Below are 55045 nucleotides of genomic sequence, written 5' to 3'. Positions count from 1 at the left end.
CGACCAGGACGGTGGCGAGACAGGGGGCCTTGCCGGTGCGCTCGGTGAGCGCCTTGGCGCGGGCCGCGGTGCGCTCGGTGATCTCGCGGGCGAGTGCGGTGCCGTCCATGAAGCGGGCGGTCTTGGGGGCGCTGGTCACAGGGTCCTCCTGAGCGTCGGCAGTGGTCTCGATCGCCCAGGCGCGCGGCAGGTGTGCGGTGCTGCGGCGCCAGGTGTGCGCCGGGCCGCTCCCCGGTGGTGCTCCACCTTTTTGCGCCAGTCGCGGCCGTGTTTCAGGGTACGGGACGGGGCGCGGCGGTGGGGCGGGCGGGGTGCGGGGGCCCGTCCCGCCCGCACCCCCGGGCGCGCTCAGAGTCCGAAGCGCCCCGGATCCTTCGCCAGCGAGCGGACCCGGTCCGCCGGATCCGCGATCAGACGGCGCTCGCGCAGGTCCAGGATCCCGCCCACGGCGGACACCTCCGCAGCCACCGTCCCGTCCGTCTTCCGGATCACCTGCCGGAGCCGGAAGGTCTTGCCCGTGCCCCACTCGAACGCGCAGGTCACCTCGACCTTGTCGCCCGCCCGCAGCTCCCGCTTGTAGCGGATCGTGGTCTCCAGGACGACCGGACCGACGCCCTGCGCCTGGAGGTCCTGCTGCCGGATGCCCGCCGCCTCGAACAGCTCCCAGCGCGCATGCTCCGCGTACTGCAGGTACACGGCCTGGTTGAGGTGCCCCTGCACATCGGTCTCATAGCCGCGCACGGTCACCGGCGCGAAGAACTCGTCTGCCACGTCCATCCCTTCCACGGGTACGTCGTCCCCTTGCTCCAACTGCCGTGTCCCGCACGGCATTCCGGCCGGCCGCCCGGCTCACACCCGGCGCGGCGAGGCCAGCAGCACCCGTCCGCGGCCGCGCGTCCCGTGTTCGCCGACCTGCCAGCCCGCCTCCGTCAGGACCTCGGCGTACGAGGACAGCGCGGCCGGCTCCCCGCCCCGTATCTCCACCGCCTCCGGCTGCTGCGTAGCGGACACCACGTAACCGCCGCTGCCGTCCACGCCCGGCCGGCAGCCGCCGGCCTCCAGGGCGAGGGCCGCCGCCTGCACCAGGTGCGCGCGCTCCCAGCCGCAGGGCCGGTCCACGGCACCGTCCGGATTGGTCATACGGCGCAGCTCGACCAGGCCCTGCCAGGCGCTGTGCACCTCACGGACCCGCGCCGGGCCCTCCGGCCCAGGGTCGCTCTCCGCGCCGGTGCGCGCCGCGAACACCCCGCGCGGCGACTCGGCGGCGCGCGCGGTCGGCGGCGGTGCCGCGGTCAGCACCTCCTGGCGCAGCCGGTGCCCGGCCGGCGTCAGGAAGTACGCACGCGGCGGCCGCGCGTGCCGGAACGCGAGACCGTGTTTGACCAGCGCCTCCAGCTGCGTCTCGGTCCCGCTGATCCGGCCCGTCACCTCCTCGGCATCCGCAATCACCCGGCGCAGCGGTGCCGTCAGCCGGCCTGTGGTCACGTGGGCCCCCTTTCCCTGCCGTGCCGCCTTTCCCCTCACCGCCATGGTGCCGCCCGGCACTGACAACCGCCCCCGGGCTCCCGGTGCGCGCGGGCCGCCGCCGGGACACAGTGGCCGGAGAGGGGGGTCGCATCCCCAGGAGGAAGCATGGGAATCTTCGACGCGTTCAAGGGCGCCAGGGACAAGGCCGAGAGTGCCGGCGAGGCCGTGAAGGAGCAGCTCCAGGAGCAGGCCTCGGCGGGTGCGAGCGCGCCCGAGTCGCCCGTCAGGAGCAGCGGCCCGGCCGGATCGAAGTTCACCGAGGACGCGGCCTCCGCCACCCAGGCCGCCGCGGACCGGCTGCTGGCGGACGCGAAGGGCAAGACGGACGCGAAGAGCGAGCAGGGCACCAAGAGCGAGCAGGACGCGAAGAGCCGGCCGGACGCCACCGGGAAGACCGAGCCCGCGCACGCCGAGCCGGAAGCCGCCGCGCCGAAGCCCGCAGCCGCACCCGCCGCCGGGGCCCGCACGTACACCGTCCGTCCCGGCGACTCCCTCTCCGCGATCGCCGGCCGCGAGCTCGGCGACCAGGGCCGCTGGCAGGAGCTCTACGCGCTCAACCGGCAGACGATCGGCGCCGACCCGGACCTGATCCGGCCGGGCATGGAGCTCGAGCTCCCGTGATCAGACGCTCCTAGCCACCGTCGCCCCCGAGGGCACCAGCGACATCCCCCGCCCAGCGAAGTACGGCTCGAACACCTCCACCGGCAGCTCCGCCGTCCGCGTGGCCGCGTCCGTCCCCGACGGGTTGTGGAAGTGGAAGCCGCCGCCGTCCGCCGTCCGTCCCGTGACGAGCACCAAGTGCCCGCCACGGCGCGGCGGTGGCTCGGGGGCCCGCCGGATCGCGAAGTGCACGGAGGCGATCACGACCCGGCCCGCGTCGAGCAGCCCGCCGAGCTCCGGGACGGTGAGTGACCGGTGCACCTCGGCCTCGACCCCGTACACCTCCCGTACGAAATCCACCGCGGGCGCGTAGATCATTCCGCGGATCGCGCCCTCGGCGTCCACGGTGTACGCGCCGAACTTGACTGCGCCGTCCCGCAGTTCGAAGAGCGAGGGGGCCGCCGGGCCGAGCGCCATGCGCAGGCAGGTGGCCCCGCACAGGTGCCCGCACCACCGCGCGTAGTCCTCGGCGTCGGCCGCGCCCGAGTCCCGCCACGCCGGATCGAGTCGCGCGTCGAGCTCCCCGGACACGATCGCCTGTACCAGGCCGGGCGAGGCGAACTGCGTATAACTGGGGAAGGCGCAGGTGGAGCAGCTGGTGCTGGTGGTGCTGGTGGTGCTGGTGGTGCAGAAGTCCTCTGCCGGTACGGAGTTCACTGCCGGTATCCGCTCAGGAACCGCCCGATCCGGCTGATCGCGGCGTCGAGATCGTCAGCGTAGGGGAGGGTGAGGATGCGGAAGTGGTCGGGGCGCGGCCAGTTGAAGCCCGTGCCCTGCACCACCTGGATCTTCTCGCGCAGGAGCAGGTCGAGGACGAACTTCTCGTCGTCGACGATCTTGTGCACCTTGGGGTCGAGCCGCGGGAAGGCGTACAGGGACCCCTTGGGCTTCACGCAGCTCACGCCCGGGATCTCGTTCAGCCGCTCCCAGGCCACGTCGCGCTGCTCGCGCAGCCGCCCGCCGGGCGCGGTCAGTTCGTGGATGGACTGCCGGCCGCCGAGCGCGGCCTGGATGGCGTACTGGGCGGGCGCGTTGGGGCACAGGCGCATGGAGGCCAGCATGGTCAGGCCCTCCAAGTAGTCCTTCGCGTGCTGCTTCGGGCCGGTGACCACCAGCCACCCGGAGCGGAAGCCCGCCACGCGGTACGTCTTGGAGAGCCCGCAGAAGGTGAGGACGACCAGGTCGGGGGCGAGGGCGGCGGCCGAGTGGTGGACGGCGTCGTCGTACAGGATCTGGTCGTAGATCTCGTCGGCCAGCACCATCAGGCTGTGCCGCCGGGCGAGGTCGAGCATCCCCTCGACGATCTCCTTCGGGTAGACCGCGCCCGTGGGGTTGTTGGGGTTGATGATCACCAGGGCCTTGGTGCGGTCGGTGATCTTCGACTCGATGTCCGCGAGGTCCGGGTTCCAGTCCGCCTGCTCGTCGCAGAGGTAGTGCACCGCCTTGCCGCCGGAGAGTGTGGTGACGGCGGTCCAGAGCGGGAAGTCCGGGGCGGGGATGAGGATTTCGTCCCCGTCCTCGACCAGCGCCTGTACGGCCATCGACACCAGCTCGGAGACGCCGTTGCCCAGGTAGACGTCGTCGACGTCCACGTCGAGGCCCAGGGTCTGGTAGCGCTGGGCCACCGCGCGCCGGGCCGACAGGATGCCGCGCGAGTCGGTGTAGCCGTGGGCCTGCGGGAGCATCCGGATCATGTCCTGGACGATCTCCTCGGGGGCCTCGAACCCGAAGAGCGCGGGATTGCCGGTGTTCAGGCGCAGCACGCTGTGGCCCGCCTCCTCGAGCGCGTTGGCCTGCTCGATGACCGGGCCGCGGATCTCGTAACAGACCTCGCTCAGCTTGCTCGACTGCCGGAACTCCATCGCGTGCCTCCAGGGACTCAAGGGTTACTTGGTTTTACCAAGTTCCCGCTTGGAAAGTCCAACAACTTACGTATGCTGAGACACATGAGCAGGCCTTCGTCACGCCGGAGAAGCTATGACCAGTACTGCGCCGTCGCCCGTTCCCTCGACGTCGTCGGGGACCGCTGGGCGCTCCTGATCGTCCGCGAACTCCTGGCGGGCCCGCGCCGCTACACCGATCTGCACGCCGACCTGCCGGGGGTCAGCACGGACATGCTGGCCACGCGCCTGAAGGACCTTGAGCAGTCCGGCGTCACCCTGCGCCGCAAGCTGCCCGCCCCCTCGTCCGCGTACGTCTACGAACTCACCTCCCGGGGCCGGGAGGTGCTCCCGGTCCTGCAAGCCCTGGGCGAGTGGGGCGCCGCGGAGCTCGGCGAGCGCCGCCCCACCGACGCCGTGCGCGCCCACTGGCTGGCCCTGCCCCTGCTGCGCGGGCTGTCGGCGCTCGGGGAGCCGGGCACCGTGGAAGTCCGGCTCGACGAAGGGCAGTTCCATGTACGGGTCGACGCGGGGGAGCCGGTGTACGGCGAAGGGCCGTGGCCGGGCCCGGACGCACCGGACGTACGGCTCACCCTCGACGCGGCCGCGGGGGACGCGCTCGCGCGCGGCGAGCTGAGCGTCGCCGACGCGGTGCGCGGCGGGAACGTCCAGGTCACAGGGGATGGACCGCTGGCAAAAGCGCTCGGCCGCTGAGATCGCCCGCGGTTACAGTGGCCGGGTGCTCCGAGAAGTCACCGCCACCCGCTACCTCAATCCGCTGCGCACCGGAGGCTCCGTGCCCGGGGTCGTCGAGGCGGACGACCTCGGGACGTACGTCCTCAAGTTCACCGGGGCGGCCCAAGGCGTGAAGGCGCTCGTCGCCGAGATCCTGGTGGGGGAGCTGGCGCGGCGGCTCGGGTTGCGCTTCCCGGAGCTGGTGCTCGCGCACTTCGACCCGGCGCTCGGGGCGGACGAGCCGCATCAGGAGGTGCAGGACCTCCTGAAGGCCAGCCCCGGGCTCAACCTCGGCATGGACTTCCTGCCGGGCGCGGTCGACTTCACGCCGGAGGTCGCGGCCTCGTTCGAGGTCGGTCCGCTGGAGGCCGGGCGGATCGTGTGGCTGGACGCCCTGACGGTCAACGTGGACCGCACGGTGCACAGTTCGAACCTGATGGTGTGGCCGACCTTCGGCACCGCACCGCCGAAGCTGTGGCTGATCGACCACGGAGCGGCGCTCGTCTTCCACCACCGCTGGGAGGGGGCGGCGCCCGACAAGGCGTACGACTTCAGGCACCACGCGCTGGGCGGCTACGGCCCGGACACCCGCGCGGCCGACGCGGAGCTCGCGCCGAAGGTGACGGAGGAGCTGCTGCGGGAGGTCGTCGCGCTGATCCCCGATGCCTGGCTGGCCGAGGAGCCCGGCTTCGCGTCGCCCGACGCCGTACGGGACGCGTACGTCACGTATCTCCTTGCGCGCGCGAGGAGTTCGGCGTCCTGGCTGCCGACCGACTTCCCCTCGCGGGACGAGCTGGCGGCGGCGGACGCCCGCCGGGCCGCACACACCCAGGCGGGCCGCCCGGCCTGGCTCAAGCAGGTCCCGAACCTGCACGGCAAGCCGGCGGCCGAGCGGGACTGGTCCGCATTCAGCCCCTCCGGCGATTGAGGAGATCCGCGCGAAGCGCGGATGCGGGACTGACGGCGGGACAGCCGAAAACGCCGCTTGGCCCCGGGCGGAACCCGGGGCCAAGCGCACGGAAGCGGTGCGGCTCAGCCCTTGAGCTGCTCGTACGCCGGCAGCGTCAGGAAGTCCGCGTAGTCCGCGTCCAGCGAGACCTGGAGCAGCAGGTCGTGCGCCTGCTGCCAGTGGCCGGCCGCGAAGGCCTCCTCGCCGATCTCGGCCTTGATGTTCGCCAGCTCCTCGGCCGCGACCTCGCGAGCCAGCTCGGCCGTGGCGGTCTTGCCGTTCTCGAAGACCACACCGGCGTTGATCCACTGCCAGATCTGCGAGCGCGAGATCTCGGCGGTGGCCGCGTCCTCCATCAGGTTGAAGATGGCGACGGCGCCCAGGCCGCGCAGCCAGGCCTCGATGTAGCGGATGCCGACCTGGACGGCGTTCTGCAGACCCGCGTACGTGGGACGCGCGTCAAGGGAGTCGATGGCGATCAGGTCGCCCGGCGCCACCGCGACGTCCTCGCGCAGCCGGTCCTTCTGGTTCGGCTTCTCGCCGAGGACCTTGTCGAAGGACTCCATGGCGATCGGCACCAGGTCGGGGTGCGCGACCCAGGAACCGTCGAAGCCGTCGCCGGCCTCGCGGTCCTTGTCGGCGCGGACCTTCTCGAACGCGACCTTGTTGACCTCGGCGTCGCGGCGCGAGGGGATGAAGGCCGCCATGCCGCCGATCGCGTGCGCGCCGCGCTTGTGGCACGTACGGACGAGGAGCTCGGTGTACGCGCGCATGAACGGCGCGGTCATCGTCACCGCGTTGCGGTCCGGCAGGACGAACTTCTCGCCGCCGTCACGGAAGTTCTTGACGATGGAGAACAGGTAGTCCCAGCGGCCCGCGTTCAGGCCGGCGGCGTGGTCGCGCAGCTCGTAGAGGATCTCCTCCATCTCGTACGCGGCCGTGATCGTCTCGATGAGGACGGTGGCGCGGACGGTGCCCTGCGGGATGCCGACGTAGTCCTGGGCGAAGACGAAGATCTCGTTCCAGAGCCGGGCCTCGAGGTGCGACTCGGTCTTCGGCAGGTAGAAGTACGGTCCCTTGCCGAGCTCGATGAGGCGCTTGGCGTTGTGGAAGAAGTACAGGCCGAAGTCGACCAGGGCGCCGGGGACCGGCTTGCCCGACTCGTCCACCAGGTGGCGCTCGTTGAGGTGCCAGCCGCGCGGGCGCATCACGACGGTGGCGAGCTGGTCGGCCGGCTTCAGGGCGTACGACTTGCCGGACTTCGCGTCGGTGAAGTCGATGTTGCGGGTGTAGGCGTCCACCAGGTTGACCTGGCCGAGGACCACGTTCTCCCAGGTCGGGGCCGAGGCGTCCTCGAAGTCCGCGAGCCAGACCTTGGCGCCCGAGTTCAGCGCGTTGATGGTCATCTTGCGGTCGGTCGGGCCGGTGATCTCGACGCGGCGGTCGTTCAGCGCAGCCGGAGCGGGGGCCACCCGCCACGAGTCGTCGGCACGGATGTGCGCGGTCTCGGTCAGGAAGTCGAGGGTGGAGGTGCGGGCGATCTCGGCGCGGCGCTCGGCGCGGCGGGCGAGGAGCTCGTCACGCCGGGGCGTGAACAGGCGGTGCAGCTCGGCCACAAAGGCGAGGGCCGCATCCGTGAGGACCTCTTCCTGCCGGGGCAGGGGCTCGGCGTCGACGATGGCCAGCGGGGACGGCGCTGGTGCGGACATGAGCTGTCACTTCCTTCAGCGGGGGAGCCGTGCGCGGCACTGAGTGCCGTCAGGTCCTGTTCGGGTCCAAGGGGCCGCCGGCCGCCGGATGTGCGGGGCGGGCTTCTGACCAGTGGATAGTAGTTTCCTCATGGTGGAAGTTCAATGGTTTGTTGATATCGAGATTCTCCGGGTCGAGCGACCATGGCGCTGAGTGCCAGCGCCGTCACGGGACGTTCACGCCCCGCGGCTCCTATGGCTCAAGGTGCGCCAGATCCGCCTCGGTGTCGATGTCGTACGGCTGCGCCACGTCCCCGCACTCGACCGGCGTGATCCCGTCCGCGTGCTCCTTGAGATAGGCCCGCGCCCCTCGGTCGCCGGTCGCACTGCGGGTGATGCCCGCCCAGTGCTCCCGTCCGAAGAGCGTGGGATGTCCGCGTACCCCGTCGTACGTCGCTGTCACCAACGAGGTCCCGTCGCGATACCCGGCGAGCACCCGTGCCACCGCCTCCGGGCCGATCCCCGGCTGGTCCACCAGGCAGACGAGCACCGCCCGCGCGTCCGTCCGCACGAGTGAGGCGAGCCCCGCCCGCAGCGAAGAACCCATCCCGTCCGCCCAGTCCGGGTTGTCGACGAGCACACAGCCGGGCAGCGAGGCCCGCTCCCGTACGTCGTCGGCCTGCGCGCCGAGCACCACGTGCACCCGCTCCACGCCGCCCGCCCGCAGCACGCCCACCGCGTGCTCCACCAGGGGCCGGCCGCGGTGGGTGAGCAGGGCCTTCGGGCGGCCGCCCAGGCGCCGTCCGCCGCCCGCCGCGAGCAGCAGGCCCGCGACCGGGGCGTTGTTACGTGTATGTGCCATACCAAAGGCATACAGCATGGCCCCTGCGACGGCCGGTTCCGATAAGGTTCCCGACGTCTCGGGTGGGTCAAGTGCACGGTGGGGAACGGGAATTGATGCACAAGCACGAAGGCGAAGGCGTGTTCAAGCCGCTGGAGGACGACGACCCGAAGGCCGTCGCGGGCTACCGGCTCAGCGCCAAACTCGGGTCCGGCGGCATGGGCAAGGTCTATCTCTCCTATACGCCGGGCGGCCGGCCGGTCGCGATCAAGGTGATCCGGCCCGAGCTGAGCGAGGACGCGGAGTTCCGCCGGCGCTTCCGCCAGGAGGTGCAGTCCGCCCAGCGTGTGCAGGGTCTGTACACCGCGCCCGTGATCGACAGCGACGCCGACGGGCACAACCCCTGGCTCGCCACCGCCTACGTGCCGGGACCCGCGCTGTCCGCCGCCGTCGTGGAGCACGGCAAGCTCCCGGTCGAGACGGTGCTGCTGCTCGTCGCCGGCATCGCCGAGGCACTCCATGTCATTCATGGCGCGGGCATCGTGCACCGCGACCTCAAGCCGTCGAACGTGCTGCTCGCCGCCGACGGTCCGCGCGTCATCGATTTCGGTATCGCCCGCGCCGCCGACGCCACCTCGCTCACCGGCAGCGGGGTCACCATCGGCACGCCCTCGTTCATGGCGCCCGAGCAGGCCGCGGGCCGGCCGTGCACCCCGGCCACGGACGTGTTCGCGCTCGGCCAGGTCGCCGCGTACGCCGCGATCGGCAAGCCCGCCTTCGGCGAGGGCACCTCGCACGGCGTCCTCTACCGCATCGTGCACGAGGAGCCGGATCTCACCGGACTGCCCGAGGCCCTGCGGGAGTTGGTGACCCGCTGCCTGGCCAAGGACCCCGAGGCCCGGCCCTCCGTGATGGAGGTCATCGCGCTGTGCCAGGCGGCCAACGCGGAGACCGTGCTGCGCCGGCCCGAGGACTGGCTGCCGACGGCGGTCGCGGCCGACATCACCCAGCGCGCCGCCGCGCCCGCGCCCGCGCAGACCCCGCCGCCCGAGCCGCAGGCCGCGGCTCCGCAGCCGCCCGCGGCGCCGCCCGCCCCCGTGCAGCAGCCCGCGCAGCCGCCCGTTCCCGCTTCCGCGCCGCAGGACGCCGTGCCCGCTCCGCCGCTGCCGACCGCGGGCCTGCCGGCCGCGGCGCCGACGCCGCCCCAGGGCACCGCACCCGCGACCCACCCGCCGACCGCCCCGGCGACCCAGGCCCAGGGCCCGGCCACCCCGCCGCCCGGCTTCGGGCCGTCCCCGTACGACACGGCGGCTCTGCAGCAGCCGGCGCCCGTGACGCAGGGGGGTACGCCGCCCGGTGGCACAGCTCCGTTGCAGCAGTCGGCGGTGTCGTACGGGCACAGCCCCGCCGCAGGGGCGCAGGCGTCGCGGCCGCCCAGGAAGAGCCGGACGCTGCTGGCGGTGACGATCGCGGCCCTCGTCTTCGGGGCGGGCGGCGCCGCCGGGTCGTATGCGCTGCTCAAGGACGACGGCAGCAAGGGCAAGCAGGAGCAGCAGGCCGACGACGGACGCAACGAGCCGGCCCAGGACCCCGGCTCCCAGGACCCCGGCTCCCAGGACCCGGCGGTCCAGGAGCCGTCGGGCGAGGCGAGCCCCGGCGAGAGTCCGGAGGGCGGGGGCAAGGCTGTGCCGGATCCGCAGCCCGTGGACTACAAGGACATCGAGGTTCCCTTCGGATACGAGCTGTACTTCTCCGACGACCAGCTCAAGCCGCAGAACCTGGACGAGGACAAGTCCGACTTCGCGTACGCCGGCTCCGACAGCGACCGGGGCTTCGAGGTGGGCGAGTACACGGGCAACAAGCTGATCCTGCTCAACAATGCCCAGGAAGGGACATTGCAGACGTGCCGCGACGAGACGCGGTACGCGGACCGCATCGGCTTCGACCGCATCACCAAGGGTTCCCGCATCTGCGTCCGGTCCTCCTCCGGCCACATCGCGCTGGTCACGTACAAGGGACGCTCTCCGCAATCCGATCCCAGCGACTACGTCACCATCGACGTCACCCTGTGGCGCAACGCGCTCGACGCCCAGCCCACGGACTGATCCGGAATCCACACGGCCGGAGTGGCGCCCGGTGCGCCCGGTGGCGTTTACTGGCGGCTCGCGCCGGGCGGCTGACCACCGCCGGGAAGCGCAGGGACCTGCCTGGGGGGATGAAACGGTGTTGCGAAGCGTGGGGCAGCGGCGGCCGGTGACGGACAGCGGCGAGGATCCACTGGGCGCGCTGCGCTCGGCCGTGTCCCGGCTGCGCCGTGAACTGGCCGCGCATCCGGGCGAGTTCCCGGACCGGGGGATCGCCGAGGAGGAGCTGGCGGCGCTGGAGGAGACGGCCGCCGGCGGCGCGGCCGAGCCCGCCCGGCTGCGCCGCTCGCTGCTCCTGGTGGCCGGGGCGATCGGCTCGGTGAGTGCCCTGGCCCCCGCCCTGGCCGCGGTGCGGGACGCCGTGGACCGGGTCAGTTCATCTGGATGATCTGGATCAGGTTCCCGCAGGTGTCGTCCAGGACCGCGGTGGTGATGTCGCCCATCTCCGCGGGCTCCTGGGTGAACTCCACGCCCAGCTCGCGCAGCCGCTTGAACTCGGCGTGCACGTCCTCGACGAGGAACTGGGCGGCCGGGATCCCGTCCGCGACGAGAGCGCTCTTGTACGGTCCGACGGCCGGGTGGCTGCTCGGCTCGAGCAGCAGCTCGGTGCCCTCGGGCGCCTCCGGCGACACCACGGTGAGCCAGCGGTCCTCGCCGAGCGGGATGTCGTGCTTCTTCACGAAGCCGAGCTTGTCGACGTAGAACCGCTCGGCCTTGGCCTGGTCGTCGACGAAGACGCTGGTGATGTGGATCTTCATGGGGTGCTCTCCGGTGCTTCGGGGGTCGGGTGCGTCCCGGGTGCCGGGGACGCGGGGGTCGCTTGCGGCGCTCGGGGCGTCAGCCAGCGCGTGACGATCTGATCGAGGGGCCGGGTGTCGAGGTCGTGGAACTTGTAGCGGCCTTCGCGCCGCGGGACCACGAGGCCCGCCGCCTCCAGGACGGCCAGATGCTGGCTGACCGCCTGGCGGCTGAGCGCGAGCCCGTGCTTCATCGCCAGCCGCGAGCAGATCTCGAACAGGCTCTGGCCGTCCCGGTCCACCAGCTCGTCGAGGATCGTGCGACGGGTGGGGTCGGCCAGCGCCTTGAAAACATCTTCCGACATGACCCCACGATAGGCAAGCCGATGCTTGCATGTCGATTCGGGGCGGTCGCTCCGCCGGGCGGTGGCCGTGGCGGTGCGTTGGCGGTGGCGTTGGGGTGGGCGGGGCCGCCTGATAGAAAGACCCGCCCGGTGCGGCGAGCGCCGGCCGGGGAGTCGGGCGCCAAGGTGGGGGACATGTTCGTCGCGTGGAGAGACATCGGATTCGCCAAAGGGCGGTTCGCGCTGATGGGCGCGGTGGTCGTGCTGATCACGCTGCTCGTCGGCCTGCTCTCGGGTCTGACGGCCGGGCTCGCGCGCGAGAACACCTCCGCGATCACGGAACTCCCCGCCGACCGGCTCGCCTTCGCGGAGCCGACCGGCGGCCAGTCGCTGTCCTTCGCCAACTCGACGGTGGCGGAGCGGAGTTGGCGCATCTGGGCGGAGCGGCCCGGCGTCCGCTGGGCGACCCCGATCGGCATCCGCACCCTCGGCGGCGCGGCCGGCGACCGCAGCACCGGGGTCTCGGCCTTCGGGGTCGAGCCCGGTTCGGGTGTCGCGCCGGAGGGTGTCGGGGCGGGGCGGGCGGTGCTCGCCGCGAAGGCGGCCGACGAGCTGGACGTGCGGCCCGGGGAGAAGCTCCGCGTCGGTCCGGTCGAGCTGACCGTCGCCGCCGTCGCGGGCGAGGCCTCGTACAGCCATACGCCCGTGGTCTGGATGGCGCTCGACGACTGGCAGCGCATCGGGCACGACGGCACGGGCGTGGACGAGCAGGCCACCGTGATCGCGCTGCGCACCGACGGCGCCGACCTCGCGGCGGGTGACGCGGCCGCGGGCACCACCACGCGCAGCCTCGACGACGCGCTGGGCGCCATCGGCTCCTACCGGGCGGAGAACGGTTCGCTGCAGCTGATGCGCGGCTTCCTCTTCGTGATCTCGGCGCTGGTCATCGGGGCGTTCTTCACGGTGTGGACGATCCAGCGCGGCCCCGAGATCGCGGTCCTGAAGGCGCTGGGCGCCGGCACTCCGTATCTGCTCAGGGACGCGCTCGGGCAGGCGGTGGTGATGCTGGCCGCGGGGTGCGGGCTCGGTACGGCGCTCGCGGTCGGGGCCGGTGCGTTCATCGAAGGAGGTGACGTGCCGTTCGTCCTGGACGCCCCGACCGTCCTGCTGCCCGCGGGTGTCCTGATCGTGCTCGGGTTGCTCGGTGCGGCGCTCTCCGTGCGCCGGATCACCGCGGTCGACCCGCTGACCGCGCTCGGCAGCGCGCGCTGACCGGAGCGGGACGGGCGGCCGGTCCCGTACAGGGGGCGCAGCCCGGCCTCGCACACGGGCGCGGCCCGAAAGGGCGGCCGGCCTCGCACACGGGACGCTGCCCGACCTCGCATACGGGAAGCAGCCCGAAAAGAAAGGGGCCCGAGGGCCTCGGCCCTCGAACCCCTCACCGCCGCGGGGCGGCACCCTGCCCCGAGGGGTCAGGAACCGCTCGTGTTGGCCAGCGCCACCGACAGCTCCGCGGCGACCTGCTGGAGGATCGGCACGATCTTGTCGGTCGCCGCCTCCGTCACACGCCCCGCGGGCCCCGAGATGGAAATCGCCGCCGCGGTCGGGGAGTTGGGCACCGAGACCGCCAGGCAGCGGACCCCGATCTCCTGCTCGTTGTCGTCCACCGCGTATCCCGTACGCCGCACCTCTTCCAGTGCGTCCAGGAAACCGTCGGGCGTCGTGATGGTCTTCTCCGTCGCGGCCGGCATCCCGGTGCGCGCGAGCAGTGCCCGCACCTCGTCGGCCGGCGTGTGCGCGAGCAGTGCCTTGCCCACACCGGTCGAGTGCGGCAGGACGCGGCGGCCGACCTCGGTGAACATGCGCATCGAGTGCTTGGACGGCACCTGCGCCACGTACACGATCTCGTCGCCGTCGAGCAGCGCCATGTTCGCGGTCTCGCCGGTCTCCTCGACCAGGCGCGCGAGGTAGGGCCGCGCCCAGGTGCCGAGCAGCCGCGAGGCGGATTCGCCGAGGCGGATCAGGCGGGGGCCGAGCGAGTACCGACGGTTGGGCTGCTGGCGGACGTAGCCGCAGGCCACCAGGGTGCGCATCAGGCGGTGGATGGTGGGCAGCGGCAGTCCGCTGGCGGCGGAGAGCTCGCTGAGTCCGACCTCTCCGCCCGCGTCCGCCATCCGCTCGAGCAGATCGAAGGCGCGCTCGAGGGACTGGACACCGCCGCTCGCTGCGGCGGCCTTGGAGTCGGTGGTGCTGGCGCTGGACGTCGGCACGGCGCGGTCCTTTCGTGCAGGCAGGAAGGAGCAGCTTATCGCCGGTGCTGCGGCCGCCGGCCACTGCGTGGGGTGGGAGCGGGGCCGGTCGGTGGCTGTTTGTCCGGCTCCGGGCGATGCCTTTCCACAATCGGGCCCTCCCTTGATTGTGCCATGATCCATTCTGTAGTCTGAAATTCAGTTTCCGCTCTATGGAAACCTCCAATTGGCCTGCGGTCCGCTCCGGGTCCCGGCAGGAGGGGGTTGACGGGCCGCAGTCCCGGGGCGAGACTCCGTTCAACAGACCGTTGAATTCCGCACAGTGGAAGTCCGACCGCGGAGCGGAGACGGCAGGCGCTACGGAAGTGAGGGTGAGGGTGTCCGACGTGGATCTGGTGGTGCGCTCGACGCGGGTGGTCACACCCGAGGGGACGAAGGCCGCATCGGTCTCGGTCGCCGACGGGAAGATCGTCGCGGTGGCGGCCCACGACGCCGAGGTGCCCGCGGGCGCCCGCCTCGAGGACTTCGGGGACCTCGTCGTCCTGCCCGGCATCGTCGACACCCACGTCCACGTGAACGACCCGGGCCGCACCGAGTGGGAGGGCTTCTGGACCGCCACCCGCGCGGCCGCGGCCGGCGGCATCACCACCCTCGTGGACATGCCGCTCAACTCCCTGCCGCCGACCACCACGGTCGACAACCTCCGTACGAAGCAGGAAGTCGCCGCCGCCAAGGCGCACATCGACGTCGGCTTCTGGGGCGGCGCGCTCCCGGACAACGTCCAGGACCTCAAGCCCCTGCACGACGCCGGCGTCTACGGGTTCAAGTGCTTCCTGTCCCCGTCCGGCGTGGACGAGTTCCCGCACCTGAACGGTGAGCAGCTCGCCGCCTCCATGGGCGAGATCGCCGGCTTCGGCGGCCTGCTCATCGTGCACGCCGAGGACCCGGGCGAGCTGGACGCCGCCCCGCACAAGTCCGGTCCCAAGTACGAGGACTACCTGCAGACCCGTCCCCGTATCTCCGAGGACGTGGCCATCAAGGGCCTGATCGACACCGCGAAGCGCCTGAACGCACGCGTCCACATCCTGCACCTCTCCTCGTCCGACGCCCTGCCGCTCATCGCCGCCGCCAAGGCCGAGGGCGTGCAGCTCACCGTCGAGACCTGCCCGCACTACCTCACGCTCACCGCCGAGGAAGTCCCCGACGGCGCGAGCGAGTTCAAGTGCTGCCCGCCGATCCGCGAAGGCGCCAACCAGGACCTCCTGTGGCAGGCCCTCGCCGACGGCACCATCGACTGCATCGTCACCGACCACTCGCCGTCCACCGCCGATCTCAAGACGGACGACTTCGCCACCGCATGGGGCGGGATCTCCGGTCTCCAGCTGAGCCTCGCGGCCATCTGGACCGAGGCGAAGAAGCGCGGCCACAGCCTCGACGACGTGGTGCGCTGGATGTCCGCGCGCACCTCCGCCCTGGTCGGACTCGACCAGAAGGGCGCGATCGAGGCAGGCCGCGACGCCGACTTCGCGATCCTCGCGCCCGAGGAGACCTTCACGGTCGACGCGGCCGAGCTGCAGCACCGCAACAAGGTCACCGCATACGCGGGCAAGACCCTGAGCGGTGTCGTCAAGTCGACCTGGCTGCGCGGCGAGCGCATCTACGCGGACGGCGCGTTCACCGAGCCCGTCGGCCGCCTTCTCGAAAGGAACAACTGACACCGTGGCGTCTGAGATAGCTTCGTTCACCGGCAACGCGAACCCGTACGGCGGCGGCGACCCCTGGGCCGACTACCGCACCGCGGAGTTCCCGTTCACCCACTACGCCAACCTCGCCGACCGCACCCTCGGCGCCGGTGTCATCGCGGCCAACGACGAGTTCTTCGCCATGCGCGAGAACCTGCTCGTCCCCGAGGCCGCCGAGTTCGACCCCGAGCACTTCGGCCACAAGGGCAAGGTCATGGACGGCTGGGAGACCCGCCGCCGCCGCGGTGTCTCGGCCGAGCAGCCCTGGCCGACCGCCGAGGACCACGACTGGGCCCTCGTCCGCCTCGGCGCCCCCGGCGTCATCCGCGGCGTCGTCGTGGACACCGCCCACTTCCGCGGCAACATGCCGCAGGCCGTCTCCATCGAGGGCGTCAACTGGGAGGGCTCGCTCGCGCCCACCCCGGAGGAGCTGCTCGCGGACGACGTGAAGTGGACGACGATCGTTCCCCGTACGGCCGTCGGCGGTCACGCCGCGAACGGCTTCGAGGTGACGGCCGAGCAGCGCTTCACGCACCTGCGCGTCAACCAGCACCCCGACGGCGGCATCGCCCGCCTCCGTGTCTACGGCGAGGTCGTGCCGGACCCGAAGTGGCTCGCCGCGCTCGGCTCCTTCGACGTGGTCGCCCTGGAGAACGGCGGCCAGGTGCTCGACGCCTCCAACCGCTTCTACTCCTCGCCCGTCAACACCATCAACCCGGGCCGCTCCCGCAAGATGGACGACGGCTGGGAGACCGCACGCCGCCGCGACAACGGCAACGACTGGATCAACTACCAGCTCGTCGCCGAGTCCTCGATCCGCGCGATCGAGATCGACACCGCGTACCTGAAGGGCAACTCGGCCGGCTGGGCGTCGCTCTCGGTGCGGTCGAGCGAGGACGCCGAGTGGCAGGAGTTCCTGCCGCGCACGCGCCTGCAGCCCGACACCAACCACCGCTTCGTCCTCGACGCCCCGGTGGTCGGCTCGCAGGTCCGCATCGACATCTACCCCGACGGCGGCTTCTCCCGCCTGCGCCTGTTCGGTTCGCTGACCGAGGACGGCGCGGCGAAGCTGGCGGCCCGCCACCAGGAGCTCGGCGGCTGACGGCCTGCTCCTGACCACGCTTGAGGCGCACCGGGTGGACAGCCCCGGTGCGCCTCAACTGCATGCCCCCACACGCCCTTTGGCGCTACGAGGGGAACGCGGCCGCGCCCGCACGCCGGCGCGGGTGCACCGCCCCGTGACCGTCAGGCCGCGTGCCCGCCGTCCACCGACAGCTCCGCGCCCGTCACATACGAGGCCTCCTCGCTCGCCAAGTAGCGCACCATGGAGGCGATCTCCGCCGTCGTGGCGAACCGTCCGAGTGCCGTCATCGCGGCCTGCGGCTCCGCGAAGGGGCCGTCGGCCGGGTTCATGTCCGTGTCGACCGGGCCCGGGTGCACGATGTTCGCGGTGATGCCGCGCCCGCCCAGCTCCCTGGCCAGCGCCTTGGTCAGCCCGATCAGCGCGGCCTTGCTCATCGCGTACAGCGTCCCGCCCGGGCCCGGCACGCGCTGGGCCATGCAGCTGCCGATCGTGACGATCCGCCCGCCCCGGCCGAGCCGCACCGCGGCCGCCTGCGTGGTCAGGAACACCGACCGCACGTTGACGTCCATCACCTGCTGCACGGTCTCGGCCGCGAAGTCCTCCAGCGGGCCGAGCGCACCGACGCCGACGTTGTTCACGAGGATGTCGAGCCGCCCGAAGGCGTTCACCGTCTCCTCGACGACGCCCACCGCGGCCGCGGGATCCGCCGCGTCGGCCCGGACCGCATGTCCGCGCCGCCCGGTCGCCTCGATCTTGGCGACCACCTCGCGGGCGGCCTCCTCTCCCTGTACGTACGTGATCACGACGTCGGCGCCCGCCTGCGCGAGCTCCACGGCGATCGCCGCACCGATCCCACGGCTGCCGCCGGTCACCAGGGCCACCTTGCCGTTCATGGGTTCTCCTCCCGACTGTCCGGGGCGCGGCTCTCCGCGGCGCCTCCGGCCCGACTGGTTACGCCGTCCATCACAGCCGCCGCGCGGGCCGGACGCTGGCGGGCATCGGACACGGAGATCGGCCGCGGAGATCGGTCGCGGAGGCGGGTGCCGGGGCGCGCTGATGCGCTCGCCCGGACGGCTGCGATGCCGGTCCGCGACCGAAGCGTGAGATCCCCCTACCCGAGGTGATCACCTGCGGCTACCGTGACTCCGCCCAGGTGAGAGCCGCCGAAGTCTCCACACCCTCCGCTCGGTTGGAGACCCGCCCTTGTCAACGCTCGCCGCCGCGCCCGCCGTGCGCACACCCCGCCCTGCCTGGCTCACCGATCTGCCCGTGCTGCTCGTGGCGGTCGTGTGGGGTGCCAGCTATCTCGCCGCCAAGGGCATCACGACCACGCACACCGTCATCGCCGTGCTCGTGCTGCGGTTCGCGCTCGTGCTGCCCGTGCTCGTCCTCGCCGGATGGCGCCGGCTGCGCGCCTTGGAGAGGGCGCAGTGGCGCGGGGCCGCCCTGCTCGGGGTGATCCTCGGCGGGATCTTCCTCCTGGAGACCTACGGCGTCGTGCACACGTCGGCCACGAACGCGGGCCTGATCATCAGCCTCACCATGATCTTCACGCCGCTCGCGGAGGCGGCGCTGGGCCGGCGCAGGCCCTCGCCCGCGTTCGTGGCGGCCGCCGGCCTCTCGGTGCTCGGCGTCGTCCTGCTCACGCAGGGCGGCGGCTTCACCACGCCCTCGCTCGGCGACCTCCTGATCCTGCTCGCCGCCCTGGCCCGTACGGTGCACGTGCTCGCGATGGCCCGGATCAAGGCGGTCCAGGACGCGGACTCCCTGTCCCTGACCACCGTCCAACTCGGCACGGCGGTCCTCCTGTTCGCCCTCCTGGCCGCCGCGGGCACGGGCGGGACGCCCTGGTCGGCGGCCGCGGACTTCGGCCCGGCGGAGTGGGCCGGCCTGGTCTTCCTGTCGGTGTTCTGCACCCTGTTCGCGTTCTTCGTGCAGATGTGGGCGGTCCGCAGGACCTCGCCCTCGCGCGTCAGCCTGCTCCTGGGCACCGAGCCCCTGTGGGCGGCGGCGGTCGGGATCGCCCTGGGCGGCGAGCAGTTGGGCGCGCTCGGGTTCGCGGGCGCGGCGCTCGTACTGGTGGGGACGGGGTGGGGGCGGCGGGCGGCGTGACGCGGTGCCTGGGAGCCCGCTGGGAACCGTGTCGCCCGGGCCGTGCATCCCCATGGGGGAGCCGTGTACGGGGAGGACGCTATGGATGCCGATGTCGCGTACGACCAGAAGTTCCGCGCCAAGGCGCGTGAGCACCGCGGCTGGGGCCTTGCGGTGCTTGTCGCGGCTGCGGGGCTGTGGATCTGGGCGGGAGCCCTCCTGGTCATCCCGGTGGAGTCGCCGTACACCGAATGCGAGGCCCCGGGCCTCGCCGACCGCCAGTACACGGGCGAGTTGTGCCACAGCGGTGCCGCTCTCGGCCTGCCCGTCCTGCTGATCGCCCTGGCGCTGCCGCTCGCGGTGCTCGGCGCCGCGCTGTACACCGCCGCCGCCACCCGGCTCCGCATGGCCGAGCACCAGGCGGCGAAACAGGGCCTCGCCCGCTCCCAGCGCCTGGAGGACGAACGCCGCGGCAGGGCCGGCCGGACCGGCGAGGACGCCTGAACCCGTCTGCGAGGATCAGGCCTCAGACGGAGGCGCCCCTCACCCCGAAGCCGACACCAGCCCCGTCTCGTACGCGAGGATCACCAGCTGGACGCGGTCCCGCGCCCCCAGCTTCGCGAGCAGCCGCGCCACATGGGCCTTCGCCGTGGCGACGCTGATGAACAGCTCCGTGGCGATCTCGGCGTTGGTCAGGCCTCGCCCGACCAGGGTGAGGACCTCCCGCTCGCGCCCCGTGATCCCCGTCAACTCCCGCTTCGGGCGCCCCTGTTCGGGTCGCGCGGCGAACTCCGCGATGAGCCGGCCCGTCACGCTCGGGGCGATCAGACCGTCCCCGCCCGCGACGACCCGGATCGCGTCGAGGATCGCGTCCAGCTCCATGTCCTTGACGAGGAATCCGGACGCGCCGGCGCGCAGGGAGCCGTACACGTACTCGTCGTCGTCGAAGGTCGTGAGCATCAGGACGCGCGTGTCCGGGTGCGCGGCCGTGATGCGGCCCGTCGCCTCGATGCCGTCCATGCCCGGCATGCGGATGTCCATGACCACCACGTCGGGCCGCGCCTCCGCGGTCAGACGCACCGCCTCCGCACCCGTGCCCGCCTCGCCCACGACCTCGATGCCGGGGTCGTCCGCGATCAGGACGCGCAGCCCGCTGCGCACCAGCGGCTGGTCGTCGGCGAGCACGACCCGTACGGGCCCCACGGCACCTCCGGCGCCCGCTGCGCTCATCGCTCCTCCTCCGGCACCGGCAGCCGGGCCGCCACCCGGAAGCCGCCCTCGGGGCGCGGCCCCGCCTCGAACACCCCGTGCAGCAGCGCGACCCGCTCCCGCATCCCGACGATTCCGTACCCCTCGGCGCCCACCGCCGCGCCGCGGCCCCCGTCGGTCACCTCGACGGAGAGCTCCGCCTCGCCGTGGCCGACGGTCACCTCGCAGTCCGGCACCCCCGCATGCCGGACCACATTGGTGAGGGCCTCCTGGACGACGCGGTACGCCGCGAGTTCGAGGTCCGGGGGCAGCGGCCGCGGCCGGCCCGTCGTCCGCAGCTTCACGCGTACGCCCGCGTCCCCCGCGGCCGTCACGAGGCGGTCCAAGTCCGCGAGGCCCGGTGCCGGATCCAGCGGGGCGCCCTCCGACTGCCGCAGCGCCCCCAGCATCCGGCGCAGCCCGGACAGGGTCTCGCGGCTGGTGGACTCGATCGCGGCCAGCGCGTTCCCCGCCTCCTGCGGCTGGGTCCCGATGACCCGGCGGCCCATCCCCGCCTGGATCGCGATGATGCCGATGCTGTGGGCCACCATGTCGTGCAACTCCCGTGCGATCCGCAGCCGTTCCGCGGTGACGGCCTGGGCGGCGGCCTGGTCGCGCAGCGTACGGGCGTACCGGCTGCGCTCGGCCACCGAGTTGCCCACCAGCCACGCCGTGGCCAGGGCGAGCAGCAGGGTGAGGACGGTGGTCACGGTGACGTCGGCGCCCGAGCGGTAGTACGGCACGGCCGCGACCTGCGTGACCCCGGCGAGCGCGGCGGCCGCGAGACCGGTGCGCCGGGCACGCGTCGCCGCGGTGAACCCCACCGCCACGTCGGTGAACAGCGCCTGAAGATAGGCGATCTGCCAGCCCTGCGCCGCCTGCGGGTAACGCTCCGGGGCGAGCACCGTCGCCGCGAACGACCCGGCCACGAGCAGCACGAGCGCCGGCAGCGGACGGCGCAGCAGCAGCGGCACCAGGAGCACCCCGAGCAGCGCGGACGGGATCAGCCGCGCACCGGTCGGCTCGGGTTCGTGGAGCGCGGCGACGGCGAGCAGCACGGGATAGGCGAGCCCCGCGCACCAGACCGCCGCCTCGACGACCGCCGCGCGCCGGGGCCGCACGGCCGCGGGGCGCGGCGGCGGGACGCCGCTCATGCGGCGTCGGACGGGGCGGGACGGGCGCTCATGCCGCGATCATAGGCAGGCCGCACCCGGCCCGACATCGGCCCGCGGGCTTACGCCCGTGGGCTACTTCGGCCCGCCGGATGTGCCCGCCGGCCCGATGCCGGACCGGCCCCGCACGGGCCACCGTGGTTCACGTGATCGAAGTCAGCGAGCTCACGAAGCGGTACGGGGACACCACCGCCGTACGCGCCCTCACCTTCACCGTCCGCCCGGGCCGGGTCACCGGCTTCCTGGGCCCCAACGGCGCGGGCAAGACCACCACCCTGCGCCTCCTCCTCGGCCTCGACACCCCGACCGGGGGCACCGCCACCGTCGACGGGCAGGCCTTCGCCGGGCGCCCGCGCGGCCTGCGCCGGGTCGGCGCGCTGCTCGACGCCCAGGACGTGCACGGCGGCCGCTCCGCCCGCGCCCACCTGGCCGCACTCGCCGCGAGCAACGGGATCCCGCGCCGGCGGGTGGCCGAGGTACTCGCCGAAGTGGGGCTCGCCGACGTGGCCGGCCGGCGGATCGGCGGCTACTCGCTCGGCATGAAGCAGCGGCTCGGCATCGCCGCCGCCCTGCTCGGCGACCCGCCCGTGCTCGTCTTCGACGAGCCCCTGAACGGCCTCGACCCCGAGGGCGTGCAGTGGCTGCGCGCGCTGCTGCGCCGGCTCGCCGCCGAGGGCCGCACCGTCTTCGTCTCCAGCCACCAGATGTCCGAGATGGAGCTGTGCGCCCAGGACCTCGTCGTCATCGGCCGGGGCGAACTGATCGCCGCGGAGAGCCTCGGCGCGTTCGCGGCCCGCGGCACACGGCGGGGTGTACGGGTCGCGGCGCGCGATCCCGAGCGCCTGGCGGCCGCGCTGCGCGCCGAGGGCGCCGGCGTGGTCGCGGGGGAGCAGGGCCTGACCGTGACCGGCGCCGACCCCGCACGGATCGGCGAGCTCGCCCTGCGCGAGGCCGTCGTCCTGACCGAACTCACCCCGCTGGGCTCCTCGTTGGAGCAGGCCTTCATGGAACTGACCGCCGACAGCGTCGACTACCTCGCGGGAGAGCCCCGATGACCGCCACCACCGTACGCAGCCCCTCGGGCGCCACCGCCGTGCCGCACGCGCCCGCCCGCTTCCGCCAGCTCCTGACCGCCGAGTGGATCAAGCTCTGGTCGCTGCGCTCCACCTACTGGGTGCTCGGCGCCGGCGCGCTCACCGTGATCGGCATCAACGTCAACTCGGCCTGGTCCAACGCCGACCGCCTCGCGCGCCTGCCCGCGGAGCCGCCGGCCCCGCCGCCGGGAACGCCCGAGAAGCCGGTGCTGACCTTCGACGCGATGCACACCGCGTTCCTCGACCCCGCCTGGCAGATCTTCATGGTCGTGGCGTGCAGCGTCGGCGCCATCGCCGTGTTCGGCGAGTACACCAGCGGTCTCATCCGTACGACCCTGACCGCCGTGCCCGACCGGCGCGCGGTCGTCCTCGCCAAGGCCGCGGTGGTCACCGGCGTGATGACCGCGCTCGGCGCGGCCGTGGCGTGCACGGCGCTCCTGTGCACGCAGTACCTGCTGCGCGACCACGGAGGCGTCTCGCTCGCCGACCCCGACGCCCTCCGAGCCGTCGCGGGTTCCGCCCTGCTCGCCCCGCTGTGCGCCCTGGTGGGCATGGCGATCGGCGCCGTGGTGCGGCATGCCGCGGGCGCGGTCGTCGGCTCGATCCTCACGCTGCTGCTCCTGCCGGTGCTGTTCCAAGGGGAGACCTACCGCTGGGTCGCCGAAATCGGCAACGCGATGCCGCTCAGCGCCTGGGAGACGCTGAGCGGCAACCACTGGGGCGCGGGCAGGTACCCCGTCACCGTCACGGAGGCCTGGCTGGTGTACGCCGCCTGGGCGGCGGGTGCGCTGCTCGTGGCGGTCGAAGCGGTACGGCGGCGGGACGCGTGAGGCGCACCGGCCCGCCGCAATGCGGCGAACTCCCTTGAGGCACAGGCGCGTTCACCGCGCGCCTCACGTGCCGAGCCGCAGCTCCCGCCCCGCCCAGCGCCGCCGCAGCCACCGGTCGTGGCTCGCCACCACGATCGCGCCCGGACCGGGACCCAGGGCCTCCTCCAGCTCGTCGCACAGGGCGGGGGAGAGGTGGTTGGTCGGCTCGTCGAGGAGCAGCACCTGCGGGGGCCGGGCCACCAGGAGCGCCAGCGCGAGCCGCCGGCGCTGACCCACCGACAGCTGCCCGACCGGCTTGTCCAGGTCCCGCCCGGCCAGCAGACCGAGCGAGTCCAACGGCACCTTCCCGGCGGTCACCGGGCCGAGCGTCTGCTCGTACGTGTCCCGCACCGTGCGGCCCGGCCGCGCGAACACCGTGTCCTGTGCGAGGAGACCGACGGTGAGCCCGGGCCGCCGTGTCACCGGCCCCTCGGCGGCCAGGCGTCCCGCGAGCACGGCGAGCAGGGTCGACTTCCCCGTCCCGTTCCCGCCGGTGACCAACAGCCGGTCGCCCTCCGCCAGTTCGAGGGCGACCGGCGCGAGCCGGCCGGGGACGCCGACGTCCCGCAGCGCCAGAAGCGGCTCCTCGGCGGCGGGGTGCCCCTGCTCCGACGTTCCCGCCGCGAGTTCGGCCGCCGCGAACCGCAACGGGCGCGGCGGCGCGGCGACCTGGGTGCGCTCCAGCTCGTCGAGGCGGCGCGTGGCGTTGCGCACGCGGCGCGCGATCTGGCTCTGCACCCGGCCCGCCCGGTGCCCGTAGCCCATCTTCTCGTTGTCGGTGCGGCCGCGGTCCGGTGCGACCCGGCGCGCGGTCATCCCGGCCGCATGCCGCAGCTGCGCCAACTCCTCCTGCTCCTCGGCGTATTGCCGCTCCCAGCGCTCCCGCGCCGCCCGCCGCACGGCCGCATACGCGCTGTACGTGCCGCCGAAGCGCACCGGACCGTCCGCCGCCGGATCGAGGTCGAGGAGATCGGTGCAGACCGCGTCCAGGAACGCGCGGTCGTGACTGGCGAGCACCACGGTCCCGGGCAGTTCCCGCACCCGCTCCTCCAGGAACGCGGCCGCGGAGTCGTCGAGATGGTTGGTCGGTTCGTCGAGCAGCAGCGCCGAGGGGCGCCGTACGAGCAGAGCCGCGAGCGCGAGCCGGCCGCGCTGCCCGCCGGAGAGCGAACCGAGGGTGCGCGCGGGGGCGACCGCGCCCAGGCCCAGACCGTCGAGGACCAGGGCGGCGCGGCGGTCGGCGTCCCAGGACGCGCGCTCCTCGGCCTGTGCGAGACGCCGGCCGTACGCGTCGAGGAGCTCCGCGTGCGCGGGGTCGTCCTCGGGCATCCGGGCCAACTCCTCGCCGAGCCGGGCCAGTTCGGCGAGGTCCACACGGGCCTCGCGCAGCGCCTCGTCGAGGACGGCGGCGACGGTGTCGCCGGGCTCGAACGGCAGCTCCTGGTGGAGGAAGCCGAGATCGGCGGGGCGTGTGACACTCCCCGAATCCGGGGTGTCCACGCCCGCGAGCAGGCGCAGGAGCGTGGACTTGCCGACGCCGTTCTCGCCGATCAGGCCGATCCGGCGGCCGGGCGCCGCGGTCAGCGAGACGCCGTCGAGGACACGCCGGCCGCCGAGGACGCGCACGACCTCGTGGGCGAGCAGGGCGGGGCGGGGTGCGGGATGGGGCATGGGGAACCGTCCGACGTGAGAGGGGAACGGCCCGCCGGGCACGGAGCCTCGGACGCGGGCCACTGCACACGCCGGCGGCTCACACGCCGGGAGCCCCCGTCTCCGTGAGCGTTCCCTCGGCCAGCCGCAGCCGGCGGTTGACGCCGATCTCGGTGAGGAACCGCTCGTCGTGGCTGATCACGATGAAGGCGCCCTCGTACGCGTTCAGCGCGCTCTCCAGCTGGGCCGCGCTGACCAGGTCGAGGTTGTTCGTCGGCTCGTCGAGCAGGAGCAGCTGGGGCGCCGGTTCGGCGCACAGCACACAGGCCAGCGTGGCCCGCAGCCGCTCACCGCCGGACAGCACCCCGGCCGGCAGATGGGCCCGGGCGCCCCGGAACAGGAACCGGGCGAGCAGGTTCATCCGCTCCGCCTCGGGCCGCTCGGGCGCGAAGGCGGCGAAGTTCTCCGCCACCGTCCGGTCCAGGTCGAGCAGGTCAAGGCGCTGCGACAGATAGGCCATCCGCCCCTCGCTCCGCCTGATCTCCCCGCTCTCCGGGGCGAGTTCCCCGGTGATCAGCCGCATCAGCGTGGTCTTGCCCGCGCCGTTGGGCCCGGTCAGGGCGATCCGCTCCGGGCCGCGGATGCTCAGATCGACGCCTCCCGGCGCGAACACCTCCCGGTCCCCGAGGCGGACCTGCATCCCCGTGCCGACGAACAGGTCACGGCCCGCGGGCACCTTCGTGCCCGGCAGGTCGAGGACGAGGCGCTGCTCGTCGCGCAGGGCGCGCCCGGCTTCGTCGAGGCGGGCCTTGGCCTCGCCGACACGTGAGGCGTGCATCTGCCCGGCCCGGCCCGCGGACTCCTGCGCCCCGCGCTTCATGTTGCCGGCGAAGATCCGGGGCAGCCCCGCGTTCTTGAGGTTCTTCGCGGCGTTGCTCGCCCGCCGCTCGGCCCGTTCGCGGGCCTGCTGCAACTCGCGCTTCTCGCGCTTGAGCTCCTGCTCGGCGTTGCGCACATTCTTCTCGGCGACCTCCTGCTCCGCCCGTACGGCCTCCTCGTACGCGGTGAAGTCGCCCCCGTACAGGCGCAGTTCGCCCGCGCCGAGTTCGGCGATGCGCTCCATCCGGTCGAGCAGCGCGCGGTCGTGGCTGACCACGAGCAGCGTGCCGGAGAAGTCCTCGAGCACGTCGTACAGCTTGTGCCGGGCCTCGGCGTCGAGGTTGTTGGTGGGTTCGTCGAGCAGCAGCACATCGGGCCGCCGCAGCAGCTGCGCGGCGAGCCCGAGCGACACGACCTGGCCGCCGCTCAGGGTGTGCAGTCTGCGGCCGAGGTCCAGGGCGCCGAGGCCGAGGCGGTCGAGCTGGGCGCGGGTGCGCTCCTCGATGTCCCAGTCGTCGCCGATGACGGTGAAGTGCTTCTCGTCGACGTCGCCGGACTCGACGGCGTCGAGCGCGCGGATCACCTCGGCCACGCCGAGCACCTCGGCGACGGTCAGCTCGCCCGTGAGCGGCAGGCTCTGCGGCAGGTAGCCGAGGACGCCCTCGGTGGTCAAGGTGCCCTTGGCGGGGCGGAGTTCACCGGCGATCAGCTTGAGCAGGGTGCTCTTGCCCGAACCGTTGGGGGCGACCAGGCCGGTGCGGCCCGGCGAGACGGTGAACGACAGATCGTCGAAGACGGGGGTGTCGTCGGGCCAGGCGAAGGACAGGTGGGAGCCGACGATCGAAGCGTGGGACATGAAGGGCCTCGTGTGGGATGAGGGCAGAGGCCGGCGGTCCAGGCGGCGGGGGAGCGGCGCGGCGGTCGCGTACGAGACGGGCTCGGCGGCGGTTGCGTGCGCGGGGTGCTCGGTGGCCGTGACCGGCGGACGGACTTCTGCCCGGGGCAGACGGGAAAAGGGGTACGGCGAAACGGACCCGCCTCGGCGGCGCTCCTGTGCGCCGGCCGGGGGCCGTCAGCTCCGGATCTCACCCGGAGATGTCGTCGTCACCCGCCACGTCTGCATCTCCTCGTCACACGGTCAACTTCTCCCTCAGGGTAACAGCTCGCCGCGCCGGGCCGGGATGTGGACGGACGGTGGGGGCGAACTCCCGGAGAATTCACCGGAGTTCACCTTCCTTGACGTTGACACGTCAGGGTCTACGCGCGTCATTCTGAGGGCATGCGAATCCCCCCACGTATCACCGCAGCCCTGACCCTGTCCGCCGCGCTGTTCCTCGGCGCCGCTGCTCCGACGGCCGCCGCGGGCCCCCTGGCCGACTCGGCCGCCGGGGCCTCCCGGGCCACCGCGGCCCCGGCCACCGCGGCCCCGGCCGCCGTCGGCGACATCTGCTACTCGGCCCTGCCGAGCCAGGCCCACGACACCCTGGACCTGATCGAGGCGGGCGGGCCCTACCCGTATCCGCAGGACGGCACCGTCTTCCAGAACCGCGAAGGCCTGCTGCCCCGGCAGACCTCCGGCTACTACCACGAGTACACCGTCGAGACCCCGGGCTCGGACGACCGCGGTGCGCGCCGCATCGTCACCGGTGAGGAGCACCAGGAGGACTACTACACCGCGGACCACTACGCGTCGTTCGACCTGGTGGACTACGCCTGCTGACGTGTGCGGGGCGGCCGGCGGCTCCTGCTCCACGAGGCCGCCGGCCGCCCGGCTGCCCCGGCCCGCTGGTCCGGCCAGGCGGCACGGGGCGCAAGGCCGCCGCGTCCTCAGGACTTCGTGCTCTCCGCCGCCGCGAACAGCGCGACCGCCAGGACCAGCACGGTGATGCCCGCGTACAGCTCCCAGCCGTCGAAGAAGCCCAGCTGCTGGATGAGGCCCCACCTCACCCAGCCGAACAGCTCGTAGACCACCGCGCCCGTGCCCTGGAACAGCAGGACCACGCCGAGGAACTGCAAAAGATCTTTCATGGCCCCGATCGTGCGCCGCGGCCGCGGTCCGGGGCATCGGCCGTCGGGCGAGCGCCGGGTGGCCGATGGTCGGTCCCGGCGCGACTTTCGTCTACGGATCCCGCCGACCTGCCTCCGGGCGCCGATCTCTGCGTAGATTTGTCGCTTGTGAGCTGGAGCAAGCGCAGGCGGCGGAGCGCGCCCGAACCGACCCGCGGGCCGCAGGAGCCGAACCCCTACGCCCCGCCGCCGGACCTGCCCTCGCACCCGCCCGAGGTCCGCGGGCCCGCGCCCGCCTACCGCTGGCCCGCGCTGCTGCCCTCCGCCCTGGCGGACGAGCTCGACCCCGACCGTGCCGCGGCGAAGGGCGACGGGCGTTCCAAGCGCACGGCACGCGACTGGATCGTCGACTTCCTGTGCTTCTTCGCCGCCGTGGTGATCGGCCTGATCGGCGCGGAGTCGGTCGGCACCAACCCCGACATCTCCCGCGGCGCCGCCCACTTCGACCAGTTCGTCGGCGCCCTGGCCTGTGCCGCCGTGTGGCTGCGCAGGCGCTGGCCGGTGGCGCTCGCCGTCGCGATGGTCCCGGTCACCGTGATCTCCGAGACGGGCGGCGGTGCGGCGGCGGTCGCCCTGTTCACGCTCGCGGTGCACCGCCCGTTCCGCTACGTCGCGTGGATCGGCGGCATCACCACCGCGCTGATCCCGTTCTACTACTGGGTGCGGCCCGACCCCGAGATCCCGTACGGCGTGGCCGTGGCCCTGGCCGTGCTGCTCAGCGCCACCGTCGTCGCCTGGGGCATGTTCGTCCGCTCCCGCCGCCAGCTGCTGCTGTCCCTGCGCGACCGGGCCCTGCGCGCCGAGACCGAGGCCGAGCTGCGGGCCGAGCAGGCGCAGCGGCTCGCGCGCGAGGCCATCGCGCGCGAGATGCACGATGTGCTCGCCCACCGCCTGACCCTGCTGAGCGTGCACGCCGGCGCCCTGGAGTTCCGCCCCGACGCGCCCCAGGAGGAGATCGCCCGGGCCGCAGGCGTCATCCGGGACAGCGCCCACGAGGCGCTGCAGGATCTGCGCGAGATCATCGGCGTGCTGCGGGCCGACGAGCGGGCCGAGGAGTCGGGGCGGCCCCAGCCCACACTCACCGCGCTCGACCAGCTCGTCGCCGAGTCGCGGCAGGCCGGCATGGAGATCCTTCTCGACCACCGCATCGAGGACCCCAAGGCGGTCCCCGCCGCCACCGGCCGCAACGCCTACCGGATCGCGCAGGAGGCGCTGACCAACGCCCGCAAGCACGCCCCCGGTGCCGTGGTCACGCTGCGGGTCGGCGGCTCACCGGGCGAGGGGCTCACCCTCGACGTCCGCAATGCCGCGCCGCCCGGCGAGGTGCCGCACGTCCCCGGTTCGGGCCAGGGACTGATCGGCCTCACCGAACGGGCCACGCTGGCCGGCGGCCGCCTCCGCCACGGCAAGGAGGCGGACGGCGGCTTCCGTGTGCACGCCTGGCTGCCCTGGCAGGAACGCTGAACGTCCCGGGCACCGGGCTCACCCGCGCCCGCTCCGGGCTCACCCGCGCCTGTTCCGGGCTCACCCGCGCCCGCTCGACGCTCACCCGCGCCCGCCCCGGAGCGAGTTGAGTCAGCCCGCCCCGGAGCGAGCTTCCTCACCCCGCCCCGAACGCGGCCGCCAGATACGTCGGTTCGTACTTCGAGTAGGGCTCCCGGATGTACAGCTCCGCCGTGAACAGCCGCCCCCGCGCGTAACGGAACTCGACGGTCCCGGGCGCGAAGTGCCGTAGCACCTGGGCGTCTTCGCCGTCCGGCGGCACGCTGAGGAAGACCGTCTCCTTGAACGTGCGCCCGTCGAGCCGGAACACCTGCCCGGGCGTGCTGGTGGTCGGCTGCCGGTACGCGAGCACGTCACGACCGTCCATCCGCAGCGGGAACACCGGCGTCTTGCCGCCCGAGTCCGCCCGCTGCCCGGTCGCCTTCCCGGTGGCCAGGTCGTACGAGACGATCTCGTTGGAGGCCGCGGCCTTGCCGGGCTCGGGGCGCGGCGCGGTGGCCAGGTACAGCCGGTCGTTCCCGACCGCGAGTCCCGGGCACTCGGCCTGCGCGTCGAGCGTGCAGGCCTTCATGGTGCGCTCCGGATCCACCGCGATCTTGCTGCGCAAAGTGCCTTTGCTGCGGTCGATCGAGAAGTAGTCCGTGAGCTTCATGTCCTCCGAGAAGGCCGCGACGACCAGCGGATCGGAGGACACGATCTTCGCGAACCCGAGATCGCGCGGCATCTTGTACGTGGCGCGGGCCTTGCCCGCCTCGTCGAGCACCTGCACCTGTGCGCGCTGGTTCCCGTCCTGCCCGCAGACCTCCAGCGCGACTAGATCATCGCCGCCCCCGTACGCCATGTCGTAACAGGGCTCCCCGGGCTGGGGTTTCCAGCGCAGCTCGCCGGTCGCGAGGTCGAACGCGGCGCCGCCCTCGTCGCCGGCCACGGCCACCTTCCCGGCGCCGACCGCGATCTGGGCGAAGATCGTCTTCTTGCCCGAGAGCTCGACGCTGCCGCGCCACAGCAGCATCCCGGCGTCCAGGTCGAGCACCGCGATCTCCGTGCACGGAGTCGCCTTGCCCTTGGCTTCCCTCCCGTCCCGGTACAGGACGCCCGTACGGCCTTCGTCGAGGCGCTGCGTATAGCCGCAGACCTGTCCGCCGAGCGGGATCTCCCAGACCTGGCGGCCGCTGTCGAGGTCGTAGCCGACGACGTTGCCCACCCCGGACTTCACATACGTCTCTTCGGTCACCCACGACCCGGGAGCCGGGTAGAAGTCGCCCTTGCCGACCTTCGGATCGTTCACATGGAAGAGCAGCCCCGCCTCGGTCGTGGCCGGCTTCTTCTCGGTGCCGGGCCCGTCGAAGCGGGCGTCCGCCTGCTTGCCGTCTCCGGCTCCTCCTTCGCCATCGCCCGCCACCGCGAACCAGACGCCGCCGCCCGCGAGGAGCGCGAGCGCGACCACGGCGGCGACGATCCACCGCAGCCGGCTGCGCGGCGGGCGGCGGTCGGGCGGGGGCGTGACGGTCGCGGAGGGCGGGGCGGCCAGGAAGGGCGGGGGCGTCACCGGCGGGCCGAAGCCGGGCTGCGGCGGAGGCGGTGTGGACTGGCTCATCACTTGCCTCCGTAGGAAAGCAGCCGTGCCCGCTCGCCCGTGTCGTCACCGCTGAGCAGGGTGTCCGACAGGAAGAAGCGGCCGCCGCGATAGGCGGTCAGACCGGCCATCGCCTCGTACTCCAGCGGCTGTGCCGTCCTGCCGAACGTCAGCAGCGTCTTGGCCTTGCCGCCCTTCGGGCCGATCCGCACGATCCGCCCCGGCTCCTTCATGGTCGCCTTCACATACGTGATAACCGACGAACCCTCGGCGGCGACGGGCAGGTACTCCCGCTTGTCCTCCGGCTGCGAAGCCCACTTCACCTTGCCGTTCTTCAGGTCGAACGCGACGATCCGGGTCGGGCCGAGGGACTCGGCATCGGGCGACTTCGTGGACATGTAGAAGGTGTCCTTGCCGACCGCGCCACCCCGGCAGTTCTGCGTGCCGCGGCCGGAATCGCCCTCGCCCGCGCAGGGCTCGAACTTGTACTTACCGGCGTTCAGGGCGGAGCGCAGCTTGCCGTCGGGTTTCAGGGCGATCACGGACCAGTTGAAGATGTCCTCGGACTCGTACACGGACACCACCAGCGGGTTCACGGAGTACACCTTGCCGAACTTCCACGGCATGGCCTTCTTCGTCTTCCTGTCCTTCAGCTGGTAACGCCACTTGATCTTCCCGGACTTGGGGTCGACCTCCTTGATCTGCCCGTACGACCCGATCGTCCCCGAGCACCAGTCGAGGACCAGGAGCTTGCTGCCGCCCGCGACATCGTTGGGGGTGCAGCCGCCTGTCTTGTCCTTGCCGAGGTCGAACAGCGGCTTGCCGTCGGAGACCTGGTAGGCGTCGGCGCTCACGTCACGGCCCACCGCCACCGTGTTCCCGGTGATCGCCAGGTGGATGATGATCGTGCTGCCGGGGGAGCCCTTCTCGGCGAGCTTCTTGCGCCAGCCGCCCGCCCCCTTCTTCAGGTCGATCATCTGCAGGTGGTTGCAGGTGCCCTTCTGCTTGCCGGGATCGCGGTACGCGACGACGACCTTGCCGTCCGGCGTGGGATTCACCGGGGTGTCGCACACCTCGGCGGGCAGCGGGATGCTCCAGGCCTCGGTGCCGTCGGCGACCTTGTACGCGGTGACCTCGCGGTAGAGCGCCTGCACCACGAGGCCGTCGGTGAACCACAGATCGTGGACGAGCGTGTTGCCGCCCGGCAGATCCTGCTCGTTCTTCGCGTACCAGGCCTTCGCCTCGCCCTTCGCGAGCCCGGCGTTGATGTCCTGCGGCAGCGGCACGCCCGTGGGCTTCGCGCCGGGCGTGGCCGACGCGGACGGCTGCTTCGCGTCCTGGCCCGGTGTCCGGCCCGCCTCCGTACGCGACGTGCCGCCGTCCCCGTCGCCGCCGAGCGCGTACACCCCGGACCCGACGAGCAGCAGCGCCGCGAGCGCCGCGCCGGCCACGAGTACGGTGCGGCGCTCCCAGCGCGGCAGCCGCGAGGCGAGGGTGCGCTTCGGGCGGCTGTTGCTGTACGAGAACCGGGACAGCGGCGGTCGGTCGGGCCCCCGCTCCGGTGGCTCCGGCGGCCGGCTCATCGATGGGTCCCCCACGTGGTCAACTCCCCGTTCCTGGAAGGAATCTCCAGAGATCCGTTCTGGTCGACGGTCAGATTAGCGATCTCCGGCGGGGCGGGTGGGGCCTTCGCGGCGGGATACCGTGGCTCCATGAACGTGATCCGTCTGCTGCTCGTCGACGACGACCCCCTGGTGCGGGCGGGGCTCTCCTTCATGCTCGGCGGCAGCGAGGACATCGAGATCGTCGGCGAGGCCGCGGACGGCAGCGAGGTGGCCGCGCTCGTGGAGCGCACCCGGCCCGACGTGGTCCTGATGGACATCCGGATGCCGCGGGTCGACGGCCTGACGGCCACCGAGCGGCTGCGGGCCCGCGGCGACGGGCCCGAGGTCGTCGTGCTCACCACGTTCCACGCCGACGAGCAGGTGCTGCGGGCGCTGCGTGCGGGCGCCGCCGGTTTCGTGCTCAAGGACACCCCGCCGGCCGAGATCGTGGCGGCGGTGCGCCGGGTCGCCGCGGGTGAGCCGGTGCTCTCGCCCGCGGTCACGCGCCAGCTGATCACGCAGGCGGCCGGCCCGGACCCGTACGGCGGACGCAGGGAGAAGGCACGCGCGCGCATCGCGGAACTCGCCGAGCGCGAGCGGGAGGTCGCGGTGGCCGTCGGGCAGGGCAAGTCCAACGCGGAGATCGCCGAGGAGCTCTACATGAGCGTGGCGACCGTGAAGGCGCACGTCAGCCGCATCCTCACGAAGCTGGATCTGAACAACCGCGTGCAGATCGCGCTGCTCGCCCACGACGCGGGGCTGTTGGAGGACGGGCCCGCGTAGGGGAGAGGGCGGCTCCTGCGGTACGCCCCTTGCGGAACAGGCCCCGAAGGACGCGTCCGCCGGGGTGCGCCGCGCGGGGCGGCCCGGCAGTATCGCCCCCATGGGGACTCAACCGCGCATCGTGGAGCGGGCCGAGCAGCCGTTCGTCGGCGTCCGCGGCCGCGTCACCTGGTCGACCTTCGGCCTGATCGCCGACCGCCTGCCCGAGATCGTCGGACTCCTCGGGGAGCGCGGCATCACGCCGGTCGACGGCCCGTTCTTCAAGTACGAGCTCATCGACCCCTCGGACCAGGACCGTGAGCTGGAGGTGGTGGCCGGCGTCCCGGTGCACGAGCGGGTCCGGCTGCCCTCCGCCGACCTGTTCGCCGGCAGCCTCCCGGCCGGCCGCTATGCGACGGTGCACCACGTCGGCCACCCCGACAAGCTCCTCGGCGTGGCCTCCTCCCTGCTCAAGTGGGGCCACGCCAAGGGCCTGAAGTGGGACATGGTGCGGACGGAGGGCGGTGAGGCGTGGGGCTGCCGGCTGGAGAGCTACCACACGGACCCGCGCCTGGAGCCCGACCTCGACAAGTGGGAGATAGAGCTGAGCTTCCGGTTGGCGGACCAGGCCCGCGTCACCCCGGACAGGATCTGACCCAGGGCCCAGGGCCCGGTCGCGCGTCGGCCGGGCCCTGGGCCCACGGTCAGCGGGGGCAGATGTACGTCGGGGGCTCCGTGGGGGTCGTGACCCAGTCGCCGCTCACATTGCCGCCGCTGCGCCACTGCACGTAGACCTTCGCCCGTACGCTCTTTCGTGCCGACGAACCGCACGAGTACGTCTCGGTGCGCGCCGTGTCCTGCACGGGTTCCCAGCGGTCGGCCGGGAATTCGGTCCGCAGGAGGGTCCAGACACCGTTCAGGTTGTACTCGAGCCGCACCTCGATGACCTGGACGTCGTAGCCGGTGCCGTTGTCGGTCACCCGGCCGTGCGCGTTGAAGACGCCGGGGGAGGGCATCTCGACGTTGGCGCAGCGGATGACCGCCGACCCCTCGCACTTGTGCCTGATCTGGGCGGCGGACGCCGGCGCGGCGGTCAGCACGGTCATCCCGAGCGCGGTGCTGACGACGGCCGTGAGGCCGCTCATGAACTTTCGGTACCTTCGCATGCGCAGAAGACTGCCGGGCGCCGGCGGCGCAGGGTTGCAGCATCCTGCAGCCGGGCACGGCCGCGGGCGGGTCAGGCGGTGATCCGGCTGAGGAGTTCGCGGACCCGGACGCCGGCCACGAAGCGGGTCGGGGCGTCGAGGAGTTCGAGGATCACGGCGACCTCCGTACGGACCGTGCGCACGCTCAGTCCGAGCCGGCGGGCGATCTGCTCGTCCGAGGAGCAGGTGAGCATGAGCGCGACGACGCGGCGCTGGCGTTCGGTGAGGCCGTCGACGGGCAACTGCTCGGCGGCGCACGGGTACGCCGTCGCACGCACCGCGTCCCAGTAGCGGCGCGCGGCGGCGAGGCACGCGGGGTCCCGTACGACGACGACGGTCGTCCGGTTGCGGACGGTGGGCCCCTCCAGGAGCACCTCGACCCCGTCGACGATCTTCATCTCCAGCGGCCCGTAGCCGAAGAAGTAGACCTCCGGGTCCTCGCCGGACAGCACGAGCCGTACGTCCGGGCTGAGCGCGTCGCGGTGCCACACGCTGGTCATCCGGAGGCCGGCCTGCATCGCGTACGTGTTGTGCGGGAGGCTCACGGCGAGCCGTTCCAGGGAACCGGTCGGCTTGACGGAGTCGAGGGTGCGCCAGGACGGCAGCTCGCGGACGATGTTCTGGTTGATCTCCTGCCCGCCCCGTCCGAGGACGCGTGCGGCGACCGGCTGCCCGTGCTCCAACGCCCGTACCACCCGCAGCCGTTCGGCCTCCAGGCGCGTCATCGCCTCCGTCACCCGCAGCCGCCCCGGCCCGGGGAACCGCACGGAATCGGCGAACACCGAGAAGTCCTGTTCGGGCCGTGCGCGCTGGTCCACCGTGCTCCCTCCGGTACACCCCGGCCGGTGGGGAAACGGCCGTCCATCCCGCCGGGATGGTAGCGCCCCGCCTGCGGAGGCACACCGAAGTCACACCAAGGGCCGTACGGCACCAAGGGCCGTACGGCCCGGGGCGGCGTGCACCGCGATGAGCGGCCGGCGCCCGCCGTCCAGGCGCCGGCCCGCCGTGAGAGCGCACGCACCGGCCGCGGCCGGCGGAGGGGAGCGCGTGCGCTCTCACTCTTCTCCCGCACGGCCCCGTGCAAGGCGGGGCCTGTCCGTACTTCGGTGCCGGGTGCCCGTGCGGATGCGGGCGGCGGGCAGCTTTTCGGACACCTTCGGCGGTCCCTGTTCTCCGTTACCTGGAAGTTATGTTTGTTACATCTAGCCGTCGAGCGTGCGAATCTGTAATTTCTGTTCAGTCATCGCGCGCCCCGTGGACTTCATGGCGCACCCCGTGGACTCCTGGAAGGACCCACCCATGCCTCCTCACCTGCGGACCCCCTCATCCGCCGCGTCCGCCCGCCGTGCCGCGGGCGCCGTCGCCCTCGCCGCCGGTCTGGCGTTCGTCACCGCCTGCGGCTCCGGGGACGACGCGGACGCCGGCTCGGCGAAGGGCAAGGGCGATGCGCCGATGACGGTCGCGGGCGCCACCGTCGAGAAGGACGAGGCGCTGCACGACGCGCTGCCCGCGGCGATACGGGACGCCGGCACCCTGCGGGTCGCCTCCGACGTGCCGTACCCGCCCTTCGAGATGTTCGTGCAGGAGGGCGGCAAGGAGATCACCGGTCTCGACTACGACCTCGCGCAGGCGCTCGGCGGCAAGCTCGGCGTGGACATCGCGTTCACGCCGCAGAAGTTCGACGGCATCATCCCGGCCATCCAGGCGGGCAAGTTCGACCTCGCCATCTCCGCGATGACCGACAACAAGCAGCGCCAGAAGGTGGTCGACTTCGTCGACTACTCGGTCTCCGGCACCGGCATCCTGGTCCGCGAGGGCAACCCGGAGAAGGTCACCACCGCCCTCGACCTGTGCGGCCTGAAGGTGGCGGCCCAAGCGGCCACGAACCAGGCGGACTTCGTCAAGGAGCAGCAGGCGGAGTGCTCCGGTGCGGGCAAGCCGAAGATCGAGCTGCAGACGTACCCCAAGGACTCCGACACCCAGCTCGCCGTCAGCAGCGGCAAGGCGGACGCCGCCGTCATCACCAAGCCCGCCGCCGGCTACATCGCCAAGACCGTGGGCGACGGCTCCACCTTCGACCTGGTCGACGACCCGGCCGCGAAGGGCGGTTACAACGCCTCGCCCAACGGGATCGCCGTGAGCAAGAAGCACGCCGGGCTCGCCGACACCCTGCAGAAGGCACTGCAGCAGCTCATGGACGAGGGCACGTACAAGAAGATCCTCGACAAGTACGGTGTCGCCTCCATCGGTCTGGACAAGGCCACCAAGAACGCGGCGGTGGACTGATGAAGGCCCCCGCCCCGGCGCTCGCCGCACCGCAGGCGCAGGCCGTGCCCGACGAGGACCTGCACACCGTGCCCGTACGCCACTGGGGCCGCTGGGCGACCGCCGCCGTGGTCCTCGTCCTCGGCGCCGGCACCCTGTGGTCCCTCGCCAAGAACCCGAACCTGGACTGGGCGACCGTGGGGGAGTACCTCTTCCACGAGACGGTCTTCAGCGGTCTGGTCACCACCTTGTGGCTGACCGCCGCCGCCATGGTCATCGGCCTGGTCGGCGGTACGGCCGTCGCGGTCATGCGGCTGTCGTCGAACCCCGTCCTGTCCCTGCTGGCCGGGCTGTTCATCTGGTTCTTCCGCAGTACGCCGATCCTCGTGCAGATCATCTTCTGGGGCTTCCTCGGGGCGCTCTACCAGGAGCTCGCGATCGGCATCCCGTTCACGGACGTCACCTTCTTCGCCGCCCCGACCTCCGAGCTGATCACCCCGACGATCGCGGCGCTGCTCGCGCTCGGCCTCAACGAGGTGGCGTACGCGGCCGAGATCATCCGCGGCGGCATCCAGTCCATCGACCCCGGGCAGGCCGAGGCGGCCCACTCGCTCGGCATGCGGCCCGGCCTCACCCTGCGCCGCGTCGTGCTGCCGCAGGCGATGCGGGTCATCGTGCCGCCGATGGGCAACGAGACCGTGACCATGCTCAAGACCACCGCGCTGGTCTCGGTCATCGCCGGCCACGACCTCATGTCCAACATCCAGGACGTGTACGCCCAGAACTACAAGGTCATCCCGCTGCTCGTGGTCGCGGCCCTGTGGTACCTGCTGCTCGTCTCCCTGCTCTCCATCCCGCAGGGCTGGCTGGAACGCCGCTACGGGCGCGGCACGTCGAGTGCCTCGGCCTCCCCGCTGCGCCGCCTGCTCGCCGTACGACCCCGCACCAGGAAGGGAGCCGGAGCGTGAGCGCCCCCATGGTCGTCGCGAAAGGCGTCACCAAACGATTCGGGAAGCTGGAGGTGCTCAAGGGCATCGACCTGACCGTCGGACGCGGCGAGGTCTGCTGCCTCCTCGGGCCCTCGGGCTCCGGCAAGTCCACCTTCCTGCGCTGTGTGAACCACCTCGAACGGCTCGACGGCGGCTCCCTCACCGTCGACGGCGAGCGCGTCGGCTACCGGCGGCGCGGCGACGCGCTGCACGAACTCCCGGAACGCGAGATCGCGTTGCAGCGCCGCGACATCGGCATGGTGTTCCAGCGCTTCAACCTCTTCCCGCACATGACGGCCCTGGAGAACGTGATGGAGGCGCCCGTACGCGTACGGCGCGAGTCGCGGGCCACCGCCCGCGAACGCGCCGGCAAGCTCCTCGACCGGGTCGGCCTCGGCGACCGCGCCGGGCACTACCCGGCGCAGCTCTCCGGCGGGCAGCAGCAGCGCGTGGCCATCGCCCGCGCCCTGGCCATGGAACCGAAACTGATGCTCTTCGACGAGCCCACCTCCGCGCTCGACCCCGAACTCGTCGGCGACGTCCTCGACGTCATGCGGTCCCTCGCCGCCGACGGCATGACCATGGTCGTCGTCACCCACGAGATCGGCTTCGCCCGCGAAGTCGCCGACACGGCGGTCTTCATGGACGAAGGGGTCGTCGTCGAAGCCGGCGACCCCCGCGAGGTCCTCGACCGTCCCGTACAGGAACGCACCCGCGCCTTCCTGTCCAAGGTCCTGTGAGCGCCCCCGCGCACGAAGGGGTGCGACTCGGCCCGCTGCGCGAGGCGATGGAGCGGCGCTACGCGCGCTACCTCGCCGACCTGCGCGAGCTCACCGCCATCGACTCCGGCAGCGACGACGCCGAAGGGGTCGACCGGGCGGGCGCGTTCGCCGCCGGGCGGCTGCGCGCACTCGGCTTCGAGGTACGCCTCGTCCCCGTCGCCGGACCCGGCGCGGAGCCGCTCGGTGCCGCCGTCGTGGCCCGGCGCCGCGGTGAACTCCCGCACGGGCGGCGGGTGTTGCTGCTCGCGCACCTCGACACGGTGTACGGGCGCGGCACCGCCGCCGCCCGTCCGCTGCGGATCGAGGACGGCATCGCGTACGCCCCGGGCGTCTGCGACGACAAGGGCGGACTGCTGCTCGGCCTCGCCGCGGCCGGGGCGCTCGCCGACGCCGGGATGGAGCAGTACGGCGAACTGGTCGTCCTCCTCACCCCGGACGAGGAGATCGGCTCACCGGGCAGCCGGCCCCTCACCGAATCCCTTGCGGCCGAGGCGGACTACGCGTTCTGCCTGGAGGGCGCCCGCGAGAACGGCGATGTCGTCATCGCCCGCAAGGGCGCGGTCGACCTGCGCATCACCCTGCGCGGCAAGGCGGCGCACAGCGGCATCGAACCCGAGCGCGGTGCCAACGCGGCGCTCGCCGCGGCCCACTTGGTGGTGGCGCTCCAGCAGCTCAAGGGCGTCAACGTCGGGCGCGTACGCGCCGGAACGCGCACCAACATCGTCTGCGACGAGGCCGTCCTCGACGTGGAGGTCCGTGCGGTGAGCCGCGCGGAACTCGACGCCGTGCTGCGCGAGATCGACGCGCTGGCCGCGCACACCTGGGTGCCGGGCACCTCCGCCGAGGTCGTGCACGGCGAGATCTGCCCGCCGATGGAGCACACCGCGCCCGCCGCGGTCCTCGCCGCCGCCGCGGTGGGCATCGCCGCCGAGCTCGGCTTCACGCTCGGCGTCACGGAGACGGGCGGGGTCGCGGACGCCAACTACGCGGCGGGCACCGGCGTTCCGGTGCTCGACGGGCTCGGCCCGGTGGGCGGCGGCGACCACAGCCCCGGCGAATGGCTCGACCTCGCGTCGGTGGTCCCGCGCGGCACCCTGCTCGCCGCCCTGATCGCGCGCTTCGGGGCCGGCAGCCCGGCCTGAGGCACCGCGCACCCCGGACCCGTCCGGGGCACCGCGCCCCCGGACCCGTCCGGGGCACCCCGCGCCCGGGCCCTTCCGAGGCGCTCCTGAACTCCGGACCGCGGCCCGCACAGGGCCGCGGTCCGGACGCAGCACAGATGCAGCACAGATGCAGCACAGACGCAGCACTGACGCAGCACAGATGCAGCACTGACGCAGCACAGCCGCAGTCCCCCCAAGTCCCGTCCCCTTCTGTGGAGGTCCGCATGTCCTCGGCACCCCAGTCCTCTGCACCACACTCCCGCCGTGCGTTCCTGACGGCCGCCGCCGGTCTGACCGCGGCCGTCGCCCTGCCCACCGCCCAGGCCCACGCCACCGCCGCCGACCGGCGCCGGGGCGCGGGCACGGCCGCGACCGGCGGCACCCTCGTCCTCGTCGGCGGAGCGCTCGCCGACACCAACACCCGGATCTACGGCCGGATCGTCGCCGCGGCCGGCGGCTCCACCGCCCGCTTCGGCGTCCTGACCACCGGCTCGCACCCCGACGACGCGGCCGCCAACGGGGCTTTCTACGCCGACCTGTTGAAGCGCAACGGCGCCGCATCCGCGGAGTGGCTGCCCGTCCACATCGACAGCCCCGCGGCCGCGGAGGACAGCGCACTGGCCGCCAAGGCGGCCGGGATGACCGGCTTCTTCCTCGGCGGCGGCGACCAGTACCGGTACGCCACCGTCCTCAAGCGTGCCGACGGCCGCGACACCGCGCTCCTCGCCGCGATCCGCAGCCGCCTGCTCCAGGGCGCGGTCGTCGCGGGCACCAGCGCCGGCGCCCAGATCCAGGCGGGCGCCGGAATGATCACCGGCGGCGAGAGCTACGAGGCGCTGCGCGACGGCTCCACGCCCGGCTGGTTCGAGGACGCCACGCGCCTGGGCTACCTGCCGTCGGGCGGCTTCAACTTCTTCACCCACGGCCACCTCGACACCCACTTCGCCGCCCGCGGCCGTCAGGGCCGCGCCCTGCGCCTGGCCGCCGACACCGGCCAGTCCCGCGTGTTCGGCCTCGACGAGAACACCGCCCTGGAGGTCACCGGAGTCGGCAGCGGACAGGAGGTCCTGCGGGTGCTCGGCGAACGCGCCGTCTCCGTCTTCGACCTGCGCGCCGCCGACGCGTACACCAGCAACGGCGAGTGGGCCCTGGACGCGGTGCGCTACAGCCAGCTCACCGACGGGGACCGCTACGACCCGTACACCTGGGGCGTCACCCCAGCCGCCGGCCGGACCGCGCTCGTCCCGCGCGACCGCAGCGCGCGGCGCGCGAGCAACGACGTGTTCTCCGCGTACGTCTTCACGGGCAACGCCTCCGACCTCGCCACCAGCGGGCGCTCCACGCGCATGACCGACTACTCGTACCAGACGGGTCCGGAGTTCGCGGTGGAGCTGCGCAAGCCGGCCACCGGCTACAGCGCCTGGACGGCGGACGGCCGCACCCCGTCCACGCTGCACGGCATGGCCCTGGACGTGTACGCCCCCTGAGCGGGCCGCGGATAGGGTCGGGCCCGGAGCGGCCGTGCTCCGGGCCCGACCTGCGGACGACACCACGCGCACGACACCACGCGCACGGCAGCACGTGCACGGCAGCACGTGCACGGCAGTACGAGCACGGCAGCACGAGGGAACGACGGACATGAGGAGTGTGCGGGTGACGAAGGACCCCGTGGCGGCGGCCACCGTGGCCGAGGCCATCCGGCGCGGGCTCGGCGAGTGCAGCCCCGCCGAGCGCAAGGTGGCCCGCGCCCTGCTGGCCGCATACCCGGCGGCGGGCCTGGAGACCGTGGCGAAGGTCGCCGAACGCGCGGGGGTCAGCGCACCCACGGTCATCCGCTTCGTCAACCGGCTCGGCTACCGGGGCTTCCCCGAGTTCCAGCAGGCCCTGCGCGACGAGCTCGACCAGCGCGACGCCTCCCCGCTCGCGCTCTACGCCACCACCGGCTTCGCCTCGCGCGGCGACTCGCCCGCCGACGAGCTCCTCGCCTCATCGGCCCGCAGCCACGCCGCCGCCCTCGACGCCACGTTCTCCGCGCTGCCGCCCGCCGACCTGCAACGGGCCGTGGATCTCCTGGCCGACCCCAAACGGCGCGTGCTGCTCACCGGCGGCCGGTTCAGCGGACTGCACGCCCGCTACCTCGGCCTGCACCTGCTCCAAGTCCGCGACGACGTCAGCCTGTTGGCGGAGGGACAGGTGGAGCGCACGGCAGAACTGGCCCGCGCGGGCCGCCGCGATGTCCTCACGGTCTTCGACTTCCGCCGCTACGAGCCCGAACTGCTCGCCCTGGCCACGCTGGTGACCGAGCGCGGCGGCAAGGTCGTCCTGTTCACGGACAGCTGGCTCTCGCCGATCTCCGCCGTGGCGGACGTCGTCCTGCCCAGCCATGTCGGCACCGCGGCCACCCCGTACGACACCCTCGTCCCCGTGCTCGCGGTGGCCGAGACGGTGGTCACGGGCGTCCTCCAGGCCCTCGGCGACAGCGCGGAGACGCATCTGCGCCGCTCGGAGGAGACGAGCCGCGCGCTGTATCCCGGGAGCGGCGCCTAGGGGCCGGGATCCGGGAGCGGCGCCCGCGGGGGCGGGGCGGCGGCCGGGGAGACCCGCGGCCGCCACCTCGCCCGCACGGCTAAGCCGCCTTGCGCCCCCGCCCCCGGTGTCCGGCGATCAGCTCGGCGTACCGCCGCCCGCTTCCCTTCACCGTGCGCTTCTGCGTCGCGTAGTCCACGTGCACGAGCCCGAAGCGCTTGTCGTAGCCGTACGCCCACTCGAAGTTGTCGAGCAGCGACCACGCGAAGTACCCGGCGAGGGGAGCGCCGCCCGCGACCGCGCGGGCGCAGGCCGCCAGGTGCTCCTCCAGATAGCGGGTGCGCTCGGGGTCGGAGACCGAGCCGTCCGGGGCGACGGTGTCCACGTACGCCGAACCGTTCTCCGTCACGTACAGGCGCTCCGGCCCGTACTCGCGCGTGACCCGCAGCAGGATGTCCTCCAGGCTCTGCGCGTGCACCTCCCAGTCCATGTACGTGGTGGGGGCGCCCTCCACCGGCACCTGGCGGGCGTACGGGGCGGGCCCGGCGGGGTCCGCCTCGACGACCTGGCGGAAGTAGAAGTTGACGCCCAGCCAGTCGAGCGGTGCGCCGATCAGCTCCAAGTCGCCCTCCCTGACCGGAAGTTCGACCCCATACAGGTCCAGCATGTCCTGCGGGTAGCCGCGCCCGAAGACGGGGTCGAGCCACCAGCGGTTGGTGTGCCCGTCTGCGCGACGGGCCGCCTCGATGTCCTCGGGCCGGTCCGACGCGGGCACGATCGGGCTGAGGTTGTTCACGATGCCCACCCGCGCGCCGGGGACGGTCGCGCGCAGCGCCTGCGTCGCGAGGCCGTGGCCGAGGTGCAGGTGGTACGAGGCGCGGACGGCCGCAGCGAGGTCGGTGAGGCCCGGGGCCATCCGGCCCTCCAGGTGGCCGATCCACGCGGAGCAGAGCGGCTCGTTGAGCGTGCACCAGTCCTTGACCCGGTCGCCGAGCTTCTCGCCCACCACGGCTGCGTACTCGGCGAACCGTTCGGCCGTGGCGCGCTCGGGCCAGCCGCCCCGGTCCTGCTGCGCCTGCGGCAAGTCCCAGTGGTAGAGCGTGAGATGAGGGGTGATGCCCGCCTCGCACAGCCCGTCGACCAGACGGTCGTAGAAGGCCAGGCCCTCGGCGTTCACCACCCCGTCGGCTCCCGGCACGACGCGCGGCCAGGCGACCGAGAACCGGTAGGCGTCCGTGCCGAGTTCACGCATCAGGGCGAGGTCCTCGCGCCAGCGGTGGTAGTGGTCGCAGGCCACGTCGCCGTTGTCGTCCGCGTCGATCCTCCCCGGGGTGTGCGAGAAGGTGTCCCAGATGGAGGGGGAGCGGCCGCCCTCGGCGACGGCGCCCTCGATCTGGTACGCCGAGGTGGCCGTGCCCCAGACGAAGTCCGCGGGCAGGGAGCGAAGGTCGTCAGCCGAAGTCACGAAGTGCCTTTCCCATCAGATGAGTTACGGGTGGTGCGGTGCGGTGGCGCGTCACTTCACGGCCCCGGCGGTGAGGCCGGCGACGAGATAGCGCTGGAGCAGCAGGAAACCGGCGACCACGGGCACGCTCACGACCAGCGAGGCGGCCATCACCTGGTTCCAGTACACGTTGTTCTCGGTGGCGTACGCCTTGAGGCCGACGGCCAGCGTGCGCGTGGTGTCGTTCGTCATGACCGAGGCGAAGAGCACCTCGCCCCACGCGGTCATGAAGGCGTACACGGCGACCGCGACGATCCCGGGCACGGCGGCCGGCACCACGACACGGAACAGGGCGCCGAGCGGCCCGCAGCCGTCGACCATGGCGGCCTCGTCCAGATCGCGCGGGATCGAGGAGAAGTAGCCGATCAGCATCCAGATCGAGAACGGCAGCGAGAAGGTCAGATACGTGAGGATCAGACCGCCGCGCGAACCGTAGAGCGCGATGCCCGTCTGGTTACCGATGTTCACGAAGATCAGGAAGAGCGGCAGCAGGAAGAGGATGCCCGGGAACATCTGCGTGGACAGGATCGTGACCGTGAACAGCCGCTTGCCGCGGAACCGGTAGCGGCTCACCGCGTACGCCGCGAACACCGCGATCACCACCGAGCAGACGGTGGCCGCACCCGCCACGATCAGCGAGTTCACGAAGTATTTTGCGAGCGGCACCGTCTCCCAGATGTCCACGTACGGCCGCAGCGTGAAGCGGCTCGGGATCCAGCTCCACTCGCCCAGGGTGTCCTCCAGCGGCTTCACCGAGCTGGAGAGCATCACGTACACCGGGAGCAGCGCGAACAGGGCGAGCAGCGTCAGGACGATCCGCCGGGTCCAGACGAAGGACGGCGGAGGGGCCAGCGGGCTCCTGGCAGGCGTGGACCTAGGCATCGGCACCCTTCCTTCCGCGCGAGGTGAGCAGCAGGTACACCGCCGTCACGAGCAGCAGGAACAGCAGCAGGAGCGCCGACATGGCGGACCCCGAGCCGAAGTTCCAGGTGATGAACGAGGAGTCGTAGATGTGGATCGACACCAGGTCGGCGGCCTCGGGCGCGCCCTTGCCGAACAGCAGGTACGGGGTGTTGAAGTCGTTGAAGGTCCACAGGAACAGCACCAGGACGAGGACCTGGTTGACGGGCGCGAGCGAGGGCAGGGTGATCCGGCGGATCTGCTGCCAGATGCCGGCGCCGTCGATCGCGGCGGCCTCGTACAGCTCCCGCGGGATGTTCTGGAGTCCGGCCATCAGCATCAGGAAGGCGAACGGCCAGGTCTTCCAGACCGCCACAATCGTCAGCGCCCAGAAGCTGTTTTCGCCGATCAGCCAGAAACTGTCGCCGCCGAGCGCCGAGTTCACCAGGCCGTTGTCCCGCTGGAACATGAACGCCCAGGTGATCACGGCCGCGTACACCGGCAGCGCGTACGGCGTGAGGAACACCGCGCGCAGTACGCCGCGGCCGCGGAAGCCCTCCTGCATGAGGATCGCGGCCGTCACACCGAACAGCCAGGAGAAGCCGACGGCGAGGACCGTGAAGGTGCAGGTCACCCAGAAGGAGTGGAGCAGCTCGGCGCCGATCGGGGCGTCGAAGTCCACGGCGACACGGAAGTTGTCGAACCCGGCCCAGGGCGCGCTGCCCCAGTCGCGGATGTAGAACTGCGTGAGTTCCTTGAAGGCCATCACGATGCCGACGACCATCGGCACCAGGTGGATGAGGAGTTCGAGGGCGAGCGCCGGGAGCAGCAGCAGATACGGCAGTCCGCCGCGCCGCAGCCGGTCGGGTATCCGCAGCCTGCGGCGGCGGGGCGGACCCCCGGCGGGGGAGCTCAAGGCTTCCCCCGCCGCGGGCGCCTTCAGGTCGAGCGAGGTCACGGCGCGGGCCTCAGCTCTTCGTCATCTGCTGCTCGGCCTTGGCGAGCGCGGCCTTCACGGACTCCGTGGTCACCGGACGGCCCGCGGCCGCGTCGGCGAACAGGTCCTTGATGGCCGTGCCCACCACGGTCTCGAACTGCGACTCCTCCGGGACCTGCGGCAGCGGCGCCGCGCTGGTGCCGAGGGCGTCGCGGAGCACCGACGTGTCGGGCTTGTCGAAGGCCGCGTCCTGCTGCGCCGCCTTGACCGGCGGGATCGAGCCGTACGTGGAGTTGAGGATCTTCTGCTCCTCGTCCGAGGTCAGGAACTTCACGAAGTCGATGGCGCCGTCGAGGTTGTCGCTGTTCTTGAACACCGAGACGTTGATGCCGGCCACCATCGAGTTGATCTGCTCGCCCTGGCCCGGCGTGCCCGACTGCACCGGCACGGGCGCGACCCCGTACTCGCTCTCGTCCATGCCCTGGGACTTGAAGGTGGACGCGGCGGCCTGCCACAGGACCATCGCGGCCTTGCCCTTGGAGAAGTCGCTCAGCGACTGGTTCTGGGCGTACTCGGCCACGCTCTTGGAGGTGATCTTGTCCTTGGCCATGAAGTCCACCCACTGCTTCACGCCCGCGACCGCGCCGTCCGAGGTGAAGTCCGGCTTGCCGTCCGCCGTGAAGAAGTCGGCGCCGTGCTGCTTGGCGAGGACGAAGGCCTGGTGGATGTGGTTGGAGAGATTGCTGCCTTCAAGAGCCAGACCGTAGGTGTCGCCCTTGGTGACCTTCTTGCCCGCCGCGACCAGCTCGTCCCAGGTGGCCGGGGGCTTCTCGATCCCCGCGTCCTTGAAGATCTTCTTGTTGTAGTAGAGGGCGTACGACAGCGAGTACAGCGGGACCGCCGCCGGGTCCTTGCCCTCCGCGCCCGTGGCCGCGACCGCCGACTCCGTGAAGCGGTCACGGCCACCGATCCGGTCGAAGGTCTTGTCGTCCCAGGGCAGCAGCGCGCCGGTCGCCTGGAGCGAGGCCGACCAGGTGTTGCCGATGTTCAGGACGTCCGGGCCCTGGCCCGAACTGGTCGCCGCGAGGATCCGGTTGAGCAGGTCCGCCCACGGCACGACCTCCAGCTCGACGTCGATGCCCGTCTGCTTCTCGAACTTGGCGATCTCCTTGGTGAGGATCTCCTTGTCGGCCTCGATGCTCGGACCCTGGTTCGAGGCCCAGTACGTGAGCTTCTTCGGGCTTTTGTTGCTGCCCTCGCCGTTCGTCGCCGTCCCGCCGCCGCAGGCTGCGGCGGTGGCGGTCAGGGCGAGGACCAGGGCGGTGGCTGCGGCGGCTCGTATGTGGCGCATGAGGGCCCCTCTCCGGGGGTGGCCCCGTTCAACTCATGAACGGGCGTCACGGCTAAATTCAAGGCGTGAGTTAAGTAGTGAGAGAAGGGGGCGTCAAGAGGTCGCGCACGAGTTGACCAGCACGTTATGGTCACGAACGCACGGGAGTTGGCGCCGCGCCCACTCGGGGCGAGGCGTACCGCGAAGGGGCGACGATGGCGGAACCACACCGGCGTACGGTGCGTGACCTGCGGCGCAGCAACCGCTCGACGGTGCTCACGAAGCTCTACTTCGAGGGTCCGCTCAGCCGTCAGGAGCTCGGTCCGCTGACCGGACTCAGTTCGGGATCCATCAGCAATGTGGCCGGCGAACTGATCGCGGACGGCATCGTCGAGGACGCCGGCTCGGTGGAGTCCGACGGCGGACGGCCCCGTACGCTCCTGCGCGTGGCCCCCGGCAGCGGCCACCTCGTCGGCGTGGACGTGGGCGAGACCCGCATCCGCGTGGAGCTCTTCGACCTCGCCCTGACCGAACTCGCCCGCGCCGACCTGCCGTTGCCGCCCGACGGGCACGATGTCGAGCGCGTGGTGCGGCTCATCGGCGAAGGGCTGCAACAGGTGCTGCTCGGCGGCGCGGTGCGGCCGGTCCCCGTGACCGGGCTCCTCGGCATCGGCGTGGGCGTCCCCGGCATCGTGGACTCCGGCTCGGTCGTGCACGGCCAGACGATCGGCTGGGACGCGGTGCCGCTCGGCTCCCTGCTGCGGGAGTCGGGCCAACTCCCCGCGGACATCCCCCTGTTCATCGACAACGGTGCGAAGACCCTGGGCCGCGCCGAGATGTGGTTCGGCGCGGGACGCGGCGCGCGCAACGCCGTGGTCACGCTGATCGGCTCCGGCGTGGGCGCATGCGTGATCGCCGACGGGGTGCCGTATCAGGGCGCCAGCAGCAGCGCGGGGGAGTGGGGGCACACGGTCCTCCAGGTGGTGGGCGGCCGCGGCTGCCGCTGCGGTTCGCGCGGCTGCCTGGAGGCGTACGTGGGAGCCGAAGCGGTCCTTCAGCGGTGGCGCGAGCGCGGGGGCAGCTGGACCGCGGCGGACGAAGAGGGCGCGCTGGCCGAGCTGTTGGCGGATCCGGCCGCCGGGCCGCTGCTCGACGAGACGGCCGAATACCTGGGCGCGGGGATCGCCGACCTGGTGAACCTCTTCAACCCCGAGCGGATCGTGGTCGGCGGCTGGGCGGGCCTGCTGCTCGGACCGCGCCTGCTCGACCGGGTCCGCGACGCGGCCGCCTCGTACGCCCTGCGCCACCCCTTCGCCGGCACCTCGCTCGTGCTCGGTCGGCTCGGTCCTGACGCGGTGACGGTGGGCGCGGCGACGCTGCCGCTCGCGCGGTTCCTGGAGGCCGGGGGTGCGGTGCGGTCGGGTACGGAGGCCGGAGGCCGGGGTGCGGAGCCGGGGAGTTCGGTACCCGAGCGCCGGGGCGGGGCGGCGCAGGGCCTGCCGTCGGCGCGCGGTGATCGACTCCGGCCTTCGGGCGCGGGCACGCCGGGTTAGCCTCGGGGTGGATGACCTCGGGGCCGGCAGCAGGGAGACGTGTGATGACCGAACCGACTGAACCGACCCCGTCGACGGAACCGGCCGAACTGCCCCAGCCGACTGATCCGACCCAACCGGCCGGTGCGGCCCAACCGGCCGAAGCGGCCGCCCCGTTCGGCGTGGTGGACCTGGGCGCCTACGGCGAGCAGTTCACCCGCGACCCGTACCCGCTCTACGCGGAGCTCCGCAGCCGGGGCCCCGCCCACTTCGTCCGCCTCGCGCCGCCGTACCAGGAGATGTACACCTGGCTGATCGTCGGATACGAGGAGGCGCGGGCCGCGCTCACCGATCCCCGGCTGGTCAAGCACCCCTCCGCCCTCGACGGCTCGGGCTTCGAGGGCGATCCGATCGGCACCCACCTCCTGCTCGCCGACCCGCCCCAGCACACCCGCCTGCGCAAGCTGGTGGCACGGGAGTTCACCGCACGCCGCGTCCAGGCGCTGGCCCCGCGCGTGCAGGAGATCGCGGAGGAACTCCTCGACGCGATGGGGGAGCGGGGCCGCACCAACCTCATCGACGCGTACGCCTTCCCTCTCCCGCTGACCGTGATCTGCGAACTCCTCGGCGTCCCCGCCATGGACCGCGAGGCCTTCCGCGCGATGTCCAACGAGGTCGTCGCCCCCACCGGAGTCGAGGAGGAGATGGCGGCAGTCACCCGACTCGCCGCGTATCTCGACGAACTGATCGAGGACAAGCGCTGCACGGCCCCCGCCGACGACCTCCTCAGCGCCCTGATCCGCACCACGGCCGAGGACGGCGACCAGCTCTCCGCCGACGAACTGCGGGCCATGGCCTTCCTGCTCCTGATCGCCGGGCACGAGACCACGGTCAACCTGATCGGCAACGCCGTGCACGCCCTGCTCGCCCGCCCCGGGGAACTCGCCGCCGTACGGGCGGACTTCGGGCGCATCGACGCGGTGATCGAGGAGACCCTGCGGCACGAGGGCCCGGTCGAGAACGCCACGTACCGCTTCACCGCCGAGCCGGTCACCGTCGGCGAGGTCACCATCCCCGCCGGGCACGCGGTCCTCGTCTCCCTCGCCGCGGCCGGCCACGACCCCGCCCGCTACCCGGACCCCGGGCGCTTCGACCCCGACCGCTCCACGCAGGGCCATCTCGCCTTCGGCCACGGCATCCACTTCTGCATGGGCGCACCGCTCGCCCGCCTCGAAGCCCGTATCGCGCTGCGCTCCCTCCTGGAACGCTGCCCGGACCTCGCGCTCGACGGGGTGCCGGGGCCGTGGCTGCCCGGGATGCTGGTGAGGGGGGTGCGCAACCTGCCGGTGAAGTGGTGAAATGCGGCCGCAGCCCTCAGCCGCCCCACCGGGAGGAAGCCCGATGCCGGATCCGATGCCGGAGTTCGACCTCGCCGTCGCCGAACAGGTCCTGGACGCCCAGCCGTTCAGCCGCCTCCTGAAGACGCGGATCACCGCGTTCGGCGACGGGGCGGCCGTGCTCGAACTGGACATCCGCGAGGAGCTGGAACAGCAGAACGGCTTCCTGCACGGCGGCGTCCTCGCCTACGCCGCCGACAACTCCCTCACGTTTGCCGCGGGTTCGGCCCTCGGCCCCGCCGTCCTCACCGCGGGCTTCTCCATCCAGTACATGCGCCCTGCCCGCGGCCGTACGCTGCTCGCCCGCGCCGAGGTGGTGCACGCGGGCCGCCGCCAGGCGGTGGTCCGCTGCGACCTGGTGTGCGTGGACGAGGACGGTACGGAGACGCTCTGCGCGGTCGCCCAGGGGACGGTCCTCAACACCGCCGGCTCCTGATGCAGCGCCAGCTGGAGATAGCGGCCGAACTCACCGCCCGCCTCGGCGGCGGTGAGGGCTTCCACCATGTCCACTGGCGGTCCAAGCTCGAACTCGCCCTCGACTGCTTCATCTGCGAACGCACCGCCCGCACCACGGTCTTCGAACTCGGCGCGGAACGGGCCCTGTGCTCGGGCAGCACCAGCAGCGGCTTCCCCAGCCACTACACGGCGGCCCGCATCGCCGCCTTCGACGTCACCTCGGGCGACGACCGCCTCGCGCTGCGCGCCGTGGTCAGCTTCTGGTGGGCCCCCTTCACGGACGCCCGCACGGGCCTGCGCGGCGCGGCCCCCACCCTCCAGCCCTGGGTCCGCCTCCACCTGGGCTACACCTGCCCCGACGAACCCCCGACGGACCCCCACCCCTTCACCACCCAGACGAACACCCTCCGCCCGACGAGCGAATCCTGCACGCACTGCGAACGCCCGGTGGCGACGAGCACGCGGGCGCCGACGATCCGGTTGCTGGACTGAGGCCGGGGCGGCGGGCTCGTGCGGCTGCTGTGCGCTCCAGCCCTTCGCCCGGGGGTGTTCCGGCCGCGAGTACGGTTCGTCGTTGTCGGGTACGCGAGGCGGGGAGGTCGCCGTGGCATTGGTGCGCGGCGCATCGTGGTGGACGGGACCTCGTACCGCTGGCGTGTCCGCCACAAGCCCACGTACAGCCAGGCGCTTTCTCCGGTCGCCGCTCGGCTACGCGGTGGTGTGCGCCGACTTCCGCGGGAGCACCTTGGTCGTCACGACCGGTCGGGCGCATCCTGGCAATCGGCTGGGCGAGCCGCCGAACCCGGTCGCTCCCTCGGAAGTCGCCGACGCGACCTGTGCGGCCCGCAGAGCCGGGCGGGCTCCGGACAAGGCAGGCCCCGCCCTTCCACCTGAACCGAGCGGGCGGCTGCGGCACTCCTTGACCGGAGGCCGCACCCTCATCGGACCGCGCCAACCACCCTCCCGCTCACCCGATCTCCGCCACCCGCACCGGACGCCCCTGCCGCCGCGACACCTCGCACGCCTCCGCCACCCGCAGCGCGGCCAGTGCCTCGCGGCCGTCGCACGGGTTCTCGCGTTCGCCCAGGAGGACCGAGACGAAGGCGGCCAGTTCCGCCTCGTACGCCGGGGCGAAGCGTTCCAGGAAGCCGGGCCAGGGCTTCGAGGCGGGTGGCGGGCCCACGGGTTCCGTCGAGGCGATCGGCGTGCGGTCGTCCAAGCCCGCCGCCACCTGATCGAGTTCGCCCGCCAGCTCCATGCGGACGTCGTAGCCCGCGCCGTTGAGGCGGGTGGCCGTGGCCGTGGCCATCACTCCGTCCGTCAGCGTCAGGACCGCCGCCGCCGTCGAGACGTCACCCGCCTCGCGGAACATCGACGGGCCCGCGTCCGAGCCCGTCGCGTACACCGACTCCACCTCGCACCCCGTCACCCAGCGCAGCATGTCGAAGTCGTGGATCAGGCAGTCGCGGTACAGGCCGCCCGACAGCGGCAGGTACTCGGCCGGAGGGGGAGCGGGGTCCGAGGTGATCACGCGGACCGTGTGCAGGCGGCCGAGGCGGCCCGAGCGCACCGCCTCGCGCGCGGCCGTGTACCCGGCGTCGAAGCGGCGCTGGAAGCCGATCTGCAGCACCGTGCCCGCCGCCTCCACCTGCGCGAGCGCGGCCAGCGTGCCCGGCAGATCGAGCGCGATGGGCTTCTCGCAGAACACGGGAAGGCCGGCCCGCGCGGCCTGCTCGATCAGCGCGGCGTGCGCCGACGTGGCCGCCGTGATCACCAGCGCGTCCACGCCCCAGGTGAACACCTCGCGCACGCCAGGAGCCGCCGTCTCCCCGAGCCGCTGGGCGAGCAGGGCGGCACGCGCGGGGTCCGCGTCGGCGATGAGAAGCGAGCCCACGTCGCGGTGGCGGCTGAGCGCGGCGGCGTGGAAAGAGCCGATCCGGCCGGCTCCGATGAGTCCGATACGCATGGCATCAACGTGGCAGGCCCGCCAGGCCCTGTCCATCCTTTGTCAGGACAATCGAACCTCACCACTTCCTGCCAACCGGACACAGGACTACGCTCGCCCCGTGTCCAAGCGAGCAGTGCCACGCGAGAACACTGCGGGGAACACAGCGGCACGGACAGCGGTGAGCGGCGTGGGCAACGCCTCGCTTCCCCTGGCCGTGGACCGCAACAGTCCGGTCCCGCTGTACTACCAGCTGTCCCGGCAGCTGGAAGAGGCCATCGAGCAGGGCAAGCTCGCCCCGGGCAGCCTGCTCGGCAACGAGATCGAGCTCGCGGGGCGCCTGGGCCTGTCCCGGCCCACCGTCCGCCAGGCCATCCAGTCCCTCGTGGACAAGGGACTCCTCGTGCGCCGGCGCGGAGTCGGCACGCAGGTCGTGCACAGCCAGGTGAAGCGCCCGCTCGAACTGTCCAGCCTGTACGACGACTTGGAGACTGCGGGCCAGCGTCCCGCCACCCAGGTGCTGCACAACGTCGTCGAACCCGCCTCCGCCGAGGTCGCCGCCATGCTCGGCCTCGCCGAGGGCGCCGACGTCCACCGCATCGAACGGCTCCGTTTCGCCCACGACGAGCCGGTGGCGTATCTGCGCAACCACCTCCCGGTCGGCCTGCTCCCGCTGGAGACCCCGCACCTGGAGGCCACCGGCCTGTACCGCCTGATGCGCAACGCGAGCATCACCCTGCACAGCGCCCGCCAGGCCATCGGCGCCCGCGCGGCCGGCGCCGAGGAGGCGGCCCGGCTCGGCGAACCGGAGGGCGCCCCCGTCCTCACGATGGCCCGCACCACCTTCGACGACATGGGCCGCGCGGTGGAGTACGGCTCCCACCTCTACCGGGCCTCGCGCTACTCCTTCGAGTTCCAGCTCCTCGTACGGTCCTGAGACGGCCGCCGGGCCGGGCTGAGATCTTCAGCCCGCCGACGCGACTGGGTAACGAAGTCCGAATGTTCTGACAAACGCATTGACGGCGTCCGGTGCCCCCGCTACAACACGTCCAGCCGCATCCCGGCGGCCGGGAGAAGAGGTGGGTCCACCATGCGTACACGCCGTACCGCAGCAGCGATAGCCGCCTTCGCGACGGCCGCCGTACTCGTCGCGGGGTGCAGTGACTCCGGAGGCAAGGGGTCCGAGGAGAAGCCGGACGAGGGCGGCAAGGGCGGCAAGGTCTCCGGGCCGAAGCTGACGATCGCGATGGTCACGCACTCCGGCAAGGGCGACGCCTTCTGGGACATCGTGCAGAAGGGCGCGCAGGCCGCCGCCGACAAGGACAACGTCGAGTTCCTGTACGCGAGCGACGACCAGGCGCAGCAGCAGGCCCAGCACGTCCAGTCGTACATCGACAAGAAGGTCGACGGGATCATCGTCACGCTCGCCAAGCCCGAGGCCATGAAGGACGTCCTCGCCAAGGCGAAGGCCGCCGGCATCCCGGTGGTCACCATCAACTCCGGCGGCCAGTTCTCCAAGGAGTACGGGGCGCTCAACCACATCGGCCAGGACGAGTCCGTCGCGGGCGAGGCGGTCGGCGCCGAGCTCGGCAAGACGAACCGCAAGAAAGCCCTGTGCGTGATCCACGAGCAGGGCAACGTCTCGCTCGAGGACCGCTGCGCGGGCGTCAAGAAGGCCTTCGGCGGCGCCACCGAGAACATCAACGTGCCCGGCACCGACATGCCCCAGACCCAGTCGCAGATCGCCGCCAAGCTCCAGGCCACCGACGACATCGACGCCATCGTCACGCTGAACGCCGGCATCGCCGAGGCCGCGATCAAGGCCAAGGCCGACTCCGGCAGCAAGGCCGAGGTCTCCACCTTCGACCTGAACGAGGCCGTCACCGAGCAGATGAAGAACAAGGCGATCACCTTCGCCGTGGACCAGCAGCCCTACCTCCAGGGCTACCTCGCGGTCGACGGCCTGTGGCTCTACAAGACGAACCTCAACGTGATCGGCGGCGGCCAGCAGGTCCTCACCGGCCCCGCGATCGTCACGGAGAAGGACGTCCCGCAGCTCGAGAAGCTGGCGAAGAACGGCACGCGGTGACCGCCGCCGCCCTCGCCCTGCCCGGTGGCGGCTGGACCGTATGGCCCAGCCGCCACCCGGTACCTGTCCGGCGACCTAGATCGCCGGTCAGTAATACTGGGGCGTTCGCTGCCGCATACGCGGCGGCGGCGCACCGGGCAAGGCAGCAAGAAGGGCACGGCTTCGTGGCAAGGGTTCGGACGTGGGCCAACATGGCGGCCATCGCGATGGCGGCGGTGCTTGGCGCAACGATCACGGGGTGCAGCAGCACCGGCGGCAAGCGCGCCGAGGACGCCCGCAAGGCCTCGGCCGAGGCGCAGGGCAAGGCGGCCGTGAACACACCCAGGTGGACCTTCGCCATGGTCACCCACTCGGGCGACGGCGACAGCTTCTGGGACATCGTCCAGAGCGGCGCCAGGCAGGCGGCCGTCAAGGACAACATCAACTTCCTGTACGCCCACGACGACCAGGCACAGCAGCAGGCCCAGCTCGTCCAGTCGTACATCGACAAGAAGGTCGACGGCCTGATCGTCACGCTGGCCAAGCCGGACGCCATGAAGGGCGTCATGGCGAACGCGAAGAAGGCCGGCATCCCCGTGATCACGGTGAACTCCGGCTCCGCCGAGTCCAAGGAGTTCGGCGCGCTCAGCCACATCGGCCAGGACGAGGAGATCGCCGGCGAGGCCGTCGGCGAGGAGCTCACCAAGCGCGGCAGGAAGAAGGCCCTCTGTGTCCTGCACGAGCAGGGCAACGTGGGCCACGAGCAGCGCTGTGCCGGTGCGAAGAAGACCTTCAAGGGCGATCTTCAGAACCTGTACGTCGACGGCACCAACATGCCCGACGTCCAGGCCGGCATCGGCGCCAAGCTCCAGGCCGACTCCGCCATCGACACGGTGATCACGCTCGGCGCGCCCTTCGCCGACGCCGCGGTCAAGGCCAAGAAGGACGCCG

54 protein-coding genes and 1 riboswitch (2 of these 55 cut by a window edge) are annotated in these 55045 nt (G+C 72.4%); of the genes, 29 read left to right on the top strand and 25 right to left on the bottom strand.

The features are described 5' to 3' along the window. The 3 genes from BLT97_RS05805 to BLT97_RS05795 form a co-directional block, all read right to left on the bottom strand. Nucleotides 1-109 carry the beginning of a bifunctional 5,10-methylenetetrahydrofolate dehydrogenase/5,10-methenyltetrahydrofolate cyclohydrolase gene (locus BLT97_RS05805; RefSeq protein WP_093607805.1) on the bottom strand. 719 nt of this gene lie to the left of the window's left edge, so only the first 109 of its 828 coding nucleotides appear in the window; it begins with the start codon at nt 107-109; its stop codon lies off the left edge, out of view. A gap of 57 nt (nt 110-166) precedes the next feature. After that, nucleotides 167-273, bottom strand: a riboswitch (ZMP/ZTP riboswitch). Nucleotides 274-348: 75 nt separating this feature from the next. Further along, complete coding sequence (locus BLT97_RS05800; protein ID WP_425442646.1) at nt 349-777, bottom strand: acyl-CoA thioesterase; 429 nt, start codon at nt 775-777, stop codon at nt 349-351. 72 nt (nt 778-849) lie between these two features. Beyond that, nucleotides 850-1485, bottom strand: a complete 636-nt coding sequence (locus BLT97_RS05795; RefSeq protein WP_245769146.1) for a hypothetical protein — start codon at nt 1483-1485, stop codon at nt 850-852. A gap of 147 nt (nt 1486-1632) precedes the next feature. Between BLT97_RS05795 and BLT97_RS05790 the strand changes: the two genes are divergently transcribed. Further along, entirely contained in the window at nt 1633-2148 is a 516-nt protein-coding gene (locus BLT97_RS05790) for a LysM peptidoglycan-binding domain-containing protein (protein WP_093607516.1), read from the top strand. On the opposite strand, the gene BLT97_RS05785 is transcribed toward BLT97_RS05790, so the two are convergent. Together BLT97_RS05785 and BLT97_RS05780 are read right to left on the bottom strand one after the other, a co-directional pair. Further along, complete coding sequence (locus BLT97_RS05785) at nt 2149-2844, bottom strand: cysteine peptidase family C39 domain-containing protein (RefSeq protein ID WP_093607515.1); 696 nt, start codon at nt 2842-2844, stop codon at nt 2149-2151. Beyond that, on the bottom strand, nt 2841-4049 hold the full coding sequence (locus BLT97_RS05780; RefSeq protein ID WP_093607514.1) for a pyridoxal phosphate-dependent aminotransferase: 1209 nt from the start codon (nt 4047-4049) through the stop codon (nt 2841-2843). Before BLT97_RS05780 ends, BLT97_RS05785 begins: the two co-directional genes overlap by 4 nt. Before the next feature lie 84 nt (nt 4050-4133). Here BLT97_RS05780 and BLT97_RS05775 point away from each other — a divergent pair, with 84 nt between their 5' ends. Together BLT97_RS05775 and BLT97_RS05770 are read left to right on the top strand one after the other, a co-directional pair. After that, nucleotides 4134-4781, top strand: a complete 648-nt coding sequence (locus BLT97_RS05775) for a winged helix-turn-helix transcriptional regulator (protein ID WP_093607513.1) — start codon at nt 4134-4136, stop codon at nt 4779-4781. Between the two features lie 25 nt (nt 4782-4806). Next, nucleotides 4807-5730 carry a HipA family kinase gene (locus tag BLT97_RS05770; RefSeq protein ID WP_093607802.1) on the top strand — a complete coding sequence of 308 codons (924 nt, stop codon included), beginning with the start codon at nt 4807-4809 and terminating at the stop codon, nt 5728-5730. A 104-nt stretch (nt 5731-5834) separates the two neighbouring features. Here BLT97_RS05770 and aceB read toward each other — a convergent pair whose 3' ends face one another. Both aceB and BLT97_RS05760 read right to left on the bottom strand, forming a co-directional pair. Beyond that, on the bottom strand, nt 5835-7460 hold the full coding sequence (gene aceB / locus BLT97_RS05765; RefSeq protein ID WP_093607512.1) for a malate synthase A: 1626 nt from the start codon (nt 7458-7460) through the stop codon (nt 5835-5837). Between the two features lie 232 nt (nt 7461-7692). Further along, the gene (locus tag BLT97_RS05760; RefSeq protein WP_093607511.1) at nt 7693-8301 is read right to left on the bottom strand and encodes a nucleotidyltransferase family protein; all 609 of its coding nucleotides are present in this window, start codon (nt 8299-8301) and stop codon (nt 7693-7695) included. A 95-nt stretch (nt 8302-8396) separates the two neighbouring features. Between BLT97_RS05760 and BLT97_RS05755 the strand changes: the two genes are divergently transcribed. After that, nucleotides 8397-10385, top strand: coding sequence for a serine/threonine protein kinase (locus BLT97_RS05755; protein WP_093607510.1), 1989 nt, complete (start codon nt 8397-8399; stop codon nt 10383-10385). Between the two features lie 118 nt (nt 10386-10503). Beyond that, on the top strand, nt 10504-10812 hold the full coding sequence (locus BLT97_RS05750; RefSeq protein WP_093607509.1) for a DUF5955 family protein: 309 nt from the start codon (nt 10504-10506) through the stop codon (nt 10810-10812). Here the strand turns inward: BLT97_RS05750 and BLT97_RS05745 are convergent. After that, nucleotides 10796-11182: a VOC family protein gene (locus tag BLT97_RS05745; protein WP_093607508.1), complete on the bottom strand. Its 387-nt coding sequence runs from the start codon at nt 11180-11182 to the stop codon at nt 10796-10798. The two genes, BLT97_RS05750 and BLT97_RS05745, sit on opposite strands and share 17 nt — an antisense overlap. Continuing rightward, nucleotides 11179-11526: an ArsR/SmtB family transcription factor gene (locus BLT97_RS05740; RefSeq protein ID WP_093607507.1), complete on the bottom strand. Its 348-nt coding sequence runs from the start codon at nt 11524-11526 to the stop codon at nt 11179-11181. Before BLT97_RS05740 ends, BLT97_RS05745 begins: the two co-directional genes overlap by 4 nt. A 174-nt stretch (nt 11527-11700) precedes the next feature. Here BLT97_RS05740 and BLT97_RS05735 point away from each other — a divergent pair, with 174 nt between their 5' ends. Beyond that, nucleotides 11701-12777 (top strand): ABC transporter permease, encoded by a 1077-nt coding sequence (locus BLT97_RS05735; protein WP_093607506.1) that lies wholly within the window; start codon nt 11701-11703, stop codon nt 12775-12777. 200 nt (nt 12778-12977) lie between these two features. Here BLT97_RS05735 and BLT97_RS05730 read toward each other — a convergent pair whose 3' ends face one another. Further along, nucleotides 12978-13775: an IclR family transcriptional regulator gene (locus BLT97_RS05730; RefSeq protein ID WP_093607505.1), complete on the bottom strand. Its 798-nt coding sequence runs from the start codon at nt 13773-13775 to the stop codon at nt 12978-12980. 356 nt (nt 13776-14131) lie between these two features. Here BLT97_RS05730 and allB point away from each other — a divergent pair, with 356 nt between their 5' ends. Then, nucleotides 14132-15469 (top strand): allantoinase AllB, encoded by a 1338-nt coding sequence (gene allB / locus BLT97_RS05725; protein ID WP_093607504.1) that lies wholly within the window; start codon nt 14132-14134, stop codon nt 15467-15469. Between the two features lie 4 nt (nt 15470-15473). Further along, entirely contained in the window at nt 15474-16598 is a 1125-nt protein-coding gene (gene alc / locus BLT97_RS05720) for an allantoicase (protein ID WP_176953652.1), read from the top strand. A gap of 143 nt (nt 16599-16741) precedes the next feature. On the opposite strand, the gene BLT97_RS05715 is transcribed toward alc, so the two are convergent. Further along, entirely contained in the window at nt 16742-17473 is a 732-nt protein-coding gene (locus BLT97_RS05715) for an SDR family oxidoreductase (RefSeq protein ID WP_093607503.1), read from the bottom strand. A 310-nt stretch (nt 17474-17783) separates the two neighbouring features. On the opposite strand from BLT97_RS05715, the gene BLT97_RS05710 reads away from it, so the two are divergent. Beyond that, a complete protein-coding gene (locus tag BLT97_RS05710) occupies nt 17784-18692 on the top strand; it encodes a DMT family transporter (RefSeq protein WP_093607502.1) in 909 nt (302 codons plus the stop codon). An 81-nt stretch (nt 18693-18773) separates the two neighbouring features. Continuing rightward, complete coding sequence (locus BLT97_RS05705; RefSeq protein WP_093607501.1) at nt 18774-19175, top strand: hypothetical protein; 402 nt, start codon at nt 18774-18776, stop codon at nt 19173-19175. A gap of 39 nt (nt 19176-19214) precedes the next feature. On the opposite strand, the gene BLT97_RS05700 is transcribed toward BLT97_RS05705, so the two are convergent. Both BLT97_RS05700 and BLT97_RS05695 read right to left on the bottom strand, forming a co-directional pair. After that, complete coding sequence (locus tag BLT97_RS05700; protein WP_093607500.1) at nt 19215-19901, bottom strand: response regulator; 687 nt, start codon at nt 19899-19901, stop codon at nt 19215-19217. After that, entirely contained in the window at nt 19898-21073 is a 1176-nt protein-coding gene (locus tag BLT97_RS05695) for a sensor histidine kinase (RefSeq protein ID WP_093607499.1), read from the bottom strand. Before BLT97_RS05695 ends, BLT97_RS05700 begins: the two co-directional genes overlap by 4 nt. 164 nt (nt 21074-21237) lie before the next feature. Here BLT97_RS05695 and BLT97_RS05690 point away from each other — a divergent pair, with 164 nt between their 5' ends. Together BLT97_RS05690 and BLT97_RS05685 are read left to right on the top strand one after the other, a co-directional pair. Next, the gene (locus tag BLT97_RS05690) at nt 21238-22146 is read left to right on the top strand and encodes an ATP-binding cassette domain-containing protein (RefSeq protein WP_218137285.1); all 909 of its coding nucleotides are present in this window, start codon (nt 21238-21240) and stop codon (nt 22144-22146) included. Beyond that, the gene (locus BLT97_RS05685) at nt 22143-23015 is read left to right on the top strand and encodes an ABC transporter permease (protein WP_093607497.1); all 873 of its coding nucleotides are present in this window, start codon (nt 22143-22145) and stop codon (nt 23013-23015) included. Before BLT97_RS05690 ends, BLT97_RS05685 begins: the two co-directional genes overlap by 4 nt. Before the next feature lie 63 nt (nt 23016-23078). Here the strand turns inward: BLT97_RS05685 and BLT97_RS05680 are convergent, their stop codons facing one another. Then, nucleotides 23079-24725 carry an ABC-F family ATP-binding cassette domain-containing protein gene (locus tag BLT97_RS05680; protein ID WP_093607496.1) on the bottom strand — a complete coding sequence of 549 codons (1647 nt, stop codon included), beginning with the start codon at nt 24723-24725 and terminating at the stop codon, nt 23079-23081. Between the two features lie 79 nt (nt 24726-24804). Next, entirely contained in the window at nt 24805-26439 is a 1635-nt protein-coding gene (locus BLT97_RS05675; protein WP_093607495.1) for an ABC-F family ATP-binding cassette domain-containing protein, read from the bottom strand. Nucleotides 26440-26862: 423 nt separating this feature from the next. On the opposite strand from BLT97_RS05675, the gene BLT97_RS05665 reads away from it, so the two are divergent. Continuing rightward, complete coding sequence (locus BLT97_RS05665) at nt 26863-27303, top strand: guanyl-specific ribonuclease (protein WP_093607493.1); 441 nt, start codon at nt 26863-26865, stop codon at nt 27301-27303. A 107-nt stretch (nt 27304-27410) separates the two neighbouring features. Here BLT97_RS05665 and BLT97_RS05660 read toward each other — a convergent pair whose 3' ends face one another. Next, complete coding sequence (locus BLT97_RS05660; protein ID WP_093607492.1) at nt 27411-27611, bottom strand: hypothetical protein; 201 nt, start codon at nt 27609-27611, stop codon at nt 27411-27413. A gap of 234 nt (nt 27612-27845) precedes the next feature. Between BLT97_RS05660 and BLT97_RS05655 the strand changes: the two genes are divergently transcribed. Beyond that, the gene (locus BLT97_RS05655) at nt 27846-29114 is read left to right on the top strand and encodes a sensor histidine kinase (RefSeq protein WP_093607800.1); all 1269 of its coding nucleotides are present in this window, start codon (nt 27846-27848) and stop codon (nt 29112-29114) included. A 136-nt stretch (nt 29115-29250) separates the two neighbouring features. Here BLT97_RS05655 and BLT97_RS05650 read toward each other — a convergent pair whose 3' ends face one another. Beyond that, nucleotides 29251-30750, bottom strand: a complete 1500-nt coding sequence (locus BLT97_RS05650) for an outer membrane protein assembly factor BamB family protein (RefSeq protein WP_093607491.1) — start codon at nt 30748-30750, stop codon at nt 29251-29253. Beyond that, entirely contained in the window at nt 30750-32312 is a 1563-nt protein-coding gene (locus BLT97_RS05645) for an outer membrane protein assembly factor BamB family protein (RefSeq protein ID WP_093607490.1), read from the bottom strand. Before BLT97_RS05645 ends, BLT97_RS05650 begins: the two co-directional genes overlap by 1 nt. A 129-nt stretch (nt 32313-32441) precedes the next feature. Between BLT97_RS05645 and BLT97_RS05640 the strand changes: the two genes are divergently transcribed. Together BLT97_RS05640 and BLT97_RS05635 are read left to right on the top strand one after the other, a co-directional pair. Further along, a complete protein-coding gene (locus BLT97_RS05640; RefSeq protein ID WP_093607489.1) occupies nt 32442-33116 on the top strand; it encodes a response regulator in 675 nt (224 codons plus the stop codon). Nucleotides 33117-33216: 100 nt separating this feature from the next. Then, nucleotides 33217-33750: a GyrI-like domain-containing protein gene (locus BLT97_RS05635; protein ID WP_093607488.1), complete on the top strand. Its 534-nt coding sequence runs from the start codon at nt 33217-33219 to the stop codon at nt 33748-33750. A gap of 49 nt (nt 33751-33799) precedes the next feature. On the opposite strand, the gene BLT97_RS05630 is transcribed toward BLT97_RS05635, so the two are convergent. Both BLT97_RS05630 and BLT97_RS05625 read right to left on the bottom strand, forming a co-directional pair. Next, complete coding sequence (locus BLT97_RS05630; protein ID WP_093607487.1) at nt 33800-34240, bottom strand: hypothetical protein; 441 nt, start codon at nt 34238-34240, stop codon at nt 33800-33802. Nucleotides 34241-34332: 92 nt separating this feature from the next. Then, nucleotides 34333-35118: a helix-turn-helix transcriptional regulator gene (locus tag BLT97_RS05625; protein WP_093607486.1), complete on the bottom strand. Its 786-nt coding sequence runs from the start codon at nt 35116-35118 to the stop codon at nt 34333-34335. Between the two features lie 481 nt (nt 35119-35599). Between BLT97_RS05625 and BLT97_RS05620 the strand changes: the two genes are divergently transcribed. From BLT97_RS05620 to BLT97_RS05595, 6 genes are all read left to right on the top strand, one after another. After that, complete coding sequence (locus tag BLT97_RS05620; protein WP_093607485.1) at nt 35600-36586, top strand: ABC transporter substrate-binding protein; 987 nt, start codon at nt 35600-35602, stop codon at nt 36584-36586. After that, complete coding sequence (locus tag BLT97_RS05615) at nt 36586-37533, top strand: amino acid ABC transporter permease (RefSeq protein WP_093607484.1); 948 nt, start codon at nt 36586-36588, stop codon at nt 37531-37533. The genes BLT97_RS05620 and BLT97_RS05615 overlap by 1 nt, the downstream gene beginning before the upstream one ends. 8 nt (nt 37534-37541) lie before the next feature. Then, nucleotides 37542-38294 carry an amino acid ABC transporter ATP-binding protein gene (locus tag BLT97_RS05610; RefSeq protein WP_093607483.1) on the top strand — a complete coding sequence of 251 codons (753 nt, stop codon included), beginning with the start codon at nt 37542-37544 and terminating at the stop codon, nt 38292-38294. Beyond that, entirely contained in the window at nt 38291-39478 is a 1188-nt protein-coding gene (locus BLT97_RS05605) for a M20/M25/M40 family metallo-hydrolase (protein WP_218137284.1), read from the top strand. Before BLT97_RS05610 ends, BLT97_RS05605 begins: the two co-directional genes overlap by 4 nt. Before the next feature lie 245 nt (nt 39479-39723). Further along, the gene (locus BLT97_RS05600) at nt 39724-40986 is read left to right on the top strand and encodes a cyanophycinase (protein WP_093607482.1); all 1263 of its coding nucleotides are present in this window, start codon (nt 39724-39726) and stop codon (nt 40984-40986) included. Between the two features lie 166 nt (nt 40987-41152). Next, the gene (locus BLT97_RS05595; protein WP_245769145.1) at nt 41153-42046 is read left to right on the top strand and encodes a MurR/RpiR family transcriptional regulator; all 894 of its coding nucleotides are present in this window, start codon (nt 41153-41155) and stop codon (nt 42044-42046) included. A 79-nt stretch (nt 42047-42125) separates the two neighbouring features. On the opposite strand, the gene BLT97_RS05590 is transcribed toward BLT97_RS05595, so the two are convergent. Genes BLT97_RS05590 through BLT97_RS05575 form a run of 4 tightly spaced genes read right to left on the bottom strand, consistent with a single transcriptional unit; the run spans nt 42126 to nt 46717 of the window. Next, a complete protein-coding gene (locus BLT97_RS05590) occupies nt 42126-43490 on the bottom strand; it encodes a GH1 family beta-glucosidase (RefSeq protein WP_093607481.1) in 1365 nt (454 codons plus the stop codon). Between the two features lie 51 nt (nt 43491-43541). Then, complete coding sequence (locus BLT97_RS05585; protein ID WP_093607480.1) at nt 43542-44411, bottom strand: carbohydrate ABC transporter permease; 870 nt, start codon at nt 44409-44411, stop codon at nt 43542-43544. After that, nucleotides 44404-45372, bottom strand: coding sequence for a carbohydrate ABC transporter permease (locus BLT97_RS05580; RefSeq protein ID WP_425442661.1), 969 nt, complete (start codon nt 45370-45372; stop codon nt 44404-44406). Before BLT97_RS05580 ends, BLT97_RS05585 begins: the two co-directional genes overlap by 8 nt. A gap of 25 nt (nt 45373-45397) precedes the next feature. Continuing rightward, a complete protein-coding gene (locus BLT97_RS05575) occupies nt 45398-46717 on the bottom strand; it encodes an ABC transporter substrate-binding protein (RefSeq protein ID WP_093607478.1) in 1320 nt (439 codons plus the stop codon). Between the two features lie 194 nt (nt 46718-46911). On the opposite strand from BLT97_RS05575, the gene BLT97_RS05570 reads away from it, so the two are divergent. The 4 genes from BLT97_RS05570 to BLT97_RS05555 are packed head-to-tail and all read left to right on the top strand — an operon-like array spanning nt 46912 to nt 50573. Next, nucleotides 46912-48249 (top strand): ROK family transcriptional regulator, encoded by a 1338-nt coding sequence (locus BLT97_RS05570; RefSeq protein WP_093607477.1) that lies wholly within the window; start codon nt 46912-46914, stop codon nt 48247-48249. A gap of 44 nt (nt 48250-48293) precedes the next feature. After that, on the top strand, nt 48294-49586 hold the full coding sequence (locus tag BLT97_RS05565; protein WP_176953650.1) for a cytochrome P450 family protein: 1293 nt from the start codon (nt 48294-48296) through the stop codon (nt 49584-49586). Between the two features lie 43 nt (nt 49587-49629). After that, the gene (locus BLT97_RS05560) at nt 49630-50061 is read left to right on the top strand and encodes a PaaI family thioesterase (protein WP_245769144.1); all 432 of its coding nucleotides are present in this window, start codon (nt 49630-49632) and stop codon (nt 50059-50061) included. Further along, nucleotides 50061-50573 carry a hypothetical protein gene (locus tag BLT97_RS05555; protein ID WP_093607476.1) on the top strand — a complete coding sequence of 171 codons (513 nt, stop codon included), beginning with the start codon at nt 50061-50063 and terminating at the stop codon, nt 50571-50573. Before BLT97_RS05560 ends, BLT97_RS05555 begins: the two co-directional genes overlap by 1 nt. 475 nt (nt 50574-51048) lie before the next feature. On the opposite strand, the gene BLT97_RS05545 is transcribed toward BLT97_RS05555, so the two are convergent. Beyond that, nucleotides 51049-52047: a Gfo/Idh/MocA family protein gene (locus BLT97_RS05545; RefSeq protein WP_093607475.1), complete on the bottom strand. Its 999-nt coding sequence runs from the start codon at nt 52045-52047 to the stop codon at nt 51049-51051. A gap of 196 nt (nt 52048-52243) precedes the next feature. On the opposite strand from BLT97_RS05545, the gene BLT97_RS05540 reads away from it, so the two are divergent. The 3 genes from BLT97_RS05540 to BLT97_RS05530 form a co-directional block, all read left to right on the top strand. Next, nucleotides 52244-52963 carry a GntR family transcriptional regulator gene (locus BLT97_RS05540; RefSeq protein WP_093607795.1) on the top strand — a complete coding sequence of 240 codons (720 nt, stop codon included), beginning with the start codon at nt 52244-52246 and terminating at the stop codon, nt 52961-52963. A 153-nt stretch (nt 52964-53116) separates the two neighbouring features. After that, the gene (locus BLT97_RS05535) at nt 53117-54115 is read left to right on the top strand and encodes a substrate-binding domain-containing protein (protein ID WP_093607474.1); all 999 of its coding nucleotides are present in this window, start codon (nt 53117-53119) and stop codon (nt 54113-54115) included. A gap of 164 nt (nt 54116-54279) precedes the next feature. Then, nucleotides 54280-55045, top strand: partial view of a sugar ABC transporter substrate-binding protein gene (locus BLT97_RS05530; protein ID WP_093607473.1) — the 5' portion only. 251 nt of this gene lie beyond the right edge of the window; 766 of the gene's 1017 nt are visible here — the first part of the coding sequence; the start codon lies at nt 54280-54282; its stop codon lies beyond the right edge, outside the window.

Source organism: Streptomyces indicus (assembly GCF_900100315.1).
In the GTDB taxonomy this organism is placed as follows: Bacteria; Actinomycetota; Actinomycetes; order Streptomycetales; family Streptomycetaceae; genus Streptomyces; species Streptomyces indicus.
Note: the sequence above shows the minus strand (reverse complement) of the source record. Positions and strands in the feature narration are given on the sequence as shown.

Excerpts from the sequence above, each read along its gene's own strand:
- BLT97_RS05620 (WP_093607485.1), top strand. The coding sequence starts at position 35,600 with ATGCCTCCTCACCTGCGGACCCCCTCATCCGCCGCGTCCGCCCGCCGT.
- BLT97_RS05775 (WP_093607513.1), top strand. The coding sequence starts at position 4,134 with ATGAGCAGGCCTTCGTCACGCCGGAGAAGCTATGACCAGTACTGCGCC.
- BLT97_RS05575 (WP_093607478.1), bottom strand. The coding sequence starts at position 46,717 with ATGCGCCACATACGAGCCGCCGCAGCCACCGCCCTGGTCCTCGCCCTG.
- aceB (WP_093607512.1), bottom strand. The coding sequence starts at position 7,460 with ATGTCCGCACCAGCGCCGTCCCCGCTGGCCATCGTCGACGCCGAGCCC.
- BLT97_RS05565 (WP_176953650.1), top strand. The coding sequence starts at position 48,294 with ATGACCGAACCGACTGAACCGACCCCGTCGACGGAACCGGCCGAACTG.
- BLT97_RS05760 (WP_093607511.1), bottom strand. The coding sequence starts at position 8,301 with ATGGCACATACACGTAACAACGCCCCGGTCGCGGGCCTGCTGCTCGCG.
- BLT97_RS05780 (WP_093607514.1), bottom strand. The coding sequence starts at position 4,049 with ATGGAGTTCCGGCAGTCGAGCAAGCTGAGCGAGGTCTGTTACGAGATC.
- BLT97_RS05685 (WP_093607497.1), top strand. The coding sequence starts at position 22,143 with ATGACCGCCACCACCGTACGCAGCCCCTCGGGCGCCACCGCCGTGCCG.
- BLT97_RS05675 (WP_093607495.1), bottom strand. The coding sequence starts at position 26,439 with ATGTCCCACGCTTCGATCGTCGGCTCCCACCTGTCCTTCGCCTGGCCC.
- BLT97_RS05600 (WP_093607482.1), top strand. The coding sequence starts at position 39,724 with ATGTCCTCGGCACCCCAGTCCTCTGCACCACACTCCCGCCGTGCGTTC.
- BLT97_RS05680 (WP_093607496.1), bottom strand. The coding sequence starts at position 24,725 with ATGCCCCATCCCGCACCCCGCCCCGCCCTGCTCGCCCACGAGGTCGTG.
- BLT97_RS05610 (WP_093607483.1), top strand. The coding sequence starts at position 37,542 with ATGGTCGTCGCGAAAGGCGTCACCAAACGATTCGGGAAGCTGGAGGTG.
- BLT97_RS05640 (WP_093607489.1), top strand. The coding sequence starts at position 32,442 with ATGAACGTGATCCGTCTGCTGCTCGTCGACGACGACCCCCTGGTGCGG.
- BLT97_RS05745 (WP_093607508.1), bottom strand. The coding sequence starts at position 11,182 with ATGAAGATCCACATCACCAGCGTCTTCGTCGACGACCAGGCCAAGGCC.
- BLT97_RS05705 (WP_093607501.1), top strand. The coding sequence starts at position 18,774 with ATGGATGCCGATGTCGCGTACGACCAGAAGTTCCGCGCCAAGGCGCGT.
- BLT97_RS05740 (WP_093607507.1), bottom strand. The coding sequence starts at position 11,526 with ATGTCGGAAGATGTTTTCAAGGCGCTGGCCGACCCCACCCGTCGCACG.
- BLT97_RS05665 (WP_093607493.1), top strand. The coding sequence starts at position 26,863 with ATGCGAATCCCCCCACGTATCACCGCAGCCCTGACCCTGTCCGCCGCG.
- BLT97_RS05650 (WP_093607491.1), bottom strand. The coding sequence starts at position 30,750 with ATGAGCCAGTCCACACCGCCTCCGCCGCAGCCCGGCTTCGGCCCGCCG.
- BLT97_RS05615 (WP_093607484.1), top strand. The coding sequence starts at position 36,586 with ATGAAGGCCCCCGCCCCGGCGCTCGCCGCACCGCAGGCGCAGGCCGTG.
- BLT97_RS05635 (WP_093607488.1), top strand. The coding sequence starts at position 33,217 with ATGGGGACTCAACCGCGCATCGTGGAGCGGGCCGAGCAGCCGTTCGTC.
- BLT97_RS05630 (WP_093607487.1), bottom strand. The coding sequence starts at position 34,240 with ATGAGCGGCCTCACGGCCGTCGTCAGCACCGCGCTCGGGATGACCGTG.
- BLT97_RS05755 (WP_093607510.1), top strand. The coding sequence starts at position 8,397 with ATGCACAAGCACGAAGGCGAAGGCGTGTTCAAGCCGCTGGAGGACGAC.
- BLT97_RS05800 (WP_425442646.1), bottom strand. The coding sequence starts at position 777 with ATGGACGTGGCAGACGAGTTCTTCGCGCCGGTGACCGTGCGCGGCTAT.
- BLT97_RS05700 (WP_093607500.1), bottom strand. The coding sequence starts at position 19,901 with ATGAGCGCAGCGGGCGCCGGAGGTGCCGTGGGGCCCGTACGGGTCGTG.
- BLT97_RS05555 (WP_093607476.1), top strand. The coding sequence starts at position 50,061 with ATGCAGCGCCAGCTGGAGATAGCGGCCGAACTCACCGCCCGCCTCGGC.
- BLT97_RS05790 (WP_093607516.1), top strand. The coding sequence starts at position 1,633 with ATGGGAATCTTCGACGCGTTCAAGGGCGCCAGGGACAAGGCCGAGAGT.
- BLT97_RS05695 (WP_093607499.1), bottom strand. The coding sequence starts at position 21,073 with ATGAGCGGCGTCCCGCCGCCGCGCCCCGCGGCCGTGCGGCCCCGGCGC.
- BLT97_RS05660 (WP_093607492.1), bottom strand. The coding sequence starts at position 27,611 with ATGAAAGATCTTTTGCAGTTCCTCGGCGTGGTCCTGCTGTTCCAGGGC.
- BLT97_RS05645 (WP_093607490.1), bottom strand. The coding sequence starts at position 32,312 with ATGAGCCGGCCGCCGGAGCCACCGGAGCGGGGGCCCGACCGACCGCCG.
- BLT97_RS05735 (WP_093607506.1), top strand. The coding sequence starts at position 11,701 with ATGTTCGTCGCGTGGAGAGACATCGGATTCGCCAAAGGGCGGTTCGCG.
- BLT97_RS05560 (WP_245769144.1), top strand. The coding sequence starts at position 49,630 with ATGCCGGATCCGATGCCGGAGTTCGACCTCGCCGTCGCCGAACAGGTC.
- BLT97_RS05570 (WP_093607477.1), top strand. The coding sequence starts at position 46,912 with ATGGCGGAACCACACCGGCGTACGGTGCGTGACCTGCGGCGCAGCAAC.
- BLT97_RS05535 (WP_093607474.1), top strand. The coding sequence starts at position 53,117 with ATGCGTACACGCCGTACCGCAGCAGCGATAGCCGCCTTCGCGACGGCC.
- BLT97_RS05545 (WP_093607475.1), bottom strand. The coding sequence starts at position 52,047 with ATGCGTATCGGACTCATCGGAGCCGGCCGGATCGGCTCTTTCCACGCC.
- BLT97_RS05715 (WP_093607503.1), bottom strand. The coding sequence starts at position 17,473 with ATGAACGGCAAGGTGGCCCTGGTGACCGGCGGCAGCCGTGGGATCGGT.
- BLT97_RS05585 (WP_093607480.1), bottom strand. The coding sequence starts at position 44,411 with ATGCCTAGGTCCACGCCTGCCAGGAGCCCGCTGGCCCCTCCGCCGTCC.